Origin of the sequence: Flavobacterium sp. RSP46, assembly GCF_003984825.1 — a bacterium.
Classification (GTDB): Bacteria; Bacteroidota; Bacteroidia; order Flavobacteriales; family Flavobacteriaceae; genus Flavobacterium.
Map to the genome: position 1 here is coordinate 1 of NZ_RYDM01000002.1, position 57,671 is coordinate 57,671.

General features: G+C 34.4%; 49 protein-coding genes and 1 pseudogene (1 of these 50 running past the window's edge). 28 read left to right on the forward strand and 22 right to left on the reverse strand.

The genetic code is table 11. The features are described 5' to 3' along the window. Positions 1 to 378: 378 nt before the first annotated feature. Positions 379 to 1,380 (forward strand): type IV toxin-antitoxin system AbiEi family antitoxin, encoded by a 1,002-nt coding sequence (locus EKM01_RS04335; RefSeq protein ID WP_126767069.1) that lies wholly within the window; start codon positions 379 to 381, stop codon positions 1,378 to 1,380. Beyond that, positions 1,355 to 2,206, forward strand: a complete 852-nt coding sequence (locus EKM01_RS04340) for a hypothetical protein (protein ID WP_126767072.1) — start codon at positions 1,355 to 1,357, stop codon at positions 2,204 to 2,206. The genes EKM01_RS04335 and EKM01_RS04340 overlap by 26 nt, the downstream gene beginning before the upstream one ends. 703 nt (positions 2,207 to 2,909) lie before the next feature. Here the strand turns inward: EKM01_RS04340 and EKM01_RS14910 are convergent. Continuing rightward, the gene (locus tag EKM01_RS14910; RefSeq protein WP_255416473.1) at positions 2,910 to 3,032 is read right to left on the reverse strand and encodes a hypothetical protein; all 123 of its coding nucleotides are present in this window, start codon (positions 3,030 to 3,032) and stop codon (positions 2,910 to 2,912) included. Positions 3,033 to 3,089: 57 nt separating this feature from the next. On the opposite strand from EKM01_RS14910, the gene EKM01_RS14725 reads away from it, so the two are divergent. The 3 genes from EKM01_RS14725 to EKM01_RS04355 all read left to right on the forward strand — a co-directional run bounded on the left by EKM01_RS14725 (position 3,090) and on the right by EKM01_RS04355 (position 5,178). Continuing rightward, positions 3,090 to 3,236: a hypothetical protein gene (locus EKM01_RS14725; RefSeq protein WP_233589293.1), complete on the forward strand. Its 147-nt coding sequence runs from the start codon at positions 3,090 to 3,092 to the stop codon at positions 3,234 to 3,236. Positions 3,237 to 3,625: 389 nt separating this feature from the next. After that, positions 3,626 to 4,378, forward strand: coding sequence for a hypothetical protein (locus EKM01_RS04350; protein WP_126767075.1), 753 nt, complete (start codon positions 3,626 to 3,628; stop codon positions 4,376 to 4,378). A gap of 11 nt (positions 4,379 to 4,389) precedes the next feature. Further along, complete coding sequence (locus EKM01_RS04355; protein WP_126562065.1) at positions 4,390 to 5,178, forward strand: hypothetical protein; 789 nt, start codon at positions 4,390 to 4,392, stop codon at positions 5,176 to 5,178. A 94-nt stretch (positions 5,179 to 5,272) separates the two neighbouring features. Here EKM01_RS04355 and EKM01_RS14650 read toward each other — a convergent pair whose 3' ends face one another. The 4 genes from EKM01_RS14650 to EKM01_RS04370 are packed head-to-tail and all read right to left on the reverse strand — an operon-like array spanning position 5,273 to position 6,906. Next, a complete protein-coding gene (locus EKM01_RS14650; protein WP_199740691.1) occupies positions 5,273 to 5,449 on the reverse strand; it encodes a hypothetical protein in 177 nt (58 codons plus the stop codon). Continuing rightward, entirely contained in the window at positions 5,439 to 5,705 is a 267-nt protein-coding gene (locus EKM01_RS04360) for a hypothetical protein (RefSeq protein ID WP_126562066.1), read from the reverse strand. The genes EKM01_RS14650 and EKM01_RS04360 overlap by 11 nt, the downstream gene beginning before the upstream one ends. 3 nt (positions 5,706 to 5,708) lie before the next feature. After that, a complete protein-coding gene (locus EKM01_RS04365) occupies positions 5,709 to 6,149 on the reverse strand; it encodes a DUF5675 family protein (RefSeq protein ID WP_126767078.1) in 441 nt (146 codons plus the stop codon). Position 6,150: 1 nt separating this feature from the next. Then, positions 6,151 to 6,906, reverse strand: a complete 756-nt coding sequence (locus tag EKM01_RS04370) for a hypothetical protein (RefSeq protein WP_126562068.1) — start codon at positions 6,904 to 6,906, stop codon at positions 6,151 to 6,153. 304 nt (positions 6,907 to 7,210) lie between these two features. On the opposite strand from EKM01_RS04370, the gene EKM01_RS04375 reads away from it, so the two are divergent. Genes EKM01_RS04375 through EKM01_RS04385 form a run of 3 tightly spaced genes read left to right on the forward strand, consistent with a single transcriptional unit; the run spans position 7,211 to position 8,716 of the window. Then, a complete protein-coding gene (locus EKM01_RS04375; protein ID WP_126767081.1) occupies positions 7,211 to 7,429 on the forward strand; it encodes a helix-turn-helix domain-containing protein in 219 nt (72 codons plus the stop codon). Positions 7,430 to 7,434: 5 nt separating this feature from the next. Further along, positions 7,435 to 7,767 carry a HipA N-terminal domain-containing protein gene (locus EKM01_RS04380; protein WP_126767082.1) on the forward strand — a complete coding sequence of 111 codons (333 nt, stop codon included), beginning with the start codon at positions 7,435 to 7,437 and terminating at the stop codon, positions 7,765 to 7,767. Next, entirely contained in the window at positions 7,760 to 8,716 is a 957-nt protein-coding gene (locus EKM01_RS04385) for a HipA domain-containing protein (protein ID WP_126767083.1), read from the forward strand. The genes EKM01_RS04380 and EKM01_RS04385 overlap by 8 nt, the downstream gene beginning before the upstream one ends. Before the next feature lie 269 nt (positions 8,717 to 8,985). Here EKM01_RS04385 and EKM01_RS04395 read toward each other — a convergent pair whose 3' ends face one another. Both EKM01_RS04395 and EKM01_RS14730 read right to left on the reverse strand, forming a co-directional pair. Next, positions 8,986 to 9,867 carry an IS3 family transposase gene (locus EKM01_RS04395; RefSeq protein ID WP_233589294.1) on the reverse strand — a complete coding sequence of 294 codons (882 nt, stop codon included), beginning with the start codon at positions 9,865 to 9,867 and terminating at the stop codon, positions 8,986 to 8,988. Further along, on the reverse strand, positions 9,864 to 10,163 hold the full coding sequence (locus tag EKM01_RS14730; protein ID WP_233589295.1) for a transposase: 300 nt from the start codon (positions 10,161 to 10,163) through the stop codon (positions 9,864 to 9,866). Before EKM01_RS14730 ends, EKM01_RS04395 begins: the two co-directional genes overlap by 4 nt. A gap of 359 nt (positions 10,164 to 10,522) precedes the next feature. Here EKM01_RS14730 and EKM01_RS04400 point away from each other — a divergent pair, with 359 nt between their 5' ends. The 4 genes from EKM01_RS04400 (at position 10,523) to EKM01_RS04415 (ending at position 14,302) form a co-directional block, all read left to right on the forward strand. Beyond that, positions 10,523 to 10,870, forward strand: coding sequence for a helix-turn-helix domain-containing protein (locus EKM01_RS04400; protein WP_126460085.1), 348 nt, complete (start codon positions 10,523 to 10,525; stop codon positions 10,868 to 10,870). After that, the gene (locus EKM01_RS04405; protein ID WP_126562206.1) at positions 10,870 to 12,162 is read left to right on the forward strand and encodes a type II toxin-antitoxin system HipA family toxin; all 1,293 of its coding nucleotides are present in this window, start codon (positions 10,870 to 10,872) and stop codon (positions 12,160 to 12,162) included. The genes EKM01_RS04400 and EKM01_RS04405 overlap by 1 nt, the downstream gene beginning before the upstream one ends. Before the next feature lie 9 nt (positions 12,163 to 12,171). Continuing rightward, positions 12,172 to 12,351: a hypothetical protein gene (locus tag EKM01_RS04410; protein WP_126460079.1), complete on the forward strand. Its 180-nt coding sequence runs from the start codon at positions 12,172 to 12,174 to the stop codon at positions 12,349 to 12,351. Between the two features lie 166 nt (positions 12,352 to 12,517). Beyond that, a complete protein-coding gene (locus EKM01_RS04415) occupies positions 12,518 to 14,302 on the forward strand; it encodes a DUF885 family protein (protein WP_126767086.1) in 1,785 nt (594 codons plus the stop codon). Between the two features lie 110 nt (positions 14,303 to 14,412). Here the strand turns inward: EKM01_RS04415 and EKM01_RS14970 are convergent. The 5 genes and pseudogenes from EKM01_RS14970 to EKM01_RS04440 form a co-directional block, all read right to left on the reverse strand. Further along, a pseudogene (locus EKM01_RS14970) lies at positions 14,413 to 14,643 on the reverse strand (integrase core domain-containing protein); the annotation flags it as partial. Between the two features lie 94 nt (positions 14,644 to 14,737). Beyond that, positions 14,738 to 16,204, reverse strand: a complete 1,467-nt coding sequence (gene nhaC, locus EKM01_RS04425; protein ID WP_126556001.1) for a Na+/H+ antiporter NhaC — start codon at positions 16,202 to 16,204, stop codon at positions 14,738 to 14,740. A gap of 204 nt (positions 16,205 to 16,408) precedes the next feature. Continuing rightward, a complete protein-coding gene (locus EKM01_RS04430; protein WP_126562204.1) occupies positions 16,409 to 18,022 on the reverse strand; it encodes a glycoside hydrolase family 3 protein in 1,614 nt (537 codons plus the stop codon). 167 nt (positions 18,023 to 18,189) lie between these two features. Then, positions 18,190 to 19,464, reverse strand: a complete 1,275-nt coding sequence (locus tag EKM01_RS04435; RefSeq protein ID WP_126767089.1) for an MFS transporter — start codon at positions 19,462 to 19,464, stop codon at positions 18,190 to 18,192. A 26-nt stretch (positions 19,465 to 19,490) separates the two neighbouring features. Further along, positions 19,491 to 21,020, reverse strand: coding sequence for a glycoside hydrolase family 10 protein (locus EKM01_RS04440; protein ID WP_126767092.1), 1,530 nt, complete (start codon positions 21,018 to 21,020; stop codon positions 19,491 to 19,493). 424 nt (positions 21,021 to 21,444) lie between these two features. Between EKM01_RS04440 and EKM01_RS04445 the strand changes: the two genes are divergently transcribed. The 3 genes from EKM01_RS04445 to EKM01_RS04455 all read left to right on the forward strand — a co-directional run bounded on the left by EKM01_RS04445 (position 21,445) and on the right by EKM01_RS04455 (position 27,432). Then, complete coding sequence (locus EKM01_RS04445; protein ID WP_126767095.1) at positions 21,445 to 24,360, forward strand: FAD-binding and (Fe-S)-binding domain-containing protein; 2,916 nt, start codon at positions 21,445 to 21,447, stop codon at positions 24,358 to 24,360. Between the two features lie 236 nt (positions 24,361 to 24,596). Beyond that, on the forward strand, positions 24,597 to 26,516 hold the full coding sequence (locus EKM01_RS04450) for an amino acid permease (RefSeq protein ID WP_126515645.1): 1,920 nt from the start codon (positions 24,597 to 24,599) through the stop codon (positions 26,514 to 26,516). Between the two features lie 256 nt (positions 26,517 to 26,772). Beyond that, positions 26,773 to 27,432, forward strand: coding sequence for a M15 family metallopeptidase (locus tag EKM01_RS04455; protein ID WP_126767098.1), 660 nt, complete (start codon positions 26,773 to 26,775; stop codon positions 27,430 to 27,432). A 4-nt stretch (positions 27,433 to 27,436) separates the two neighbouring features. On the opposite strand, the gene EKM01_RS04460 is transcribed toward EKM01_RS04455, so the two are convergent. The 8 genes from EKM01_RS04460 to tsaD all read right to left on the reverse strand — a co-directional run bounded on the left by EKM01_RS04460 (position 27,437) and on the right by tsaD (position 35,464). Beyond that, positions 27,437 to 28,003 (reverse strand): hypothetical protein, encoded by a 567-nt coding sequence (locus EKM01_RS04460; RefSeq protein WP_126460051.1) that lies wholly within the window; start codon positions 28,001 to 28,003, stop codon positions 27,437 to 27,439. 2 nt (positions 28,004 to 28,005) lie between these two features. Then, on the reverse strand, positions 28,006 to 29,187 hold the full coding sequence (locus tag EKM01_RS04465) for a class I SAM-dependent methyltransferase (protein ID WP_126767101.1): 1,182 nt from the start codon (positions 29,185 to 29,187) through the stop codon (positions 28,006 to 28,008). A gap of 2 nt (positions 29,188 to 29,189) precedes the next feature. Continuing rightward, a complete protein-coding gene (locus EKM01_RS04470) occupies positions 29,190 to 30,281 on the reverse strand; it encodes an AI-2E family transporter (RefSeq protein WP_126460045.1) in 1,092 nt (363 codons plus the stop codon). A gap of 75 nt (positions 30,282 to 30,356) precedes the next feature. Continuing rightward, positions 30,357 to 31,301 carry a zinc metalloprotease gene (locus EKM01_RS04475; RefSeq protein WP_126453317.1) on the reverse strand — a complete coding sequence of 315 codons (945 nt, stop codon included), beginning with the start codon at positions 31,299 to 31,301 and terminating at the stop codon, positions 30,357 to 30,359. 260 nt (positions 31,302 to 31,561) lie between these two features. After that, positions 31,562 to 32,509, reverse strand: a complete 948-nt coding sequence (locus tag EKM01_RS04480; RefSeq protein WP_126767103.1) for a zinc metalloprotease — start codon at positions 32,507 to 32,509, stop codon at positions 31,562 to 31,564. Positions 32,510 to 33,018: 509 nt separating this feature from the next. Beyond that, the gene (locus tag EKM01_RS04485; RefSeq protein ID WP_126460039.1) at positions 33,019 to 33,657 is read right to left on the reverse strand and encodes a DUF4159 domain-containing protein; all 639 of its coding nucleotides are present in this window, start codon (positions 33,655 to 33,657) and stop codon (positions 33,019 to 33,021) included. 76 nt (positions 33,658 to 33,733) lie between these two features. Beyond that, a complete protein-coding gene (locus EKM01_RS04490; RefSeq protein WP_126460036.1) occupies positions 33,734 to 34,438 on the reverse strand; it encodes a 16S rRNA (uracil(1498)-N(3))-methyltransferase in 705 nt (234 codons plus the stop codon). Between the two features lie 3 nt (positions 34,439 to 34,441). Next, complete coding sequence (tsaD, locus tag EKM01_RS04495; RefSeq protein WP_126555958.1) at positions 34,442 to 35,464, reverse strand: tRNA (adenosine(37)-N6)-threonylcarbamoyltransferase complex transferase subunit TsaD; 1,023 nt, start codon at positions 35,462 to 35,464, stop codon at positions 34,442 to 34,444. Positions 35,465 to 35,657: 193 nt separating this feature from the next. Between tsaD and EKM01_RS04500 the strand changes: the two genes are divergently transcribed. From EKM01_RS04500 to EKM01_RS04515, 4 genes are all read left to right on the forward strand, one after another. Continuing rightward, positions 35,658 to 40,100, forward strand: a complete 4,443-nt coding sequence (locus tag EKM01_RS04500) for a translocation/assembly module TamB domain-containing protein (RefSeq protein ID WP_126460030.1) — start codon at positions 35,658 to 35,660, stop codon at positions 40,098 to 40,100. A 384-nt stretch (positions 40,101 to 40,484) separates the two neighbouring features. Continuing rightward, positions 40,485 to 41,471, forward strand: coding sequence for a 6-phosphofructokinase (pfkA, locus tag EKM01_RS04505; protein ID WP_126460027.1), 987 nt, complete (start codon positions 40,485 to 40,487; stop codon positions 41,469 to 41,471). 75 nt (positions 41,472 to 41,546) lie between these two features. Then, positions 41,547 to 42,551: a type I glyceraldehyde-3-phosphate dehydrogenase gene (gene gap, locus EKM01_RS04510; RefSeq protein ID WP_126460023.1), complete on the forward strand. Its 1,005-nt coding sequence runs from the start codon at positions 41,547 to 41,549 to the stop codon at positions 42,549 to 42,551. A gap of 140 nt (positions 42,552 to 42,691) precedes the next feature. Then, the gene (locus EKM01_RS04515; protein ID WP_126460020.1) at positions 42,692 to 43,543 is read left to right on the forward strand and encodes an N-acetylglucosamine kinase; all 852 of its coding nucleotides are present in this window, start codon (positions 42,692 to 42,694) and stop codon (positions 43,541 to 43,543) included. A 155-nt stretch (positions 43,544 to 43,698) separates the two neighbouring features. On the opposite strand, the gene EKM01_RS04520 is transcribed toward EKM01_RS04515, so the two are convergent. Both EKM01_RS04520 and EKM01_RS04525 read right to left on the reverse strand, forming a co-directional pair. Beyond that, positions 43,699 to 44,079, reverse strand: coding sequence for a RidA family protein (locus EKM01_RS04520; RefSeq protein ID WP_126767106.1), 381 nt, complete (start codon positions 44,077 to 44,079; stop codon positions 43,699 to 43,701). A 49-nt stretch (positions 44,080 to 44,128) separates the two neighbouring features. Further along, entirely contained in the window at positions 44,129 to 46,879 is a 2,751-nt protein-coding gene (locus EKM01_RS04525; protein WP_126767108.1) for a putative LPS assembly protein LptD, read from the reverse strand. 83 nt (positions 46,880 to 46,962) lie between these two features. Here EKM01_RS04525 and EKM01_RS04530 point away from each other — a divergent pair, with 83 nt between their 5' ends. From EKM01_RS04530 to EKM01_RS04570, 9 genes are all read left to right on the forward strand, one after another. Then, positions 46,963 to 48,120, forward strand: coding sequence for an N-acetylmuramoyl-L-alanine amidase (locus EKM01_RS04530; RefSeq protein WP_126576277.1), 1,158 nt, complete (start codon positions 46,963 to 46,965; stop codon positions 48,118 to 48,120). Between the two features lie 561 nt (positions 48,121 to 48,681). Beyond that, positions 48,682 to 49,647, forward strand: a complete 966-nt coding sequence (locus EKM01_RS04535; protein WP_126767111.1) for an MlaD family protein — start codon at positions 48,682 to 48,684, stop codon at positions 49,645 to 49,647. Between the two features lie 5 nt (positions 49,648 to 49,652). After that, on the forward strand, positions 49,653 to 50,984 hold the full coding sequence (locus EKM01_RS04540) for a (Fe-S)-binding protein (RefSeq protein WP_126568937.1): 1,332 nt from the start codon (positions 49,653 to 49,655) through the stop codon (positions 50,982 to 50,984). Positions 50,985 to 51,095: 111 nt separating this feature from the next. Beyond that, complete coding sequence (locus EKM01_RS04545; RefSeq protein WP_126453357.1) at positions 51,096 to 51,887, forward strand: (Fe-S)-binding protein; 792 nt, start codon at positions 51,096 to 51,098, stop codon at positions 51,885 to 51,887. Positions 51,888 to 51,977: 90 nt separating this feature from the next. After that, a complete protein-coding gene (locus EKM01_RS04550; RefSeq protein WP_126459999.1) occupies positions 51,978 to 52,460 on the forward strand; it encodes an ABC transporter ATPase in 483 nt (160 codons plus the stop codon). A gap of 13 nt (positions 52,461 to 52,473) precedes the next feature. Further along, positions 52,474 to 55,470: a glycoside hydrolase family 3 N-terminal domain-containing protein gene (locus EKM01_RS04555; protein WP_126767114.1), complete on the forward strand. Its 2,997-nt coding sequence runs from the start codon at positions 52,474 to 52,476 to the stop codon at positions 55,468 to 55,470. A 144-nt stretch (positions 55,471 to 55,614) separates the two neighbouring features. After that, a complete protein-coding gene (locus tag EKM01_RS04560; protein ID WP_126459993.1) occupies positions 55,615 to 56,235 on the forward strand; it encodes a phosphatase PAP2 family protein in 621 nt (206 codons plus the stop codon). 46 nt (positions 56,236 to 56,281) lie between these two features. Further along, positions 56,282 to 57,463: an MFS transporter gene (locus tag EKM01_RS04565; protein WP_126459990.1), complete on the forward strand. Its 1,182-nt coding sequence runs from the start codon at positions 56,282 to 56,284 to the stop codon at positions 57,461 to 57,463. A gap of 1 nt (position 57,464) precedes the next feature. Continuing rightward, positions 57,465 to 57,671, forward strand: partial view of a heavy metal translocating P-type ATPase gene (locus EKM01_RS04570; RefSeq protein ID WP_126767117.1) — the start only. Its footprint extends 1,806 nt past the window's final position; the window shows 207 of its 2,013 coding nt (coding positions 1–207); it begins with the start codon at positions 57,465 to 57,467; its stop codon lies beyond the right edge, outside the window.

Here is a 57,671-nt window from a genome sequence, read left to right on the forward strand (position 1 = left end):
CTATTGAAGAATTTAACAATCAAATTAATTACAAAAATGTAGCTTAACTTAATGTGCAGTTTTTATTTGCATATCCATTCCGCTAATACAGAACCTCATTCCTTATTACAGGAGAAAACACCAAATAGTCATTACCTCATTAACCTGCACAAAATCCTCGTTTAGTCCACAAGCATCCCATTAACTTTTGTGTACCCAGTTGAAGAAGTTTTACACTCGAACAAAGTGAACTAACAAAGCATCCCTCAAATTTTGTTGTTATTGGTACATATTTTATTCTTTTTGAAGATATTTTGTTCTTTTCTTACGTTAATATATTACTTTTGTTCACAAATAAAACCAGTTCACGTTTCCGTGAACATTAAAAATAAGTGAACAATGAACCCGCAAGAGATAATTCACAACGCATTAAATAACATCCAAACAAAAGCAAATATCATTGGTAAATGGGAGGATGCGGTAGGTCAAGACAGGATTGATGGGGAACTAAAACTAGAAATAGAGAACCAGACAATTCATCTTTTTACGAATATAAAAACCGAAATAAGAACTATTCATCTCGAGAAAATAGAAGAACTGGCCAAGGAATATCATCCGTTTATTGTGGTGGCGCAAAGAATATTCCCTAAAATAAAAGATGAACTCCGCAATAGAAATATTGCCTATTTAGAAGCGAATGGAAATATTTACTTGAAAGAGAAAGGGATATTTTTATGGATAGAAGCTAATAATCCCATTGAAATCAAAGATAAAACAACGAATAGAGCCTTTACAAAAACAGGTTTAAAAGTGGTATATCAATTCCTGATAAACGAAGATTGGATTAATTATACCTACAGACAAATTGCTGAAGAAACCAATACCGGAATTGGAAATGTAAATAACATCTTTACAGGCTTGAAACAGGAAGGATACCTATTGCAGCTAAACAAAGAGCAATATAAATTGGAGAATAAAAAGAAGCTGCTAGAAAAATGGATAATGGAATATGAAAAACGCCTAAAACCAACACTAACAATTGGAACATTTCGTTTTCTAAAAGAAGATGATTTCTATAATTGGAAAAAGTTGCAACTACAAAATGGTAAAACGTGGTGGGGAGGAGAACCAGCAGGTGATGTATTTACAAATTATTTACGCCCTGAAGAATTGACAATCTATACAACAGAAACCAGAGGCGATTTAATGAAAAATTATCGTCTAGTTCCTGATATAAATGGAAATGTAAAAATTTTTAAAAAGTTCTGGGAAAATGAAGATGTAAATAATAATGTAGTTCATCCATTATTAGCATATACAGATTTAATAAATAAAGGAGATAGAAGATGCACCGAAACAGCTCAAAAAATATACGATGAGTACCTACAAAATAAATTTTAAACAATTACGCCAGCAACCTCAACTTTCTGAAATGCTTTCAGCATTAGAAAGAGGTTTAAACAAATTCGATATTGACTTCTATTTGGTTGGTGCAGTAGCTCGAGATCTTTGGATGAGTGCCATTAATGATATTCCACCTAGTAGAATCACGGGAGATATTGATTTTGCCGTTTTTATTGATGACAAAGGAACCTATGATAATTTGAAAATGTACCTAATAGAAGTGGAAGGTTTTTCACCATATAAGGGGAATGCTTTTGTCTTGGTTTGGAAAGGTTTCATACAAGTAGATTTACTTCCGTTCGGTGAAATTGAAGACAAGAATGATGGGGTTACCATTGAAGGTAGTGGGTTGACAAGTCTCAATATGCCCGGATTCAAAGAAATCTATGATGAGGGTTTGCCAATAGTTGAACTGGAAGAAATACACAAATTCAAATTCTGTACACTTCCCGGAATAGTGATTTTAAAATTAGTTGCTTGGCAAGACCGACCTGAAATCAGGAGGGATGACATAAAAGATGTGAGTAATATCTTAAAACATTTTTTCGATATGTACGCAGAGGAAATTTTTGAGAACCACAATGACCTTTTTGGCGACAATGCTTTCGAATTACATTTAATCGCCGCTAGAGTAATGGGAAGAGAGATTAACAAAATTGCTAAACGCAATGAAATACTGCACAATAGATTGAAGGATTTATTGGAAGTCAGTACAAATAATAAGGATATTGAAATTGCAAAAATTATGGTAGAATTTTATGAGAACACCATCGAAGATAATTTAGTCCTATTAGAACAGATAAAAATTGGATATTTAGAATAAACCATTCCATTATAAACATCACGGGCAAACAAGCGGTCTCACTTTGGTCGTTCTCTTTGTTTCGTTCGGCTGTTCCAGTCGGTCGTGCCTTCCTCCATTCCACAGACACTTCACAGCACAAAAAAATAAGGCAGCCAAAAAATGGGCAACCTTATTTTTTCCGCTGTTCGTTCCTCATCTTCACACGTTCTCTTCCTGCGTTCGGCAGGGCTAGTACATCCACAATACCGCTTCATTCCGTTACACTCCGCAGGCTCCGTTACACTGCATTCCAGCAGTATTATGTCTGTCGCCCTTTATTTTTTCAGCGGTTGCTCCTTCGCACAGCCTTCGGGGTTGGCGCCGCTTACCTCAATATATTTTTAAGAAACTCTCTTAGTTGATTTACAAATCACTTTGATGAGGTCGCTTTGATGAGGTCGCTTTGCCCTAAATCAAGGAACGCCAAAGGCTGACTTATATTTTTTCCCCGCCGTTTCACGCTGCTATCCCTTCTCTACACTATGTAAACTTCGTTCCGTTCTCGGTCTAGCGTAGCTGTTCGATTGCCGCAACCCCGCCACTGCGCTCCTCATTCATTCCGCTATAATTCCGCTATCGCTTCATTTTAGCTCCATTCCTTGCGGTGCTTGGGGGTGTTAAAATCTTCAACAAGAACCTTAGTGCATTTTCTCGAAAAGAAAGAGAAAAAAAACCAGCAAATTTAGCATCCATTCCTCACTTCCAGTCGGTCGTTCCTTCCTCCGTTCCCGTTCGTCATTGCTGCTCTTTTTATGGCTTTCTTTTTTTCTCTTTTTTCTTTTCGAGTAATGATAATTCTTCGCATCCAAAAAGAAAATGAAACTGCGAAAAATGATGTTTAATTTTTTAAACCAACGACACTATGCCAAATTTCATCATCAAGACCCACCAAAAAGACACTGCCTACAAGGGAAACCAAATCTTTATCCTCAACAAAGGAATGAATAGTGGCAAATGGAGCGTAGCGGAATTCACCAATACAAAAAAAACAATATTAACGCATTGGTAATCCCCAAAAAGAACCCTTTACCAACAGCTTCGTAATCATCTGTCCAGACGAAAAGGATGCTGAAACGGTCTACTGGCTTGCTTATAGCCTTTGGAAATCCAATTTCTGGTACCAATTTTTAATCGGGTCCGTAATTTCATTTTTACGCATAAACGATTTCAAGAAAGATTTTGATTTTAAAGTCAATGAAATGATGCAGGAACACGAGCTGCATCAAAAACAAGTCCAGGCGTTGAGATTGCTGGAACAGAAAGAGGATCAATTGCATAAAAATATCATACTCATAAACGAAATACGGAGATCCATTTTATCGTGCTACTGTAGAAAATAATTGTATATTTGATAGAAAAAAATCAAAAAAATGTCACAAATTACTAACTGAAAGAATTATGGATAAACCTCATAATTATGAATTTGACAAGTTAACAAATTTAAAATCCATAAAAGAATTTTGTTATTCTCACCTTTTAGATATTGTTACTGGTATACTAAAAACTGAAAACCATTCTGTTAAGGTTCGTTTTATTGACCCAACCAAAAGAAATTTTGAATATACTAGTCTTGGACTATTCTTCTTTGTGGACGACTGTATGTATATAATTACAACTGACAAAAAATATGAAGCTGAACACAACCCTGACATTTTAGGTTTTTATGAAGAACTTGAATTTTTAAGAAATCCTGATGTATTTATTATCAGAGTAATATTTGCAGGTGTCTATACAGGCTTTCGAGACGACAAAGGAACACGAATATTCACAGGAGATGCTGTCAGTGCTAAAATTGTGCTCAACCCTTCAATACCTTCTACAGGAGGCACAAATCGAGCTCGAAATAGTAGCAATGAACTAAATGAAAGTCGTTGTGAAGCTGGAGTTAATGAAATGTCTGGAATCTATGCTATCATACTAGACAATCATAGTGTTCCACTCTCTTGGGCAACTAAACTAAATGTTATTGGTAGTTTATTTTATAATTTAACAATGGGAACAACAGAAGTAAGTATTCAAGGTTTGTGTAATGGTTTTGCACAATCCCAATCAGACAAAGAGGGAGTTAAAAAATTATTAAAAAAATCACCTTATTTTCCGCCTACGACTTGGCAAGAAAAAGTAAGAGATCTATTGTGTGATGAGGATTAAATTAGTTGAAAATGAATAATTGTAGCTACGAAGATTTTAAAAAAAAGATATTAAATAATCCTTGGGATTTTGTTGCTGATTTAGCAATGGAATCGAATGAATACTATTCTAAAAATAAAGAGTTTATATGTAAAGAAGATAAACTAACAATAGATTTATATAATTCGGCAAATAACAGAAAGCAAGAACATAAATTTATTTTGGACATATTACCCGTCCCTTTTGAAGGAAATATATTCAATGCTAAGTTTATAATTCTTACATTAAACCCGGGTTTTGTTGAAGAAGTAAATCACAAACTTTATAGCTTATTAAATGAGGACGCAAAAAAACAAATTACTGATTATCACATTCAAAACTTACGATTGCAATGCAAAGAATTTATTCCTAACGATGCAGTAAGATTTATTGGAGACCGATATTGGTTTAATAAAACACACCAATTTAGAAAAGAAAATAATTTTGAATTATCTGCATTTGCAATTGTACAATATATTGGTTATCAATCTACAAAATTTCTTGAAAACAAAGTTTTAAAAGAACTAAAAAGTGTTGAATTTACCGGACAATTATTAAAATATGTAATAGAAACAAGAAATGATAATTATTGTTTTATTATAGCGAGAAATGAAAAATTTTGGAGAAACGAATTAAGCAAATATGCCTCACAGGATAAATTAATAAATCATATTGTTGTGCTTAAAAACTATCTTAATACATCAATAAGCCTAAACAACATTAAAGATGAATGTAGACCAATAATTTATCGAATAACCGAACAACAGAAAAATAATAATTAATTACATAGCCATATTATTTTGTAATTAAAAAAAGCCTGGTCTTGCGACTAGGCTTCCTTAGGTAATCCGGAAAAGGTTACCAATCATAACCGGGCTATTTATTTTTAGATTTTGTCAACCATTTTAAGAGGAGCGAAACCATAAAACTGGCAGTGGCTCCCACGACCGCTAAGATAATTGTTTTTGCAATATCTTCCGAAAGAATATTGGGCAAAACGCTCAAAAATGTTCCGGATGCAGTTCCAGCTCGGAGGGATAAATTAGTCTCCATCTCTCGATTTATTTTGGTTCTCCTCTTCTTCCTTTGTTCCCCCTTTGGGGATTAGGGGGCTTACTGTCATTTGACTTACTGCCGAAATCACTCCACCGGCCACAGCCATATAACCTGCAACAGCGACCACTGTTGCGGGTAAAATAATAGGTGCAGCCACAATTGTTCCACTAATGGCCAACAAAGCCAAACCTATACTTCTCAAAACCTTAAAAAACTTGGGTGTGGGTGCTTTTATTCTTTCAACTATTTTCATAATTTATTTACTTTTTTTGTTCCTTGTCATCCTGAGCGGAGTCGAAGGATTAGACTGGATACTAATTTTTATTTCTTCTTTAGGTTCTAAAGCTGCATAAACTAGAGCTTTCAACTTTTCCAATGCTTTTCGGGAATTACTGCCCTTTCCAATTCCAGTGTGTTTAGATACAGGAGCAATGCAGCCCATCAACTCTTTTCTGGCGTCATTGGCGGGATGGATTAAAATCAAATCTCTTCCCGGAACATTCATCAAATGCAAGTGCCATTTGAATTTTGGACTAAACCGCTTCTGTAAGATATATTCTCCCTCGGGAATGCAAGAAATCCGCTTTTGGTTTCCCAACCAGGGCAATTCGATGGTATAACAAACTAAAGTGCCGTTCCATTCCAAAACTCCTTGCGTTCCCTTGGGAAAATACGTCCTTTTCAACACTAAAACCATCTTAAAGCCCGCTTACCTGAACCAAAGCCAATGGATTAAAAGATCCATTTTTCAATGGATACATTCTTCCATTTACCTCTTGATAAAATTCAATTCCTAAAGCCAAAAACAATGGTTTTGTGCTGCCCGGAGTTACTGGATTGACATGATTGATAGCAACGGTTTGATTCGAATCCCAAGGTAGAATATCCGTTTCTGAAGTGGTAACTACAAAGGTTTCTGCTTCAAAATCAATTTCCGCACCTGCTGATATGATTTTGAAATGAGTAGTTCCACTAGCAGCCGCAATCATGTTCGCAGGAACAAACGGCAACAAATCAACCATAATATCACCCGTAGCACGGTCAATCGTCCCCACAAAAGGAGCAAATAAAGCAGTGCCCAGCTTTCCTCTAATGTTGAATTCGAAACCGGCAAGCAATTCTGCCTCACCATCAATCACATTTCGCAATCCACGCTCACTTACCATATCCGCCTGAATGACTTTAATCATAGATTGAGTCAATCGGCTTACCATTCTGCTATCAGCAGAATTAATGAGCAAAGTTCGCATTGCAGTTCGTAACGTTTTACCCGCCTTTCCAGCTCTTCCAAATTCGGCTCCATTCTCACGCGTTCTCTGGAACGCAGGATCGCTCGCAATTCTGCTTGCATCAATGCCGCCTTTTTCGCGCGCTAAATGACCATCTTTGGTTTTGTAAAAAGTAATATCGCCAATAGTACCCTTCAACTTAATTATGCCTTTTTGCCTTGCCATAATTTCTAAAATTTTAAATTAATAATTGTTTCAAATTCCCTCAATCATCATCCTGTTGCAACACCTTTCGATTGATTTCTAAACAAAGATTACACTTAAACAAATAATTTAGAACACAGCTATATTCCATATGTCCTACAGTGGTATAAATGTCATTTATAAACATAAATGTCACTCTGCATCGAAAATAGAACCAAACAATATTTATATGCTTTTACATATAAATACATTTTATTTAACAGATTATATGCTTTTGCATATAATTTACTATATTTGCTTAAAATCAATGCAAAAGCATATAATTATGAACACACTAGCCGATTTTGTAAAAGAGAAAAGAAACGAAGTAAAACTCACTCAGGAAGCCTTTGCGGAACGCGCTGGAGTAGCACTTACCGTCATTCGAAAAATAGAACAAGGAAAGGAAAACCTCAACCTCGAAAAAGTAAACCAAGTGCTCAAAATGTTTGGGCATACCTTGGCACCGGTAAATGCAAGGGAATTATCCAAAATTGAATACTAAATAATATGAGAAAAGCAGCCGTATATTATAAAGAGTTTCTGGCCGGCATCCTCACGGAAACGGACGACGGGGACTACATCTTCGAATACGACCAAAATTATGCAATGGAACATCCCAAAGAAGGAATCACCTTAACGATGCCGGTCAGGTCAAAAAGCTATACAGACAAACGATTATTTCCTTTTTTCGAAGGATTGATCCCAGAAGGCTGGCTTTTGGATATTGCATCTAAAAACTGGAAAATAAATCCAAACGACCGAATGGGCTTGCTCTTGGCTTGTTGCCAGAATTGCATCGGAGCGGTTAGTATTCAACCAATACCAAACGAAAATGAGTAAGAAGTGTCTATATTGCTACAAACCATTGGAGGACAAAAGTGTTGGTGATTTCCACGAACAGTGCAGCCTAGAGTTTTTCGGCACCAGACAACCACCAGTATTCGAACATTCACTGAAACAAATGGCAGAATTGGCTAAAAACGTGGTGGAACGGAGTGTGGCAGTTCCAGGTGTACAACCAAAACTATCCCTATCCATCGTGAATGACTCTCTGCAGGACGGAAACAAAGGGCGCCTAACCGTTGTTGGAGCCTTGGGAGGAAATTACATTTTCAAACCACCATCCGACCAGTTTCCGGAAATGCCCGAAAACGAACACCTGACGATGCGCATTGCCGAAGCTTTCGGAATTAACACCGTAAAGTCCAGCTTGATCAGATTGCAATCCGGCGAACTATCCTATATTACAAAACGCATCGACCGAACAGACTCGGGAGAGAAAATCCATATGCTCGATATGTTCCAGATCACGGAGGCTTTTGATAAATACAAAAGCTCAATGGAAAAAGTAGGCAAAGCCATAAATGAATATTCGGACAACACCCTGCTAGACAAACTGTATTTTCTGGAGTTGGGCATTTTCAGTTACCTCACCGGGAACAATGATATGCACTTGAAAAACTTCTCGATGATCCATTCCTGCGAAATCTGGACATTGGCTCCAGCCTATGATCTATTGAACGTGGCCATAATAAATCCGGACGACACTGAAGAACTGGCCCTAACATTGGAAGGCAAAAAGAAAAAACTCAAATGGGAGAATTTCGAAAGATTGGGCATCAACCTCGGACTTAACGAAAAACAAATAAAAGGAATCGCAAAACGCTTCCAGAAAAACAAGGTCATCGCCTTCCAATGGATCAATAATTCATTCCTATCGGAGGAATACAAGGAGAAATACAAGACCCTATTGGAAGAAAGATACCGTAGCTTGTTTCTGCGGGAATAAACGCATCCTTTTTTTGATTAATTTTACTCCACGAAAGTTTGGTCAAACTGTACTTTACTGTATATCAAAGCCCAATCAAAGCTATAGATAGAGTATGAGAACCGAAAACAAGAGATTGTGTATCTACCCGAAAGACATACAACGCATAACAGGAAAGAGTTATCGCCAAAGTGTGAGATTAATGCTAAAGATAAGAACTGAGCTTAATAAACACGTAAATGAGTTTGTTAGCATCGAAGTGGATATGCAAATAAAACCCGCAGTATTAGTTAAGCAACATTTTTAAAATTATTTTTCTGTTTCCAGAATTCTTCTATTGTTTTGTAATCTAAGGCGGAATGCCTTCTTTTTCTGTTGTACCAGATTTCAATAAATTCAAATATATCGAGTTCCATTTGCTCTTTTGATATAAGTTTATTACCATAAATTTGTTCGGTTTTCAAAGTCTTAAAAAAGCTCTCAGCTACTGCATTATCCCAACAATTCCCTTTTCTACTCATACTCCTTGTAATCATTTTATAGGAATCAATCACATTAGTAAACTTCTTGCTGGCGTATTGAATGCCTCGGTCAGAATGAAATACCAATCCTTTTTCAATGCTTCGGTTTTTAATAGCCATTCTCCTAGCCGCCAAAGAAGTTTCCTCTACACTCATCCCGTTACTTAGACTCCAACCTATAATTTTTCTGTCATAGAGGTCTAAAACGGTTGTTAAATATAAAAACCCTTCTTTTACTCGAATATAAGTAATGTCCGATACCCAAGCTTTTGAAGGTTCTGTAACCGAAAATTCTCTATTTAAAACATTGGGTACAATTAAATACTTATGCTTAGAATTTGTGGTAACCTTGAATTTCTTGCTTAATTTACTTCGTAAACCCAGTTGATTCATATATTTAGCAACTGTAATCCTTGATAATTTATTGCCTAAAGAAGCCAACTCGGCAGTCATTCTTGGACTTCCATATCTTTGTTTTGAATTAAAATAAATGGATGTTATTTTTTCTTTAACAAGCTCAACTCTTTGTTTTCTATCTGAAACAGACCGACTTTTCCATTGATAATAACTTCTTTGACCAACTTGCAATACTTTACACATCTTTTCAATCGGAAATATCTTTTCATTGTTTCTGATGAAAGCATAAATCATCGACCGTTTTTGGAAAAGATGCCAATTGCTTTTTTTAATATATCTCGCTCTAGTTCAGCATCTTTGAGTTTTCTTTCAAGCTCAGAAATTAGCTCCTGTTCTGGCGTTTGCTTTAAATTGCCATTACCTGGAAAACTTCCTTGTCCAAACTCTTCGTACTCTTTTCTCCATTTATACAATTGTGGAGCTGTAACTCCTAATTCTCTGGCCAGTTCTGAGATGTTATGTCTCTCATAACTCAATTGAACGGCTTTCTCTTTAAAAGCTCGGTCATAAATTTTACGCACTTGTTTCATAGGTTAAAATTAAGGTTTTATTCTTAACTTTTTATGCAGGTAAAGTTAGCATGTCCACAGTGATCTGTTTTTGTTTTTTCTCCACATCAGGGGTGCTAATCATTGTAATTACTGAACAAGAGGTATGTAAAAAAGTTTTAGGCCTTTTAAATCAAGAAAGAATCATTTTCTGGGATAAAAATTCGGAAAACAAATTTAAATCCTTTTGTGAAGAATATGTACCGATGGAAATTTTAGATGAAGATGAAGACCAAAACATTCTTAATGAAATAGTCTTTTAAAGTTATTTATTGAGTTTTTCGTTAAAATTAGCTATATTTGTATGACACATCAGTCATTAAATCATAAATAACTACTTTATGAATGATACATCATACATGAACTGGATAGCAATGAGCGATAACGCTTTAGCACAAACCATCGGTGCTTTTGTTAAACACCATCGCTTATCGCAGAACAAAACGCAGGAAGAGGTTGCCGGAGCCGCAAATATAAGCCGTTCTACACTCAGCTTACTAGAAAAAGGGGGAACAATAACAGTCCCAACCTTGCTACAAGTATTAAGAGTATTAGACCTTCTCTATATTATGGAGGTTTTCAAGATACAAGAACAAATAAGTCCTATAGAGTTAGCTAAACTAGATCAGCAAAAAAGACAACGAGCGAGAAACAGTGACAATGATTCTAATAAAAAATCAGATTGGTAATGATAACAACGGCATTTGTTAAAATATGGAATGAAACGGTGGGAGCTGTTGCTTGGAATACAGAAACGGGAGTAGCTAGTTTTGAATATGAGGCAAAATTCTTGGCGAAAAACTGGGATTTAGCCCCATTAAAAATGCCTGCCAATAATGCTCGTGGACGTATTTTTACTTTCACAGAATTAAAAGAAATTAAAACATTTAAAGGACTTCCTGGATTGCTGGCAGATGTATTGCCAGATGATTATGGAAACCAATTAATTAACAGTTGGCTGGCCCAAAATGGTCGACCGGAAAACAGTATGAACCCTGTTGAAATGCTTTGCTTTATAGGAACCCGTGGTATGGGTGCGCTTGAATTTGAACCTTCCCAATTTAATGTCAATAAAAGAGCTTTTGATATAGAAGTGGATAGCTTGGTAGCCATCTCTCAAAAAATGCTGTACAAAAGAGAAGGTTTTACAGCCAATCTAAACCAAAACGAGCAAGAAGCCATGATGAACATCCTTAAAATTGGAACCTCAGCTGGTGGTGCTCGTCCAAAAGCCATTATTGCCTATAACGAAAAAACAGGACAGGTAAAATCCGGACAAACAAATGCCCCAAAAGGATTTGAACATTGGTTAATCAAACTTGATACGGTAAGCGATGTGCAGTTTGGTGCAAGTACTGGCTATGGTAGAATTGAAATGGCCTATTATCTGATGGCAAGAGCAGCCGGAATTGAAATGATGGAATGCCGTTTATACGAAGAAAATGGTAGAGCGCATTTCATGACGAAACGTTTTGACAGAGAAAATGGCGATCAAAAACACCACATACAAACGTTATGCGCAATGCAACACTATGACTTTAACCAAATAACGAGTTTTAGTTACGAACAGTTGTTTCAAACCATGCGTTTATTAAAACTACCGTATCCACAAGCGGAACAGTTATACAGAAGGATGGTGTTTAATGTAATAGCACGCAATTGTGATGACCATACAAAAAACTTTGCATTTCGACTAAAGAAAGAGGGTGATTGGGAACTTTCTCCTGCTTATGATATTTGTTTTGCCTATCGCCCTGATAGTGATTGGGTAAGTCAGCATAACTTAAGTATTAATGGAAAGAGAACCTATATTACCAGAGAAGATTTACTGACAGTAGCAAAATCAATGAATATAAAAAAGGCGAATACTATCATCCAGCAAATTGATCAGGCTGTGAAAAGATGGTACGAATTTGCTGAAGCCGCAAATGTGGAGAATAAAATGAAAGAGAGTATTGCTAGATCACATCTAATTTTATAAGTAAAAAACATGTTTGCAGACAAAGTAATACAAACACTTACAGAATGTGATAAAAATATACTCTTCTATTTTGATGCAGATGGATCAAAAAAAGAAGAATTAACCGCTATTGAAGAAGCCGGTATAAAAGTAATAGAAGTAAATCAAAACTATTTTGAGTTAAAGTACAAACTGGAAATGGTATTGTAAATAATAGCGCTTTGAGGACAAACTAAATAATTGCAATAGTTAAAAAAATAAAACATAAATTAGCATATTGAAAAAAAAAACTAACATAAATACCCTAATAACAGCCATTTAATCGAAAGACTAATCAAGCGTGTAGTATTAAATCATTTTCTAAATAATCCTTAATATGAATAAATTAAAATCTCTTCTTAGAAAAACAGCAGTCCTGCTTTTTGTTTTCACCGGCACAATTGTAATGGCACAAAAAAACTCAAGCAATGCTAAATTCAGCAAATTTCTAGATAATTATTACGAAGAAGGCTTGCTATTAAACCCATTGACAGCTACACAAAGAGGCGACAACAGGTACAACGATTTATTTCCGAACGATATCGCTGAACCCTACCTAAAAAAACAACACGACTTTACCATCGTGTATCAAAAACAGTTAGCATCGTTTGATAGAAACAAGCTGAATTCTTTTGATAAAATTTCTTTCGACATCGTAAGTCTCCAAATAAAGCAAGCCCTGGAAAGAGAAACATTCCATCTTGAATACATTCCCTTTAGCCAGTTTAGGGGCTATCCCAGTTCATTACCTTCTCTTGGTTCAGGAAAAAGTTCTCAACCATTTAAAACAGCGAAAGATTATGAAAACTGGCTCAAACGAATTGATGGTTTTACGATATGGGCCGATACTGCGATAGCTAATTTTAACAAAGGCGTTGCAATGAAAATGGTACTTCCCAAAGCCTTGGTGATTAAAATGATTCCGCAGCTGGAAGCTCAAATTGCGCCAGATACACTCAAAAATATCTTTTATGAACCCGTTCGGAATATGCCAAGCTCCTTTTCTGCAAAAGAAAAGAAAGCGATACGATTGGCCTATCAAAAGGCAATCAACACTAAAATAATCCCTACTTACCGAAAACTGGCCGATTATTTAAAAAATGTTTATTTGCCAAAATCCAGAACCACATCGGGCTACAATGATTTGCCCAATGGAAAAGCAATGTATGAATATTTTGTTGGAGTAAACACCACTACCAATCAAACACCGGATGAAATTTACCAAACGGGACTTCGAGAGGTGGAACAGATTACTAAAGAGATCGATGACCTCAAGATAAAAATTGGCTTTCAGGGAGACCGAACTGCATTTTTCAATCATGCCCTGACTGATCCCTCCTTTTTTCCTTTCACCACTGACGAAGAAATATTGGAAAGTTACAGAGCCATCCTGCCCATCATAGAGCCGAAGCTGAAAAAATTATTCAATATTGTTCCCAAAACAGCCTTCGAGGTGAAGGCAATTGAAAAATTTAAAGCGGCGACGTCGGCAGCCAATTATGAAAGAGGCACAACGGACGGTAGCAGACCCGGTTATTTTAATGTTCCAATCGTTGACGCTACTAAATTCAATAAGTTGGGGATGGACAATCTTTTTATACATGAAGCAATTCCGGGGCACCATTTTCAATTGTCCTTACAGCAAGAGAATCAATCCATGCCTAAAATCAGAAAATTTGCTGGCTATTCCGTTTTTTCTGAAGGCTGGGCTTTGTATGCCGAATCATTGGGTGATGAACTAGGATTGTACACCGATCCTTATCAAAAATTGGCTGCCTACAAATCAGAATTATTTAGAGCGATACGATTAGTGACAGACGTTGGATTGCATACCGGAATAATGACAAGAGAAGAGTCAATCCAATACATGATGGAAAAAGGGGGAAGAGAGCAGCAAGCTTCTGTTTCAGAAACAGAAAGATATATGGCAATGCCAGGACAGGCGCTTTCCTATAAAACAGGGGAATTGAAAATTTCGGAATTGAAAGCCAAATACATCAAAAGCTTAGGCAGCAAGTTTGAAATCAAAAAGTTTCACGATGCCATTTTGCAGGTTGGTTCCGTGCCTTTAAATGTGTTTGAAACTTATATGGATAATTGGGCTTCTGAACAAAGTAACTAAGGAGAATATAAGTATTAATTGGGAAACAATAGTTTTTTTAAAACCTAACGAAGTTATTAAGTTGTCTTGTCCTGAATAACCGATACAGATTATTAGATAAAAATATTTAATTAAACACTTGCAAAAACGTTTTTGTAAGTGTTTTTTGTTTTATATGTCCTCATTTTAATTTGATTTTGTAAATGCATTTTGTTTGGAGTCAGCATGAAATTAGAATAATGAGGTCTTAATTCATTGTATATGCTGATTGATTCTTTTACAATTTGCTTCATAACTTTTAAATCTAGATTGTATTTGTCAATCATAAATTCCTGTTTTAATATTCCATTTATTCTTTCAGCTACAGCATTTTCTTATTTATTTCTAAATCTAGAATTAGGTTTTGATGTTTCCTAAATCAATGATGAGAATTAGTGGTTACATGATAACTTTTATTTAGATAGATGTATTGTTCGCATCACTTTGTAATTGTCTTATTTTTATGTTGAAAGCAGCAAATAATAAAGTCATAAAAGGGCTTAAAAGATTAAAAAAGGCAAAAGGAAGATAGTCTAATGTTGGCACACCTAATGTTCCTGATTGGTACGCTCCGCAGGTATTCCAAGGAATTAATACCGAGGTTACAGTCCCGGCGTCTTCTAATGTTCTACTTAAGTTTTCAGGGGCTAAACCTTTATTTTTATAGGCTTTCGCAAACATTTTACCCGGAACTACAATGGCTAAATATTGATCCGAAGCTGTAATGTTTAATGCCAAACAGCTCCCTACGGTAGACGCAAATAAACCAAAAGTGGTGTGTGCTAATTTTAAGAGGGCTTTACTAATTGTTGCCAATGCGCCAATTGCATCCATAATGCCACCAAAAACCATTGCGCAAAGAATCAACCATATAGTTCCCAGCATTTTTTGCATTCCTCCGGAAGTAAATAAATCCGCAAGGGTTTCATTTGTAGTAGGAATGCTTACTTTAGTTGTTATGGCATCCATTATTCCTCTGTAACCGGATTGTAAAGTCATGTTGTTGACACCAGAAATTTGATTGATGATGTGAGGTTGAAATAGAATTGCAAATACAGCAGCCAGAAGAGTTCCTGCTAAAAGAGCAATTAGCGGTTCTGTTTTTTTTATGATTAATCCAATAACAACAGCGGGAACTATAAATAACCATCCCGAAACAGTAAAAGAACTTTCAATATCATTCAGCAGTGTTTTTATATCCACATCTCCTTTAATATCCACTGTCAAACCCAGAATAATAAACAAAATTAGAGTAATAATATACGTAGGAATTGTTGTTATCATCATATATCTGATGTGCGTAAACAAATCGGTTCCGGCCATAGCAGGGGCGAGGTTTGTTGTGTCTGACATGGGCGATAATTTGTCTCCGAAATAGGCTCCGGAAATAACGGCCCCTGCAACCATTCCTAAATCAAAACCCAATGCGCCACCAACACCAATTAATGCTATACCTACCGTAGCACTGGTGGTCCAGGAGCTTCCGGTAGCAATAGAAATTATAGAACAAATTAGCAATGTAGCAGGCAAAAATACCGTTGGACTCAAAATTTGTAACCCATAATAAATCATCGAAGGAATAATGCCACTTACCAACCAAGTTCCCGCTAATGCTCCAACCATAAGTAAGATCAGGATAGCGCCTACGGTTGATTTGATGTTCTCGGCCACTTCATCAATCATTTTTTGATAGGTAACCTTATTAAAAAAACCTATAATTGCTGCAACAGCTCCACCCAGCAAGAGTACAAATTGATTGCTTCCGCTCAAAGCATCATCACCGTAAACGAATACATTAAAACCTAGCAGCATGATGAGCGCTAGAACAGGAACCAACGCTTGTCCTATTGATAATTCTTTATTTTTGTTGATTTTTATATCCATTCTATAGTGTTTGGATGTGCAATATAGATAAAAAAAAGCCTTATATCCTAAAGTGGCTGCTCTATCAGTTTTGGTTTTTTGTAGATTTTATTAGTAGAACTTTCAAATTAAACCATTCGGGATTTAAAATATTTCGGAATTTATTTTTTGGCTATTTTTCACAATCCGTAGTCCTTTTTAGAGAAAATCAAATATTTTATGAGTCTATTCAATAGTTGATATTTGCACCGGTAGAGCTCCTTTACACTCCATGTTTTCCAGTAATTGGTGTGCTGCTGTTTCTTGAAATTCCGAAAAATCCTGATACACTTGAACGATTCCTGCAGTAGCACTTAAGTTAGGAATTATCTGTAATGCGTACGGGTTTCCAAAGACATATAAAAAACACTTTTTTGAAATAAATAATTTTTCTAAATACTGCAATACAAAATCCTCTATATCAAAATTATTCATTGGTTTGGCTTTTGGAACAAACAAAGCAATAAGAATAGTATCAAAATCTAGTAGCAGTTCATCTAATTCATTCAGGGCTATGGTATCTCCTCTTTCATAGCAAAATTCAGGACAAGGCAATGCGGCCGATAAATTTTTAAAAAAAGAATTTTCAGTGTTTTTATATAGACTTATTTTGGCTAGATTCGCTCTGTTTTTTGCATCAAAAAGTGTAACGGTATTGCGGGTGTCTTTTATTTTAGTAATGCAATTTTGAGCAATTTTTGAGTTTAATTCAGAAGTGGTTTTAAAATCAAAAGCATTCCGGGAAAGATGCAGTAATTTAGAAGTTCCGTCTATAATACCTGCTTTTTGTTTGCATTTCCACAACCGGTTAAAGCTAGCTTCAATCCGTTCCGGAGTTGCGTTTTTTAGGATTTCCTGTATTCCTTCGGGTACGTTTTCGGCAAAGCACAAAATATCATTACCAGCATTAAAAGCTTCCCATTCCAGTTGCCCTTTTTGATCGTATAATTTAGAAACGCTGTGCATATTCAAAGCATCCGAAATCACTAAACCATCATAGCCCAATTGCTTGCGCAAAAGGGTTTCAATCACGGATTTTGACAGCGTTGCCGAAGTGTTTTTTCCTTCGTTCAAAGCAGGAACTGCCAAATGGCCAATCATAATCGAATCGACTTTGTTCTCAATTCCTTTTATAAACGGAACCAGTTCATTGGCTACTAATTCTTCGAGAGTTTCTTTTAAAATAGGTAATCCCAAATGCGAATCAACATTAGTATTTCCGTGTCCGGGAAAATGTTTGAGACAGCCTAAAACACCAGTATCATTAAGTCCTCTGAGATATTCCAGCGCAAAATCAGTTACTTTTTTTTTGTCTTGACCAAAAGAACGGTAGCCAATTACAGGATTATTCGGATTGTTATTGATATCCGCCAATGGCGATAAATTATAATGAATCCCAACTGATTTTAAGTCTAAACCTATTTGTTTGCCCACTTCATAAACCAGATTTTTTTTATTGTCAGGCAAAGCGCCAAGGGTAATCGCATACGGATATTGTGGTGTTTTTTCTACGCGCATAGCCAATCCCCATTCGGCATCAATACTCATTAATAACGGAGTCGTAGCACAATTTTGATATCTGATTATGAGTTCTTTTAAACGCTGAAAACTACCATCATTCAGGACTACTTTTTTTGTAGTTTCATAATTGGTTGCTGCACTGGCACGGCTGTGAAAAAAAGTCAATCCACCTATATTGTGCTCTTTTATTAATCGTTCGGTAGCCTGAATGTTTTCCTCAGTATCATTTATAAAAACGGCTGGGAAGAAAAATTGTCCTATTTTTTGTTCTATTGTCATTATAAAATGAATATGATGTTAATTTTAAACAAATAAGTCACGTAAGTCAAATTACACAGAATAAATAATTATTTAAAAGGGTTGTGAAAAAACAGTTATTTTTAAGAGAGTCTTACTTTCTTAAATAAACTTATATGACTTATATGTTTAAAAAAAAGCTAGTTTGTTTATTCTTGTTCTGTTTTCTTACCGAAATTTGCAGGAAAAATCAAAAAGCGGGATAAAATTAATCCAGGGATGGTTGCCAAAAACACCCAAATAAAGAAATTTCCATAGCCCAAATAGTCTTGAATAAATCCGCTCAACATTCCCGGAAGCATCATTCCTAACGCCATAAATCCGGTTGCAATAGAGTAGTGAGAGGTTTTTGATTCGCCATCAGCCACATAAATCAAGTACATCATGAAAGCCGCAAAACCAAAACCATAACCAAATTGTTCCGCAATCACCGTCGCATAAATATAGAAAACGGAACCGGGATGAAAATGGGATAATAGTATGAATCCTATTATAGGTAAGTGCATGGCTAAAATCATGGGTAACATCCATTTTCCTAATCCATCTCTGGAAATGGCAATACCACCTAAGATGCCGCCCAAAGTAAGCGAAATAACGCCAAAAGTTCCATAGATAACGCCAACATCCTTTGTGGTTAAGCCCATGCCTCCTGCAGTAATAGGATCTATTAAAAAAGGAGTTAACATTTTTAATAACTGAGATTCTCCTAATCTGAATAATAAAATGAAAGCCAAAACTAAACCAATTTGTTTCTTTTGAAAAAAAGTAGCAAAAACAACTCCGAAGCTTTTATTTGGGACTGATTCCGTTTTTGCCTCTGCAATTTTTGTTTCAATTTTTGGAGTCGAAAAATAATTGTAAATGGTAATTACCGTCATAATTAATCCTACAATTACCATGGTGTAGGACCATGCTTTTTGTTTGTCTCCATATTCCTGTTCCAGATAACCAGCAATAACTACAATTAATCCGTTTCCGGTAAGCATAGAAAGTCTGTAAAATGTACTCCGGATTCCAAGGAAAAAGGATTGTTGGTCTTTCTCTAAAGCCAACATGTAAAAGCCATCACTGGCCACATCATTAGAGGCTGATGCAAATGCCGCCATCCAAAAAACAGCTAGACTTAGCATGAAAAAATTATTCATAGGAATGGTCAAACCCACAATCAAAAATGCAACTGCAATCAGTAATTGCATGCTCAAAAACCATTTTCTTTTAGTCGAATAGAGGTCAATAAAAGGGCTCCACAGCGGTTTGATTACCCATGGTAAATATAGTAAACTGGTATATATACCAATATCCTCATTGTTGATTCCTAGGTTTTTATACATTATTACCGAAACCGAAATAATAATAGCATACGGCAAGCCTGAAGCAAAGTTTAAAACGGGAATCCAATACCAAGGTCTATTGTCTGTTTTCATTTAAGGCAAATTATATTCAATTAAAATTATAGTGTAAAATTGACAAAAGCAGCTTCACTTTCATTGCCATAAAAATCGATGAATGTAATGGCGCAGGAATTATTTTTATCTAATTTATAAGTAGGAATTACTATTTCAACTGGGTTTTTCTCATTGAAAGCAATTTTGTTGATGATTTGGCTCGGATCATTCACGTCAATTTGTGTTTCAGATGTAGATCCATAAACCATCACATAACGCACTTGACTATTTTCAGGATAAGGAACATAAAAACTAGAAGAAATCGAATTTTTAACCAGTGCGTTTGCCCTTGGAACAGCGATTACTTTTTTGACAAAATTTGGAACAACGTGAGGAAGTGCAGGATATTTGTATTGGTTGTTTTCCAGTAATCGAGTCACACTTTGATTTTTGTTTAAAAATGATTTGGCACTAAAAAAAGCATTACCCTGAATATTTTTATATGATCTGGTAATGTCTATTTGGTTGGGGATTTCGTATGGATTATTCCATCTTTTGTCAGAGTCGGTATTGATTTTGTATGATCCGTTACCAATATAGATTGCCGTATTTGTTGAATTTTCAGACCACCAACGCAACAATTTCGAATAGGAAGCTTTAGGGTGATCCATACTCCAGTATAGCTGCGGAACAAGGTAATCAATCCACTTGTTTTCCATCCACGCTAACGGATCAGCAAATAAATCATCGTAATTAGTTTGCCCAGATTCCGTTTCGGAACCTCTTGGATCTACTGATTTATTTCTCCAGACACCAAATGGGCTGATGCCAAATTGCACCCACGGTTTGATTTTTTTGATCGATATTGAAACACTTTTTACAAAATCATTCACATTTTTACGTCTCCAATCCGCTAAATCCAATCCATTTCCATATTTTTTGAAAGAATCAGTGTCGTCAAATAATTCGCCTTTTATTTTATACGGATAAAAATAATCATCAAAATGAATGGCATCAATGTCATAATTTGTAACGACTTCTTCAACGACAGCTGTCAAATGATTTTGAACTTCAGGCAAAGCAGGATTGTAATAGTATTTACCACCATATTTTATCATCCATTCGGGATATTTAAAAAAATCGTGTTGTGGACTTAAAAGTGCAGTATTGTAATCCATTGTGGCACGGTATGGATTCATCCAAGCATGAAATTCAAAACCTCTGGCATGCGTTTCAGCAATCATCCACGCTAAGGTGTCAAAATAAGGTTTTGGTGCCTGTCCTTCTTTACCGGTCAAAAATCGGGACCAAGGTGCTAATTGGGTTGGATAAAAAGCATCACCAACACTTCGAATCTGAACAATGACTGCATTATAATTTAATTTTTTATAAGCCTCTAAAATCTCAATATAATCTGCTTTTTGTTTGGCAACATTATCAGTACTCATTTTTGGCCAGTCAATATTCACCACTGTAGCAATCCAAACGGCTCTAAATTCATTTTTGGGATTTGTAGCGGATGTTTGTGCGTTACCAATCGAGAAAGATAGTAAAAAGAATAAAATAAGCAAAAGAGTGTGCTCGCGATTTTTCATTAGAGTATTGTTTATAAAGTATTCAAAAATAGTTTTTTTAGTGAAATTTACTCGATAAAATGGGTTTAAAATTCGACTTTTTTTATCAGCGCAATTTCTTTGCCGTTTTTTCAAAATAACATTAAAGAATACTTTACCTTAAATAATAAAAACCCGTTGGGTTCAATTAATTTTTGATGATAATTTTCGTCAGTTCGAGTGATTTTCGACAGAAAATTATATCGAGAACTAGGAAATTAGTATTAAAAACGGTTCTCGATACATTTTTTGTTCCGTTTTACTACACAAAAAACACTCAAACTGACGTTTTGAATAATTGCACCCAACGGGTTAATAAAAGGATTTGAATATTTCTTATTAGTTTTTAAAGTATACACCACTATATATTTATATTTGTGAAAATAACAGCAATTCACTTCACAATATGTCAATTACGCCTCCGTTACAAGAACTATCTCAATCATTAGAAGGCATTCTTTTATATGATGACCTTCATAAAACATTGTATGCCACTGACGCTTCGGCCTACAGGATCCTGCCGCTTGCTGTAGCGATTCCAAAAACAGAGGAAGATATTGTAAAAATTATTCGCTTTGCAGCAAAAAATAAAATTTCAATTACGCCTAGAACTGCCGGAACTTCATTGGCAGGTCAAACTGTAGGTAGTGGAATAATCGTGGATGTTTCGAAACATTTTACAAAGATTGTTGCTTTTGATTCTATTAAAAAAACCGTTACCGTGCAACCAGGAGTAATTCGGGATGAACTGAATTTATATTTAAAACCGCACGGATTGTTTTTTGGTCCCAATACTTCGACTTCCAATCGTTGTATGATAGGCGGAATGGTAGGCAATAATTCATCTGGAACTACATCAATTCGGTACGGAGTTACCCGAGATAAAATTGTGGAAATTAAAGCAGTTTTGAGTGATGGAAGTTCGGCAGTATTTAAAGAAATGACTTCTGCTGAATTCATTGAAAAAACAAAAGGGAAAACGCTTGAAAGTTCTATTTACAAGACTATTTATGAGGAACTTTCGAACACAGAAAACCAAAAAGAGATTACAAAAGAATTTCCGAAACCTGAAATTCACAGAAGAAACACCGGATATGCAGTTGATTTAGTATTGAAATCGGAACTTTTTGGAGGAACCGAAAGTACTATAAATCTAGGAAAACTCCTTTGTGGAAGCGAAGGAACTTTAGCATTTACCACTGAAATTACGCTAAAAGTAGATCCGCTACCGCCAACAAATAATGTGATGGTAGTGGCCCATTTTCATTCTATTCAGGAAAGTTTAGAAGCTGTGGTTACCGCAATGAAACACCATTTGTACACTTGTGAAATGATGGATGACACCATATTAGATTGTACCAAAACCAACCGGGAACAGGCTAAAAATAGATTTTTCATTCAAGGAGAACCAAAAGCGGTTATCATGCTTGAAGTAGCCTCGTATCACAGTATTGAAGATGCTGAATTACAGGCCAATGCTTTGATTTCCGATTTAGAACGAAATAATTTTGGGTATGCTTTACCAAAAATTTACGGAGCGGATATTGATAAAATAAATGAGTTGCGGAAAGCAGGTCTCGGACTTTTAGGAAGTATTGTTGGTGATAATAAAGCCGCTGATTCTATTGAGGATACCGCTGTAGAGTTGAGCGATTTGCCCAATTATATTGCAGAATTCTCTGCTATGATGGAGCGTCATGGTCAAAGTGCTATTTATTATGCGCATGCCGGTGCAGGAGAATTGCATTTGCGTCCGGTTTTGAATTTGAAAACAAAAGAAGGGATTCACCAATTTAGAAACATCGCAACTGAAGTAGCTATTTTGGTAAAAAAATACAGAGGATCTTTGAGTGGGGAGCACGGCGACGGAATTGTACGAGGCGAGTTTTTACCTTTTATGATTGGGGAACAGAATTATGAATTATTGAAAAGAATCAAACATGCTTTTGACCCCAAAAGCATTATGAATGTTGGTAAAATAGTAGATGCATTCAAAATGGATGAAAACCTTCGGGTGGAAGCGGGGAGAGTAGAACCGGAAATACAAACTATTCAGGATTTCTCTGACAGTATGGGGATTTTGCGTGCTGCGGAAAAATGCAATGGTTCTGGTGATTGCAGAAAATTACCTTCGGCCGGAGGGACTTTGTGTCCTAGCTATCGCGCCACGCGGAATGAAAAAGATACGACGCGCGCCAGAGCCAATGCGCTGCGTGAATATTTGACGCATTCAGAAAAAGACAATAAGTTCGATCATGAAGAATTATATAAAGTATTTGAATTGTGTGTGAGCTGCAAGGCTTGTGCCAGTGAATGTCCCAGTAATGTGGATGTGGCAGCAATGAAATCAGAGTTTCTGTACCACTATCAAAAAGCGAATGGATTTTCATGGCGCAATAAAGTATTTGCTTTTAATGCGAAATTGAATGGACTAGGGAGTATCACTCCAAAGTTTACGAATTTCATGCTGAACTTGCCTTTGGTAAAAAAAACCATGGGAATTGCCTCAAAAAGAGAAGTACCGCCTCTGGCTCCGCAAACCTTTAGAAAATGGTATGAGAAAAATTGGAATCAAGCACCAAGTGATTCTTTTGTAAACGGAAAAGTATGTTTGTTTTGTGATGAATTCACTAATTTTTATGATGTTTCTGTAGGCATTGATGCGTACGAGTTATTGACAGCATTAGGATATGAAGTAATTATGGTGGATCATGAGGAAAGCGGAAGGGCTTTTATCTCTAAAGGTTTTCTGGAAGAAGCCAAAGCAATCGCAAACATAAACGTAGCTGTTTTTTCGGATTATGTTACTACTGATTTTCCGTTGATAGGAATAGAACCTTCAGCGATATTGACCTTTAGAGATGAATACATTCGATTGGCTGACGATAAGGAAGGTGCTGAAAAATTAGCACAACATGTATTTACGATTGAAGAGTTTTTTAAAAATGAGATTACAAAAGGCAAAATTAATCCCGATCAATTTTCTGATGTTGCAAAAACAATAAAAATTCACGGACATTGTCACCAGAAGTCATTGAGTACTATGGAAGCAACTTTTGTAATGTTGAATGTCCCTAAAAATAGTTCAGTTACGATTTATAATTCGGGATGTTGTGGTATGGCTGGCTCTTTTGGTTATGAAAAAGAACATTATGAAATCAGCATGCAAATGGGAGAAGACACCTTGTTCCCAAAAATAAGAGCTACTGATGCAACAGTGGCCATCGCAGCAGCAGGAACTAGTTGCCGCCATCAGATTTTTGATGGTACCAGTAGAAAAGCCTTGCATCCGGTCACGATTCTAAAAAGCTGGTTGAAATAATAATTGCAGCTGTTTTTTAAAATTATTTTTTAATTAGATGAATAGCAAAATTTGACTTATTTACTATAAAAAAAAATTGATTTAACTTTTATAAAAAATAAATAAAAAAATAGTTAGAGAAACTCCATTAATTAAAATTGTTTTATACTTTTGAATTTTGAAGATAATTTGAACTATTTTCATAATTATAGCATACAATTTACAGTTTATTAATTTTTAATGATAAAGTTTAGTTTATGGCATCTTCAAGTTTATTTAGAAAAAAAACAGTACAAGATATTTTAAAACAGGTTGAAAAAAGAGATGCCGATGGCCATAATGCATTAGGAAAACATTTAACGGCGCGTGATTTAACAGCATTTGGTATCGCCGCAATTGTAGGAGCCGGAATTTTCAGTACGATTGGTAAAGCTAGTTCTGATGGAGGGCCTGCAGTTATCTTTTTGTTCTTGTTTACTGCTATAGCCTGTAGTTTTGCTGCTTTTGCGTATGCTGAATTTGCATCGATGGTTCCCGTTTCCGGAAGTGCTTATACGTATTCGTATGTGGCTTTTGGAGAAATAATAGCCTGGATTATTGGTTGGGCGCTGATAATGGAATATTCTGTGGGGAATATAACGGTCGCCATATCGTGGAGTGACTATTTTACGGGTTTACTTGAAAGTGGCGGGCTTCACTTACCACAATGGGTTCAAATGGATTTTTTGTCCGCTTCCAGAGGTTTTGACGATGCCATTGCGCTAATGCAAGGTGGCAAAGAATTTGCAAACTTAAGTCCTGCTTTACAGGATGCTTATACAGCCTGGACGACTTCGCCGGTTATTGGATCGTTTCATTTTGTGGCAGATCTTCCTGCACTACTGATTATTGTTTTGATTACGGCATTGATTTACCGCGGAATGAAAGAATCTCGAAATGCGAGTAATATCATGGTGGTTGTCAAATTATGTATTGTTCTTTTAGTCATAGCGGTTGGTGTTTTCTATGTGGATACTGCAAATTGGGACCCTTTTGCGCCTAATGGTGTTACAGGAGTTTTAAAAGGAGTTTCAGCAGTGTTTTTTGCTTACATTGGGTTTGATGCTATCTCGACAACGGCTGAGGAATGCAAAGATCCACAACGTGATTTGCCTAAAGGAATGATGTGGGCCATAATAATATGTACCGTTTTATATATTGCCATTGCTCTGGTACTTACCGGAATGGTGCGTTATGACCAGTTGAATGTAGGTGATCCCTTGGCTTTTGTATTTGAAAAATTAGACCTAAAATGGATGTCCGGAATCATTGCCGTCAGTGCGGTTGTGGCCATGGCAAGTGTTTTATTGGTTTTTCAAATGGGACAACCGCGTATCTGGATGAGTATGAGTCGTGATGGTTTGTTGCCAAAACGTTTCTCAAAAGTACATCCAAAATACAAAACACCATCGTATGCGACAATTGTTACCGGGTTTGTAGTAGCAGTTCCCGCTTTATTTTTGAATTTAACATTGGTTACGGATTTGTGCAGTATTGGAACGTTATTCGCTTTTGTATTGGTTTGTGCCGGAGTTTTAGTGTTACAAAACAGAACCGATATACCTCGTGGAAAATTTAAAACTCCTTATGTAAATTCAAAATTCATATTGCCAGTTTTGATTATTATGGGATTGGTGTTTGCTTTTGGTTACAATAAAAAAGGAACAATGGATTTTATTACCAATAAAACTCAAATCAACAGTTCATCCGCTATCATCACCTCATTAAACAAAGAAGAAACCCAAAAAGTATACAATTATTTAGTCACTATTGATGCTAAAAACAGCACTGATGAAACGCCGGATTTAGAGCATTTATTGCGCCAATACCAACAAGATGATGCAAAATATGCTGCTGTTATAGCGGGTTTGCCAATTGCTGATGCAGTGAAATATGAAAGCGGTTTTAGTTTATTTAAACACAAAATTCCAATGTGGATTTTCTTGATTGTTTTAGCTGGATTATCCGTTTGGTCTTTTAAATCAAATTTGTCTTTGATACCGCTATTGGGATTGATTTGTTGTTTGTACATGATGGCTGAATTGAGTGTTTGGAACTGGATTTATTTTGGAATATGGCTTTTGATTGGATTGGTCATTTATTTTGGCTTTAGCCGAAAAAACAGCAAATTAAATTAAGAACACGAAAAAATTCTAAAACAGTCAGGGTCTTACTATGCATTTAGATCACTATTAGGAAAAACAAATAAGTCCGCTAAAAGTAATTTTAGAGGACTTATTTGTTTTAGAGGATATCTTAGTTGTCTTTTTTATACAATGAAATTGAAGGAAATGCAATTGCTTTTTCAAAATTGAAACGATTACTGAACGGATTAATTCATAGGGAATAATTGATACCACTATTTTTTACCTTATTTTTATAAAAAATAAACACATGATTTTCACTGTCAAAGCACTTGTATTCGTTAGTTTTCTTTTTTGTATTGTTAGCTGTCAATCCCAAAATTTGATTTCTAAAACGGATGAAAAAAAGAATTCAATTAGCAATGATACGCTATTTGTAAATTTGAAAGAATACAGTCAAGATTTTCTGTATGATATGAAATACGCCACAACAGACAATTTCCTGAACGCAAAAGTATATGATTGCGCAGAATGTTTTTTGCGGTTAAAAACCATTCGTGCACTTGTTGAAGCCAATGAGAAGTTTATGGAAAAGGGCTATAAGATTAAAATTTTTGATTGCTATCGCCCTTTAGATATTCAGAAAAAAATGTGGAAAATTGTACCTAATCCTAAGTACGTGGCTAATCCTTCGAAGGGATCAATTCATAATAGAGGGGGAGCTGTAGACCTTACTTTAGTGAACAGCAGTGGAAAAGAATTAGATATGGGTACTGGTTTTGATTTTTTTGGAGTCGAAGCGAGTCATGATTATCCTACTGTTTCGCACACAGTAAAGGCAAATAGAAACCTGCTGAAAACAACAATGATTAGTAGTGGTTTTAATTCATTTGATTCGGAATGGTGGCATTATAATGTAAAATCAGGGTTGAATGACACTATTTCTAATACTAAATGGGAATGTAAATAAACTATTATTCGATACACTTTATCGTATTTATAAAGTAGGTTTCCGGATAGTAAATTTCGTTGTTTAATTCCGATTTAAATTCCTTTTTTATAATAAAATCCTCTGTATCAGTTAAATATTTGATGCGCATCATAGAAACTGGAGAACTTTTTAATTCTTCAAAACTATCCTTCATAAACATAAATGCTGCAGAATTGATCCGGTTATCATATCCATTGTCATCACGAATCAAAGTGCCACAATCTTCTTGATCAGTGTGTATCAACGTAATTATTTTTCCGTTGTTGAGTTGTAAAAACAATTTTGAATTTTTATCAAAACAATTCGCTTTTATAAATCCCTTGCTTTTTTGGATAAATTGTATGTTTAAGGTTGGTAATCCATCCGTTAAAGCCAGTGAATAGAAAATATAGCTGGAGTTTCCGGCAAATTTTTTTTCACTAATCATATATTCTTTAGTTGATTTATAGGTTCCTATTGAATCAGTAACGTTTTCACTGTAATCACATGGTTTTTGTGCAAAAAGACTCAAACTGAAGAAAAAGAAAGTTAATGTAATTATGAATTTCATTTTTATGATATTTTGGTGCAAATTAAAACTATTTTATGGTTATTTTCATCAGTTGTAAAAAAACTATATATATTTCCTCCGTCTTTTATTTTCCATTTTTTCCGAATACTTTCTACACTGTCCGGAAAATTCCGAGTTGTGATATTGGCTTTACTGTTTTCTAAAAAAAATTTCATCGCTGTTTTGTTGTAGGAAAATGTATTTTGAATTTCAAAAACACGACCCGGAAAGGGAATTAAGTCCATGGAAGTGTATAAGTGAGAATGCTTGTGTAGTTTATTGACTTTGTAAAAGGATCCCACTTCATCAAATCCACCTGATTTCATAATAGCACTATTGGGTTCGTATAAATAGGTTTGAGGTAAGCTGAAATTTGAAAAACTAGCAACTTCATTCCAAATAAAATCAAAAGTTTCATTTTTATCCTTGAGGATATTGACAGTTTTAATGCGTATTGGTCCGGAATAAGCTGCATGAAGTTCCCATAACAATTCCTTAACTTCGTTCTCAACGGCTATAATATGAATTTGTTTCACGTGTTGTAATTCCGTTAGTCCGGCAGTAATATCAAGAATAGGAGCCGTTTTTATGAGAATAGCATTTGTATTTTTAAAATAAAAAGTTAGATTTTCAGGAACATTTGGCAAACAATCTTTAAGCATGAATACCTTTCCTTTGGTATCATTTCTTCTGGAAGGATCAATATAAATCCAGTCCCAGTTTGTTTTTAAAGTGGTTAAGGTTGCCAGACTATCCCCGGTATAACAAGTAATATTAGGAACACGTAATTGCTCAAAATTGTGTTTTACAAGTTGAGATAAATCGGGATTAATTTCGCAATGAACCACTTCTTTTATTTTTTGTGCAAAATAAAAATCATCCACACCAAAACCTCCAGTCAAATCGATTAAGTGATCACCAGTAACAATAGAAGCTTTATAAGAAGCTGTTTTTTCAGAAGACGTTTGTTCTACTGAAAGTTTGCTTGGATAAATGATGTTTTGGGACAAGAACCAATGTGGCAATTTATCTTTTGCTTTTGTCTTAGCGTCTATTTGGTTCAAAATGGTGATCCAATCCACATTAGGAAAGGGATTTTTTTGTAATGCTAATGTTGCTACGTGTGTACCAATGTTAGCATTGATAAATACTTGTACTTCAGGATTTAAAATCATTAAATCCAAAATTAAAGGTCTTTAGTTAATGATTGAATGATCTTATTTTCCGGAAAAAATTCTTTCCCTATCACCTTAATTATTGTATACAATGGAACGGCTACGATCATTCCCAATATTCCAAAAAGAAAACCGGCAATTAAGATAACCAGAAATATTTCTAAGGGATGTGAACTGACACTTTTTGAAAAGATAATAGGTTGGGATAAATTGTTATCAATAATCTGAACGATCCAAAAACCAATAAGAACGTAAATTGTCGTTGGTAAAATATCGGATTGGAAGTCACCGCCTAAATTGCTGATCATAGTCAAAATTGCGGCTAACACCGATGCAATTAATGGACCTATGTAGGGGATAATATTCAATACAGCACATAAAAAAGCAATAACAATTGCATCGGGAATACCAAAAATGACTAAGACTATGAAGTATAAAAGAAACACAATAAATAATTGAAGCAATAATCCAATAAAATAACGCGATAGTAAATGGTTGATCTTTTCCAGTGAATTTAAAATTTGAAATTCGTGACTATTGGGAATTAATTTTTTTACTCCTAAAAGAAACATTAATCGGTCTTTTAAAAAGAAAAAAGTAATAAACAGTACCGAAGCCAGTCCCACAACAAAACTACTGATTGTTCCCAAAATAGCATTTAGAAAATTTGGAATGATATTAAAATTTATTTTAGAGGAAATGTTGGCTTCCTTAAGTATTTGTGAGGAATCAATTTGATGACTTTCCAAAAACACACTGATCTGATTGGCTAACTCAATTATATTTTTTTCAATTTCTGCTGTGTTGAGCAGTGATAAATTTTGTCCTTGGGATAAAATCAAAGGAATAAACATCATTATGAAACCAAATATAATCAGTATAAAAATAAACAAAGTGGTAATAGTAGCAAAGAGATGATTAAATTTTAATCTCCGTTTAAAAAAATCTAAAATAGGATTTCCAATCATTGTGAATATAAAGGATACTACAAGATAAATTATCACCGATTGAATTTGGTAGAAAAAGAACAGCACTAAAGCACCTAGCACTAAGGTAAGTAGCGCACGGATAATGCCGCTAGAAATGGTTTTTGACGTAATCATATCTTTATATTAAGGGCTAAAGATAAAAAAAACTCGCTAACAAGTAGCGAGTTTTAAATTCTAAAAAACTAAAAATTATATTCCGAAACTCGCTCTTGCTCCACCAGAAACAAAAATTGCATCCATTCTTGATTTTTGGCCGTTAGAGAACATGTACATACCTCTATCATCTGTATAATCCATGTAATTCATAGTCATTTCTACAGGAGTACCAGAGCATGTACTGTAATGAGGGTAGGTAGGAACACCATAATTAGCAGTATTGTGCGTAGGCGTGTCAGAAACTAAATCGCTTCCACAAGTAGCATCACCCCAAATGTGACGTAAATTCATCCAGTGTCCTACTTCGTGAGTTGCTGTTCTTCCTAGATTAAATGGCGCTGTTACTGTCCCGGTAGTACCGAATGCATTGTTATCCATTACTACTCCATCGGTAGACGATGCACCTCCAGGAAATTGTGCGTAGCCTAGAATACCGCCACCAAGATTACAAGACCACATGTTTAATACAGTTGTTGGTGTAGTTGGAACGATTCCATTTGTTGATTTTTTCATAGAATCATCTGTAGACCAAGATGTTATAGTAGTAGATCTTCTCTTTACACTTTGTAAGACGAATGTAATTCCAACATTTGCTTTTACTCCTGAAAATGCTGCGGGAACTGAATTATAATCAGAATTTGCAGCATTAAAATCTTTATTCAATACGTCAATTTGGGATTGGATTTGTGCCAGCGAAATATTTTCAGCTGTAGTTCTGTATAAAACGTTTACGACCACTGGGATTTCTACTTTACCGTTAACTAAGCGACCAGATAACATTGCTTTGTCGGTAAAAGCTTCAATTTTATTCATTCGCAAAACTAATGACGGATCAGCTTTCATTTGGGCAGCTAACACCTCTTGAGATGCGCAACCACGTTTTGTAACTGCATCAGCTGATGGAGTAATTTCTGTTGTGTCATTTTGACAAGAAAAAAGCATTAATAATGCTACAGCAGATAAAAGAATTTTTTTCATAATGAATTTGTTATAAATTAATAGATTTGGTTTATTATATCACAATTTTATAACAATTTTTATTTAAAAAAAAATTTTATGATTACTTATTTATAAAATAATTTAAATCTTGCTTTTTGGATAAGAACAGTAAAGACTATTTAAATAAAATTTATGCTGTTAATAGGTTACTTATCGTAATGAAGAAATATAAACACGTAATGCTTATAAATAAAATAGGCGACTTTTTAGGTCGCTTATTTTATAAATATATTTAGGAATTATACTCCAAAACCTGCTCTTGCTCCGCCTGCAACAAAAATTGCAGCCATTCTTGATTTTTGGCCATTAGAGAACATATACATACCCCTATCATCTGTGTAATCCATGTAATTCATAGTCATTTCTACAGGAGTTCCAGAGCATGTGCTGTAATGAGGATAAGCAGGAACGCCATAATTAGCAGTATTGTGTGTAGGTGTGTCAGAAACTAAATCACTTCCACAAGTTGCATCACCCCAGATATGACGTAAATTCATCCAGTGTCCTACTTCGTGAGTTGCTGTTCTTCCTAAGTTATAAGGATAAGCCCCTGATCCAGATAATCCAAAATATTTTGAATCAACTACAACACCATCAGTAGCCGTTGATCCGCCAGGAAATTGCGCATAACCTAAGATACCGCCACCAATAGTACAAGCCCATATATTAAGTGATGTTGTTGGTGAAGTAGGGTCTAAACCGCCTTGTTTTGTTTTTTTCATAGCATCTCTTGTGCCCCATGAAGTTTTAGTAGTAGATTTTCTGTTTATTGTTTCTAAAATGAAAGTAATTCCAACATTTGCAGCAATTGGAGAGAATAAAGCAGGTGTACTGCTGAAATCTGAATTAGTAGCATTAAAATCTTCGTTTAATACATCTATTTGAGATTGAATTTGAGCATCAGTTATGTTTTCTGCCGCAGTTCTGTATAAAACGTTTACAACTACAGGAATTTCTACTTTACCGTTAACTAAGCGACCAGCTAACATTGCTTTTTCAGTAAAAGCTTCAATTTTATTCATTCTCAAAGCTAATGATGGATCAGCTTTCATTTGTGCAGCAAGAACTTCTTGAGTGGCACAACCGCGTTGAGATACAGCGCTTGCTTCCGAAGTTGTTTCTGTTGTATCATTTTGACAAGAGAAAAGCATTAAAAATGCTGCAACAGGTAAAAAAAAATTTTTCATAATCGAGTTTGTTATAAATTAATAGATTTGGTTAATGATTTAACAATTTTATAACAATTATTTCATGAAAAAAAATAAATATCTATTTTTTCATGAAATAAATATCAATTATGACTTTTTAGTAGCCTCTTTCTGCTGTCGTGTTCTTGATTTACCTCTGGTCTTAATAAAATATATTTAGGGAGATTGTAATTAATATTATTCTTATTAAATGATTCTTTAATGCTAATTTTACCTCTGAAAAAAGAAAGTAATGGTGGATTTTTCAAACTATTTATTTTCACAATTAATACTAATCTGTATTTTTTATTTGATTGTTAGCGATGGCTTCTTTCAAAGAAGGATATTAAGAATTATAGCGCTACAGAACTCGAAAGTTCAAAAGTCATAAAGTCAAAAAAAATGTAAAAATAGTATCTTAAAATCAATTTGTTACTTCTTGTTGTCTAATTGTAAAACACGACATTATACGATGATTGTTACTCAAAATAAATTATTGGTAAGCAGTGTTAATTATTAAAAATATAATTGATAATATTTGCCCCCATTTTTAATGCTTTTTCTCGAATCGCTGCTGGATCATTATTGACTTCTGGATCTTCCCATCCATCTCCTAAATCGCATTCATAGGTATAAAGCAGTATTAATTTATTTTTTATAAAAAGTCCAAAAGCTTGGGGTCGTTTACCGTCATGTTCGTGTATTTTGGGTAATCCGTTTGGGAACGAGAATGGTTTTTGAAAAATGGCATGACTCGCTGGAATTTCCACTAGACTATTATTTGGAAATATTTTTTTGATTTCTTTTCGGATGTATTGGTCCATTCCATAATTATCATCAATATGAAGAAATCCTCCAGCCAGCAAATAATTTTTAAGGTTGTTGCTATCAGCAGCACTAAAAACTACATTTCCATGGCCGGTCATATGCACATAAGGGTATGAAAATAAATCAGGACTAGCAGGCTCAACCGTGGCTGGCTTTGTTTTTATTTGGGTATTTATAGTTGCATTGCAGTATTTTATCAAATTGGGTAATGATGTTGGGTTTGCATACCAATCGCCACCACCACTGTATTTTAACAATGCAATTTCCTGCGAAAATGAAACGACCGAAAATAATAAGAGTAAATAAAATATTTTTTTCATAGCCAATTTCTATTATTTGCACCCATTTTGTGCATTGTTTTTTTTGATTGTTCAGCAATCCAAACACGTTTTATTATTATTCATTGACAAAGTGTATGCTGTGACAAGCCACTATTGCTGCCGTTTCTGTTCGTAGCCTTGTATTTCCTAATGAAACCGGAATGTACTTGTTGTCAATTGCCAATGCAATTTCTTTTTCTGAAAAATCACCTTCAGGGCCTATTAGTAGGGTCACATTTTCATTTGGTTTCAAAACGGATTTCAATGATTTTTTATCCGTTTCCTCACAATGGGCAATTAATTTAAGGCCTTCATAGTTGTGTTTTAAAAAATCTTTCATCAATATGGCCTGATTTAATTTCGGCAGGTATAATTCGTTAGATTGCTTCATGGCAGCTAATAAAATTTTATCAAATCGTTCATTATTGATAACTTTTCGCTCTGAGTGATCACAAATAATAGGTGTGATTTCGTGAATGCCTATTTCGGTTGCTTTTTCCAAAAACCATTCGTAACGGTCATTCATTTTAGTTGGCGCTACAGCCAGATGTATGTGAAATTTTGCAACTGGGGCTTTTTCGAACGAAAGGATTTTAACGGTGCATTTACTGTCGGATGCCAGTGTTATTTCTGTTTTAAATAAGTAGCCTGAGCCATTGGTTACAAATAATATATCGGTATCTTTCTTGCGTAATACTTTGATAATGTGTTTGCTTTCTTCTTTATCAAAAGAAAAAATTGTCGTGGATTCTGTAATAGTAGGGTTAAAGAATAATTGCATAATTTATAATTGTATTCTTGCTTTAGAAACAACAGATGAAGTTTCAAATGTTTGGGTTAAAAATTTTTGATATCCTACAATTCCTATCATTGCAGCATTATCAGTAGTGTATTCAAATTTAGGAATAAAGGTTTTCCAACCATATATGTTTTCTGTTTCCTTTAATGTATTTCGGATTCCGGAATTAGCAGAAACGCCTCCGCCGATGGCTATTTGTTTGATCCCGGTTTCTTTTACGGCTAATTTTAATTTGTCCATTAAAATTTCAATAATAGTATGTTGGATTGATGCGCAAATATCATTTAGATTCTCAGCAACAAAGTTTGGATTTTCTAATTTTTTCTTTTGAATAAAATATAAAATAGCAGTTTTCAAACCGGAGAAGCTAAAATTTAATCCTGGAACTTTAGGTTTTGTAAACACAAATGCTTTTGGGTTTCCTAATTGCGCATATTTATCAATTAAGGGGCCACCAGGGTAGGGAAGTCCTAAAATTTTAGCGCTTTTGTCAAAAGCTTCTCCAACTGCGTCATCAGTGGTTTGACCAATTACGGTCATGTCAAAAAAATGATCTACTTTGATGATTTGTGTATGTCCACCGCTTATAGTTAAGGCCAAGAACGGGAAAGTGGGTTTTTCATAGCCCTCTTCCTCTATATAATGTGCCAGGACATGAGCTTGCATGTGATTTACAGCAATCAAAGGAATTTGTAAGGCCAGGGCAAGTGATTTTGCAAACGAACTCCCTACCAGTAGCGAACCCATGAGTCCCGGACCTTGTGTAAATGCAATTGCAGATAACTGTTCTTTTTGTATATTTGCCTTTCGAAGCGCCGCATCGACTACCGGAACTATGTTTTGTTGGTGTGCACGTGAGGCGAGCTCAGGAACTACGCCACCATATTGATTATGAATTAGCTGATTAGCAACAACATTTGACAATACTTTATCGTTGTGTAAAATGGCCGCTGCAGTATCATCACAAGAACTTTCAATGGCAAGAATAAAAACCTCGGGATTTTGCATAAAAAGGCATAAATTTGGAGTTACATTTGATGATTAGTTTACAAAAAACAACAATTTTGTAAAGGCCAAAATTAAAGAATTTTTATTTAAGGCACAGGAGTTTCCAGAGGTAAAATGAAATTTTAGAAAATTTAAATATATAGTAGGTATCAAAAAAATAAAAAAAATAGTATTTCGGTCTCTACTTGGACTAATCCTACTTTTACTTGTACTTGGTATTGCTCTTACCCTACCATTTGTTCAAACTAAAATAGCACAGTATTTCACCCGAAGTCTCAATAAAGACTTTGGAACTAATATTGCTATTGACGGAGTTGTTATATCTGTTTTTGGAGGTGTAAAATTCAAAAAAGTATTGATTCTGGATCACCACAAAGACACTTTAATTTATTCGGATAGAATTGCAACGACTATTTTAGAAGGTAAAAAATTGCTGGACGGTGATCTGATTTTTGGTGATTTGCGGTTGAGTGGTTTAGTATTTAATTTAAAAACGTACAAAAATGAAAAAGAGTCTAATCTCGATAAATTTATAGCCGCTTTTGAAACCGGAAGACCATCAACAAAAAAGTTTCTGCTCACCGTAAAGGAATTAAAAATTTACGATAGTCATTTTATTTTGACAGATCTAAATCGTGAAATTCCAAAAGACCTGGATTTTACTAAACTGAATGCTTCCGTAACGAATTTTAAAATTTACGGTCAGGATGTAACGACTATGATTGATAAAATGTCATTTTTAGATTTTCGGGGTTTGTATGTTAAAAATTTAAACTCAAAATTCAGTTATTCCAGAAAAAACTTAAAACTAGAAAATCTGAATTTGTTGACCAAAGAATCCACCTTAAAAGGGACTGTATTGTTAAATTATAAAATTGAATATTTTTCTAATTTTACCGATAAAGTACTCTTTGATATTAAACTGGATGCTGCCTCAATTGCTTCAAATGATATTCGTTACTTTTATAAAGAAATAGGGAAAAATCAACATTTTTATATCAAAGCATCTATTAAAGGAACGCTTAATGATTTGAAATTCAAAAATTTAAAATTAGTTGATGATCGGAAAACACAGATCAACGGTGCTATTAATTTTAAAAACTTGTTTGCTAAAAAAGGGCAGAAATTTTCGATGTATGCCAGATTTGACAAATTAACCTCTAGCTATGATAATTTGATAGTTATATTACCTAATATTCTTGGAAATAAATTACCCAGTTCTCTAAAAAAATTAGGACGATTTTCAGCTTCCGGAGTTTCAAATGTTTCTACAACTGTTGTCAAAGCTGATTTTTCTATGATAACGGCGTTAGGTAAAGTAATCTCTAATTTAGAAATAAAAAATATAAATGTTATTGATAAGGCTTCTTATATTGGGAACGTTATTTTAGAAAATTTTGATATTGGAACTTTATTGGATCAAAAAGAACTAGGAAAGGTAAGTTTGAATATGGATATCGATGGTAAAGGATTCAAAGAAAAATACCTGGACACAGCTATCAAAGGGAGCATTAGCCAAATAGAGTATAAAAAATACAATTACACGAATATTGATGTCAATGGAGTTCTTAAAAATCCGAATTACAGAGGACAAATTGCCATAAAAGATCCTAATTTAAGTATGAATTTTGAAGGTTTATTGGATTTAAGCAAAAAAGACAATAGATACGATTTTCACATTAATGTTGAAAACGCAGATTTGAATAAATTAAAGTTAATTAAGGATTCTATTGCTGTATTTAGAGGCGATGTGGTAGTTCAGGCGTCAGGAAATACTGTAGAAAATTTTCAAGGAAATGTGTATATCAACGAAACCTCCTATCAAAATGCAAAAGACACGTATAATTTTGATGATTTTACCATAAATTCAACTTTTGATGAAAATAGAGTAAGAACCATGACTGTAAATTCACCAGATATTGTTCAGGGTGAAATTGTGGGTAAATATGAATTTAACCAATTGGAAAACCTGGTAAAGAATTCTTTGGGAAGCCTGTACACGAATTTTAAACCCAACAAGGTAAAGAAAGGACAGTTTCTTAAGTTTAATTTCTCTATATATAATAAAATAATTGAAATATTTTACCCTGATATTTCTATTGCACCCAACACCATTATTAAAGGAAATATAAACTCCGATAATCAGGAATTTAAACTCAATTTTAATTCGCCTCAAATTATAGCTTCAAACAATATACTTGATAATATAAGAGTTTCGGTAGACAATAAAAATCCGCTTTATAATGCCTACATAGAACTGGACAGTATAAAAACAAAATACTATAAAATACGTGATTTTAGTCTGATAAATGTCACAATGAAAGACACACTGTATTTTCGTTCGGAGTTTAAAGGGGGACCAAAAGCAGAAGATTATTTTAATCTGAATTTATACCATACTATTAATCAGGATAACAATAATGTAGTTGGAATTAGTAAATCAGAGGTGAAATTCAAAGATTATTTGTGGTTTTTGAACGAAAAAGAAGCAACTGATAATAAAGTTGTTTTTGATAAATCATTTCAAAATTTCAATATTGATAACATTGTGTTGTCACATGAAGAACAGGAAATTTCTTTAGTGGGCCTTTTTAAAGATACTACAATTAAGGATTTACAACTGAGTTTTAAAGATGTGGATCTAAACAAAATCACGCCTGCTAATGATAAATTTATTGCACATGGAAATATAAATGGAAAAGTAAATTTCAAGCAAAATAAAGATGTTTTTCAGCCTACATCTTCTATAGTTATTGATAATTTGAATTTAAATAAAATAGATTTAGGAACTTTAAATTTTGAAATTGAAGGTGATGAAAATCTTAGCAAGTTTACCATAAATTCTAATTTAGAGAACAAAAATTTTGAATCATTTAATGCGGATGGTAGTTTTGAAATTGTCAATAAAGAAACCATTCTTGATTTGAGGCTAAAATTTGATAAATTTAATATCGCAACCTTGAACTCTTTGGGTGGTGAAGTATTGTCTAATATACGAGGTTCAATAGCCGGTAATGCTACCATAGAAGGAAATCTTAAGAAACCTAGTATAAATGGCAGGCTGTACCTTGACCAAGCAGGAATAACCATACCCTACCTGAATGTGGATTACGGTTTAAGTGATAACACAATTATAGACCTGACCGATGACCGATTCTTGTTTAGAAACAATACCTTGACAGACACAAAATTTGGCACTGTAGGGAAGTTAAACGGAAGTATTGGGCATACTAATTTTTCGGATTGGAAATTAGATTTAACCGTTAATTCAAAAAGGCTTCTAGCATTAGATACTAAGGATACTGAAGATTCAGCTTATTATGGTACTGCATTTATAGATGGAGTTGCCACTATAAAAGGACCAACTAATTCATTGTTTATAAAAGTAGCTGCAAAATCAGAGAAAGGAACAGCCATAAAAATTCCTATTAATAATGCCGAAAGTGTAAGTGATAATATTTTTCTTCATTTCCTGACTGCTAAAGAAAAATACAATGTAAGGAACGGTATTGTAGAAAATACCCGGAATTATAATGGCCTTGAATTGGAGTTTGATTTTGATATTACACCGGATGCCGAAGTAGAGGTAATTCTAGACCGAAACACAGGTCACGGAATGAAGGGGAAAGGTTTTGGCTCTTTGTTGTTTAAAATAAACACGACGGGGAAATTCAATATGTGGGGTGATTTTCAAGCGTATGAAGGGACTTATAATTTTAAATATGGAGGACTGATAGACAAGAAGTTTGAGGTCAAAAAAGGAGGGTCAATTTCCTGGGAAGGGAATCCGATGCGCGCACAGTTAAATCTTGAAGCAGTATACAAAACTACTGCAAATCCTGCAATTTTGTTAGAAAATGCTTCTTTTAATACGAAAGTCCCCGTGGAAGTAGTTATAGGAATTAGAGGCGATTTGACTAGTCCGGAACCCGATTTTAATATTGAATTTCCAACAGTAAGCACGGTGTTAAAATCAGAAATCCAATATAAGTTAAATGATAAGGACGTGAGACAAACTCAAGCATTGTATTTATTATCTTCCGGTGGATTTTTAAGTCCGGAAGGAGTAAGTCAATCTGATTTTTCAGGAAGTTTGTTTGAGACCGCCTCTAGTCTTTTAGGAGGAATAATACAATCTGACGATGAAAAATTCAAAGTGGGTCTGAATTTCATTGGAGCCGACAGAAGAATAGGAAGAGAAACAGATGGACGGTTTGTTGCAACAATTTCATCCAAAATAAACGAAAGAATAACGATCAATGGAAAACTAGGAGTTCCTTTTGGTGGGATTAATGAATCCGCTATCGTAGGAGATGTTGAAGTGCTATATAGGGTTAATGAAGATGGAACACTTAATTTACGATTGTTTAATAAAGAAAATGATATCAATTATATTGGGCAAGGGATTGGTTATACCCAAGGTTTAGGAGTTTCTTACGAAGTAGATTTTGATACTTTCAAAGAGTTAGTCAATAAAATTTTTACGAATCTAAAAATAGACAGAGTGACAGTGCCCGCCGCTGAAGATCAAGATTCTGACTTATCTCCGGATTATATTAATTTTATGAAATCTAAAAAACCCAAAACAGAAAAAACCAAAAATAATCAAGAAGGTTTAGTCCCGGAGGAAAACTAATTTTTTTGTAAACAGGAGGAATCAGAACCAAGAATTCATACAAATGAGAATGAGAATCAGGATCAGGATAGGAGATTAACAATATCTGCTTCAGTACCAATTAAAAGAATTTCAGACTTACCACAAGGACGTTTTTTTTTAATTCCTCATTTGTAAATACGTAATGGATCATTGTCATAAAACAATCATAAAAACGCTTAAATTGTTAATTATCAAATAAAAATTCATTATTTTTTTATTTTGTTAAATAAAATTCGTTTTATTTTGATTTTTCGAAAACTTATTAACGAAAACGTTTGAATTTTGGTTGCTTAACTAATTTATAAAAAACACGGCTCTGTAAGTGCTGAATGTTTGCTAGTTTTACACTTTAATACTTAAATAATGCCAAAAACAATAAAAAAAGTTGGTGTTCTTACTTCGGGAGGAGACTCACCAGGTATGAATGCAGCAATTAGATCCGTTGTTCGGACATGTGCGTATCATGCTATTGAATGTATAGGAATATACAGAGGATATCAGGGAATGATTGAAGGCGACTTCAAAGAAATGGGACCTCGTAGCGTAAACAACATTGTTAATAAAGGAGGGACAATTTTGAAGTCAGCACGTTCTTTAGAATTTAAAACTCCAGAAGGAAGAAAAAAAGCACACGATAACCTGATTAAAGCAGGAATAGATGCTCTAGTAGTAATAGGGGGCGACGGTACTTTTACCGGTGGTTTGTTGTTCAATAATGAATTTGATTTTCCAGTAATGGGAATTCCGGGAACTATTGATAACGATATTTTTGGGACCACCCATACTTTAGGATATGATACCGCTTTGAATACCGTTGTGGATGTCATTGATAAAATTAGAGATACCGCAAGTTCACACAATCGTTTATTCTTTGTAGAAGTGATGGGTAGAGATGCCGGTCACATCGCTTTGAATGCCGGTATTGGTGCCGGTGCCGAAGAAATTCTGATTCCCGAAGAAGATTTAGGATTAGAGCGATTATTAGAATCCCTGCAAAAAAGCAAGGCTTCTGGTAAATCATCCAGCATTGTTGTAATAGCAGAAGGAGATAAAATAGGCAAAAACGTATTTGAATTAAAAGATTACGTAGAAGCTAATTTGCCGGAATATGATGTTAGAGTTTCTGTTCTGGGCCACATGCAACGTGGCGGTTCCCCTTCTTGTTTTGATCGGGTTCTTGCCAGTAGATTGGGCGTAAAAGCAGTTGAATCTTTGCTGGAAGGCAAGTCAAAGTTCATGGTAGGGTTAAAGAACGATACAGTTTCATTGACACCTTTGGAACAAGCCATTAAAGGCAAAACAGAAATTGATAGAGAATTATTAAGAGTTTCAGACATAATGTCTACATAAAGGGATTAAAGTTTATAGTGAGGAAATTAGACTTTAGAGCAAGTTAATATTTAAATAAACAAAAATTAAAGTAAAATGTCAAAAGTTAAATTAGGAATAAACGGTTTTGGAAGAATAGGGAGAATAGTTTTTAGAGAATCGTACAACAGAGATAATGTAGAAGTAGTTGCAATTAACGATTTATTAGATGTAGATCATTTAGCTTACTTATTAAAATACGATTCAGTTCACGGACGTTTCGCCGGAAAAGTAGAAGTGAAAGACGGAAAACTTTTTGTAAACGATAAACACATCAGAATTACTGCAGAAAGAGATCCTGCAAATCTAAAATGGAATGAAGTAGATGTAGATGTTGTAGCGGAATGTACTGGTTTTTTCACTACTATTGAAACGGCAAAAGCACACATCACCGGTGGTGCTAAAAAAGTAATTATTTCTGCACCTTCTGCTGATGCGCCAATGTTTGTAATGGGTGTAAATCATGACAAAGCGTTAGCTTCAGATACAGTGGTTTCTAATGCTTCTTGTACTACAAATTGTTTGGCTCCTTTGGCCAAAGTAATCAATGATAATTTTGGAATTGTTGAAGGTTTGATGACTACTATTCATGCAACAACTTCAACTCAAATGACAAATGACGGACCATCAAGAAAAGATTTCCGTGGCGGTAGATCAGCATTAGTCAACATGATTCCATCTAGTACAGGTGCTGCAAAAGCAGTAGGAAAAGTGATTCCGGAATTGAACGGAAAACTAACAGGGATGTCTATGCGTGTTCCTACTGTAGATGTTTCAGTAGTAGATTTGACTGTTAAATTAGCAAAAGAAACAACCTATGAAGAAATCATGGCTGTTCTAAAAACAGCTTCTGAAACCACTATGAAAGGTGTTTTAGGATATACCGAAGATGCTGTAGTATCACAAGATTTCGTTTCGGATCCCCGTACTTCAATTGTGGATGCTAATGCAGGGATTGGTTTGAATTCTACTTTTTTCAAAATTGTATCTTGGTATGATAATGAATATGGTTATTCAAGCAAATTGATCGATTTATCAGTACATATTGCAGGTTTAAAATAATTAATTATATTTACAAAGTCCCGTTATCTTTATAGTAACGGGACTTTATTTTTTATTCCCTTTTTCATTTATATTTTGTTAATACCTTCCTTTATGAAAGTATTAGGAAATATAACAACAAAACCAAAAACCAGAAAAAAATGAGATTAATAGTTGATAGTGGTTCTACCAAAGCCGATTGGATTGCAATAGATACAAATGGTAAAATATTGTTTACAACTCAAACCTTAGGATTGAATCCTGAAGTACTTGAAGAAGATGAAATTATTGAACGCTTAAATGATCGTTTTGATATTTTGCAAAACAAGAAAAATGCAACCCATTTGTTTTTTTATGGAGCAGGTTGTGGTACTGAAAGAATGAAAATTGCACTGTCTCAGGTTTTTCAAAAGTATTTTCCTAATGCTATTATAGATGTCAAAGAAGATACCTATGCAGCCGTTTATGCAACGACTCCAAAGGGAGAAAAAGCAATTGTTTCTATACTGGGGACCGGATCAAACTGCAGTTATTTTGATGGCAAAGAACTCCATCAAAAAGTACAGTCATTGGGATATATCGCCATGGATGATTGCAGCGGAAATGTTTTTGGAAAAGAATTAATCAGAAAGTACTATTTTAATAAAATGCCAAAAGAACTGGCCGTTGAATTCGAGAAAGAATACAACCTTGATCCAGATGCTATAAAAAGCAAATTGTACAAAGAACCCAATCCAAATGCGTATTTAGCGACTTTTGCGAAGTTCCTGATTCAGCACAAAGAAACGGAGTTCTGCAGAAAAATTATTTTCAAAGGAATGAAATCTTTTGTAAAAAATTACATAAAACAATACGATAACTGCAAAGAAATTCCAGTTCATTTTGTGGGGTCCATAGCCTTTTATCTCAAAGAAGAGCTGCAAGAAATATTTGATAAATATGAGTTGCAATTAGGCAATGTATTGCGACGACCTATTGATGGTTTAATTGCATATCATATTGCAAATAAATAGTTTTTCAGAGTTTATTTTTATCAAAAACCACTGTTAATTTACTTTAGAGCAAGTAAATCAACAGTGGTTTTTAATTTATAACTAATTGATAACGGACATTCTGAAATCGTTTCAACCGTTTTTCTTGTTTTAATAATGAAAGCGGAAAAAAAGCACTAAAGAATAGCGATCATTGAGATTTCAATATTCACATTTTTTGGCAAACAGGCCACTTGAACTGTTTCCCGTGCCGGAGCAGTTTTCTCGTTAAAATAGGAACCATAAACCGTATTTATTTTCCCGAAATTGGTCATATCCATAATAAATATTGTGGTTTTTACTATGTTTTCAAATGTCATTCCGGCGGCTTCCAGAACTGCTTTCATATTTTGCATGACTTGTTCTGTTTCGGCTTCGATTGAATCAAGAACTAACGTTCCAGTTGCCGGATTTATTGCAATTTGACCTGATGCATACAGTGTGTTTCCTTTTAGGACTGCTTGGTTGTACGGGCCAATTGGTGCAGGAGCATTTTCTGTGAAAATTATCTTTTTCATACGTTCTATTTTATGTAATTCAATTTAGTTTAAAAGTCTCCTGGTCTAATTACCGATTTATAGTACTTCGTTTGTCCCATTTGATATCGCTGAGCACGCCTGATTTTATTCCAATGAAGAATCCCCAGTTTGCATTATCACCAAATGGAGACCAGTTAAAATCCATTCTCCAACTTAATAAATCCCTTTCAAAACGAAGCTGAGTAAAGGTAACTCCTTTTTGAACAAAATCGTACCCGGTTGATATTCCTGCTTTCCATTTTGGAGTGATATCAGCATTAGCTGAAATCATTATCGAGTTACCAATTATTTGATTCTCTCTATTATTGTTTCCATAGGTCAAAGAATAGGCAAAGGTCATATCCCATGGTAATTTTGAATTAAAAAACTCAGAAATTTTATCTTCTCCATCATCTTCCTCTTCTTCGTCAAACTGACTTCTCCTGTTGTCTCCTAAGTCCGTATTGGTACCGAACAGATCATCTCCACGGCCCCCATTTCTTCGACTTTGTTCATTTGTGTCTTTTTCTTTTTTATCATTTCCTTTACTGGAAATAGAGTAATTTAAAGTCATATTAGAACTTGTCATTCTAAAAAGGCTGCCGCCGTTGTTAATATTAAAGACATTAATTCGGTTTCCGGAGTTATCAATCGCATAGGGATCTAACGTTGCGCCAAAATTGACATTCATTTTATTTTGAAAAAGTTGGGTACCACCACTAACTCGTATCGGCGCAAAAGCTAATGAATTGACACCATCTGCATCTAAATTATAGCTGGTAGATAGGTTTAAGTTATTCAGCAGCATTATTTTTTTAGGTTCAACCTTGGTACTATCGCTATCAGTAACTTTTGCTTCAAAAGTGTTGCTCAAATCAAATCCTAACGAATTCGAATTATTCAATCCTGGGGCTCCAAAAATCCCGCTTTCAAATCTGGAATATTGTTTTGTCATTGTCCCGGTTGCATCGGATGCGTAGGTGTCATAATATTTTTCGAAACTAGGGGTGTATCCATACGAAACAGATGGTCTCATGACGTGCCGAATTGATTTTATCTTTTTGTTTTCACCAAAGTTAAAAGTTCCATAAATAGTGGTTCCCAGACTTGAAGAGAAGGAATAGGTTCTAAAGGCATCAAAGCCATTAACCGTTTTATCGACTACGGTGCTTTGGTTTTGGTCAAAACTTCTTTCAATTGTTTTGGTATACCAAATTTCTTCATAATTTACGGATGTAGACGCACTGAAATATTTAAATAATTTAAAATTGGTGCTTAACGGAATACTGTGTTGGAAACCAATTTTTGCATCCCGGAACATTTGTGGCTTGAAGAATAAAGAATCGGTAGTAACAATGCTGTTTCGGCCATTCAGATTATATTGTAAATTGATGTTCTTGAAAAATCCTTTTTTTACGCCGTCTTTCCCCACAAAAGGATAAATCCGATCCACACTCAGTTGTAGTGTAGGTAGTGTCATATTGATTTCTGCGGTTTGTGTATTTTGCGAGTGAGTTGCAGTCAATGACATTCTAACTTGTGGAATTGAAGTGAATGTTTTTGAATACGACACAGAAGAACTTAAGGTATTATTTAGATTTGAACCAATATTTATCTGATTGATAGATTGTCGAAAATATTTACTACTTCCAAGATTCACAGAGGCCGAAAAACTAGAATTAGGATTCGATTTAGAGTCTTTGGAATGTGACCATTGTATGTTATAAATATTTTGTTTTAAGTAATCAGGGTAGCCTCTTTCGCTGGTAATTAAGTTTTCAAATCGAATGTTTAAGTTTCCTCTATAATTGTATCTTTTGGCATAACTGGATTCAAAACGCAACCCGTAACTGCCATTAGTATAATAATCGCCTAATACGGTTAAATCATAATTATCACTCAAGGCAAAATAATACCCTAAATTTTGCAACGAAAACCCTCGGTTGTTGGAGTCGTTATAGCTTGGTAAAATTAATCCTGAAATGCTGGTTTCTTGGCTCATTGGAAAAAAAGCAAAAGGCAATGCAATTGGAGTAGGAACATTTGCAATAACCATATTAGTCAATCCCGTAACTACTTTTTTGCCTGGGATGAATTTTACTTTGCTGGTTTGAAAATAATATTCTGGATTGTCTACATCTTTTGAAGTAGTAAAACGGGCTCCTTTTAGAAAATAAACAGAATCATTTTCTTTTTTGGTCTGCGTTGCTTTTATTTTAAATTCGCCTTGATCTGATCGTGAGTTCCAAATTAAAGCTTTTTTTGTTTTAAAATTAAATCGGATAGAATCAGGTTCAATAACATTAGTGCCCTGTTTGAAATTTGGAAACTGTGTATAAGCTCCTGTAGAATCTTTGATGCGACCGGCATATACCTCATTTTTTTCATAATTCATTACAATTATACCAGACTTCAATTCAATGTCTTGATAATACAATTCTGCGTTATTATACAAAGTAATGAGCTTTTTCTTTTGATCAATTTTTGCATATTGATCGGCTTTGTATTTTACCTTTCCGTCCAGAAATGCTTTTTTAGGCTTTGTACTGTCTTTTTGTATTGAATCCTTCTCTTTTGTAGTAGTTGCAACAGTAGGAACCTTTTTGATAGTTCCTAAAGTAGTACTATCTATTTGTTTACTAACGGAAATCGCCGTCTTTTTTTTTGATATATCTTGAGAATATAATTTTCCAGACCCTAAGGATAGGAAGATTGATAATAAAACGATATTAAATAAGTTTGTATGCAAAGGTTTAAATGCTATTTTTGTAAAATTATGGCCTGTTTTTTGAGATGTCAAACTTACATATAAATTTTTGTCAAAAATAGTCAAATAAATAAATTTATACCCTTAGTCTTCTAATTAAATTAACTTATAGCTTTATGCACAACACCTATAAAATTAAAATTACAATAACTTTTTTGATGACGATAATATCGCTATCAGCCTTTTGTCAATCTAATGTTTTTAAGGTAACACTTGATGCGGGGCATGGCGATCATGATTTTGGTGCTGTATATGAAGGACGAATAGAAAAAAACATAGCTTTGGCTGTCGTTCTAAAAGTTGGTAAGTTATTAGAAGCTACTCCACAAATTGATGTGAATTTTACACGAAAAACAGATGTTTTTATTGACTTAATTGAAAGAGCCAATATTGCTAACAGATTTAATGCTAATATTTTTGTGTCAATTCATTGTAATGCCAACAGAAATACCGCTGCCGATGGCACAGAAACCTACGTGATGGGTTTAAGTAAGATAGCCTCTAACCTAGAAGCGGCTAAAAAAGAGAATTCTGTAATCACTCTTGAAAAAGATTACAAACAAAAATATGAAGGATTTGATCCAAACTCTCCGGAAACTATGATTGGGATGACCTTGATGCAGGAAGAATATTTAGACAACAGTATTTCACTGGCCAGTAAGGTAGAAGATGCTTTTGCAGATTTAGGAAAAAAAATACGTGGAGGAGGAGTTAAACAAGCGCCATTTATGGTGCTTCATAAAGCCTACATGCCACGAGTATTGATAGAAATGGGGTTTATTTCTAATCCGACTGAAGGAAATAGATTAAATTCAGAAGAAGGCCAGAACGAAATTGCCAAAGCCATTGCAGGAGCTATAATCGATTATAAAAAAGAATATTTTGGAAGTGGAGAATCGGAAGCATTTGAAGTAAAGCCTTCGCAAAAAATTATTGAAAAACAAGTTAAGGATACTGCAACGCCTTTAAAATCAAAAACAAACCTTCAAGTTATTGAAACTAAAAAAGCAATCGATAATACTAAAATCTCATTCAAAGTGCAACTTTTGGCTAGTATCAAAAAAGTAGCGCTCCTGCCTAGAAATTTTAAAGGATTAAAAAATATCTCTGTTGCCTATGAAAATACAGTATACAAATATATGTATGGAGAAACAACGGATTACGATGAAGCAAGAAAGCAATTAACAGAGGCAAAAGAGAAAGGATATGATACTGCTTTTTTGATCGCTTTTAAAAATGGAGAAAAAATAAGCATTCAAGAAGCGATTAAATAACAAGTGCTACAGTAGTATTGATTAAAAAAATAAGTTTTATTTCGAAAATAATACGAGCGAATTCGCAATTCTAAAAGTATTTTTATTGGTCTTGTTGAACTTTTTTTCTCAGACCGATTTATTTTATTTTAATGCGGTCACGGCGGTAAAAACTCAGTAAATTTGCACAATAGTTTTGTTGAAAAGTAAATGCGCTTACGACAATATTAAAGTTAAAAAAACAGATCTAAAGATGCGTACGACGTTCAAGTAGTCTATCCCAAAACAACATATTTGTTAAACTATAACTGGTTTTATTAAATAAAAAGTTAAAAGCATCTAATTTCAAAGTGTCTGAAGAGCTTCTACTGATAGCGGATGACAGGATCATTAGTATTAGTTATAAATCTAAATATCAGATTATTATTTAGCAAAAAAAATCGATATGGTTAAACCTAAAAAGATACGTCCGGACACTTAATTGCATTTAATGTTGGAGAAAAAATAAGTGTAGAATAAGCTCTTAAATAATAACAACAACTTAAAATATTTTACATTAAATTTGTAAAAAATACTTGAATTTTGAAAATAACACGAGAAATTAAAACTGCTATCTTAGTAATTGCTTCTATTTTATTATTTATTTGGGGCTATAGTTTTTTGAAAGGAAGAGATCTTTTCACAAATTATAAAACATTTTATGTAGAATATAAAAGTGTTGAAGGTCTAGCCACATCCTCACCTGTTACCCTGAACGGTTTGGTGGTTGGTAAAGTAAATAGTATTACCATAAATGAAAACACAGGACTATTATTAGTTGAATTGCAATTGAAAACTGATTTTCCTATTTCTAAATCCAGTAGGGCTTCTATTTATGAGCCAGGATTTATCGGAGGAAAACAAATTGCAATTATCCCTAATTTTAAAGATAAAAGCTTGGCACTTGATGGTCAGAAATTGCAAGGCGGAGTGAAATTAGGACTTACTGATAAAGTAGGGGATCAATTAGCACCTCTTCAGGAAAAACTAGAAAAACTATTGTTAAGCACGGATAAATTAATTTCCGGTTTTAATAACGTTCTGGATCAAAAAGGGCAGCAGGATTTAAAACTCACTCTAGCTGAATTGAGCAAAACCATTGAACAATTTCATAAAGTGTCCTTAAATGTCAATACTTTATTAGAAACGAATAAAGCACAAATCAACGGAGTCGTTAGCAATTTTTCTAAAATATCGGGTAATTTTTCTAAAATATCAGATTCCTTGAATAAAGCCGACCTTGGAAAAACGGTAAAAAATCTCAATGCAACTCTAGGAAGAGTTGATGGTATTATGAGTGGTTTAGAATCTGGGAAAGGTTCTATGGGTAAATTGCTAAACGACGAGGCTTTCTACCAAAACATAAAAAACGCCACAAAAGAATTAGAATTATTATTACAAGATATTAGACTTTATCCCACTCGATATGTCAATATTTCTTTATTTGGAAAGAAAAATAAACCGTATGTAGGTCCTGTAAATGATTCTATATCTAATGCAATAAAATAGCAATTATGAGCTACTTAGACAACATTTTATTTGCCGTTATATTGGTAATTGGTTTTGGTTATTTTTTCAACAGTGTTAAAAAAATCAGACGAAATATCAATCTTGGAACGGATGTAAATCGCTTTGACAATCCAAAAGCGCGCTGGATTAATATGGCCATGATAGCTCTTGGTCAATCAAAAATGGTCAAAAAACCTATCGCTGGAGCATTGCATATTATTGTCTATGTGGGTTTTATTATTATAAATATTGAATTGTTAGAAATTATTATCGACGGACTTTTTGGGACACATCGTGTTTTTGCTTTTTTAGGAACTACGTATGATGTGCTGATTGCTTCTTTCGAAATTTTAGCTTTTTTAGTTTTAGTAGCAGTTTTTGCTTTTTGGAGCAGAAGAAATGCCATCAAATTGAAAAGATTTGTAAGCTCTGATTTAAAAGGCTGGCCAAAAAATGATGCAAACTATATCTTGTATTTTGAGGTGGTTCTTATGACATTATTTTTATTGATGAACGCTTCTGATTTGCATTTACAAAATGTCCCCGGAGGTTTTTCTCATTTTATAAAAGCCGGTTGGTTTCCTATCAGTCAATTTATTGAACCTATCTTTAACGGAATGTCAAATGAATTGGTAATGTTGCTTTCAGAGATATTCTGGTGGTTGCATATTGTGGGTATTTTAATTTTTATGAATTACTTGTATTTTTCAAAACATTTACATATTCTGTTAGCATTCCCAAATACGTATTTTGCAAATCTAAATCCGCAAGGACAATTTGATAATTTAGAATCCGTTACTAAAGAAGTGAAGTTAATGATGGATCCTAATGCTGATCCTTTTGCGGCAGCACCAGTGGATGAGAATGCGGTTCCAAGTAAATTTGGTGCCAGTGATATTCAGGACTTAAACTGGGTTCAATTATTGAATGCGTATACCTGTACAGAATGTGGTCGTTGTACGTCAGCTTGTCCAGCCAATATTACAGGAAAAAAATTGTCTCCACGTAAAATTATGATGGATACCAGAGATCGAATGGAAGAAGTAGGAAGAAATATTGATGCCAATAAAGGTGTTTTTATTCCGGACAACAAAACATTATTAAACGATTACATCACACCAGAAGAGCTTTGGGCATGCACTTCTTGTAATGCGTGCGTGGAAGAATGTCCTGTAAACATTAGCCCGCTTTCAATTATTATGGATATGCGTCGCTATTTAGTAATGGAACAAAGTGCGGCCCCACTGCCAATAAACGCCATGATGACTAATATAGAGAATAACGGTGCGCCATGGCAATACAATCAGCAAGACCGATTGAATTGGAAAAACGAATAGGCGTTAAATCGCGTCACTGTTTAATAGGCTATTTGTATTACGAATAACCGATTTACAAATGAAGATTTTGTCATTAACCAAATAAGCAAATAACCGAATCAACAAGATAGTATGTCAGAGAATTTAATAGTGCCTACCATGGCCGAAATGTTAGCTCAAGGGAAACAACCAGAAGTTTTATTTTGGGTGGGTTGTGCAGGAAGTTTTGACGATAGAGCGAAGAAAATAACGAAGGCTTTTGTTCGGATTTTAAATCGGGCTAATGTTCCTTTTGCCGTTTTAGGTACTGAAGAAAGCTGTACTGGTGATCCTGCCAAAAGAGCTGGTAATGAGTTTTTGTTTCAAATGCAGGCCATGATGAATATTGAGGTTTTGAATGCATACGAAGCTAAAAAAATTGTTACCGCCTGTCCACATTGTTTCAATACACTAAAAAATGAATATCCGGAATTAGGCGGAAAATACGAAGTGGTTCACCACACGGAGTTTTTGAAATCCTTGTTAGATGACGGAAGGCTGACCATTGAAGGTGGACAATTCAAGGGTAAACGAATTACTTTTCACGATCCTTGTTATTTAGGAAGAGCTAATAATGTGTATGAAGCACCAAGAGAATTGATTCTTAAATTGGATGCTGAATTAGTTGAAATGAAGCGTTCTAAAGCTAACGGTTTATGTTGCGGTGCAGGTGGAGCCCAAATGTTTAAAGATGCTGAACCTGGAAATAAGGAAGTCAATATAGAAAGAACCGAGGAGGCATTAGAAACAAAACCAGAAATTATTGCCGCAGGCTGTCCTTTTTGTAATACCATGATGACGGACGGTATTAAAAATAAAGAAAAAGAAGGCGAAGTAAAAGTGATGGATATTGCGGAACTAATTGCTAATGCGCAGGATCTTTAGTGTACAGTGTCTAAGTAATCAGCAATGCTCTATAATTTATTACACCTAACTTCATAAATCTACAATCTAAAATCACAAATCTAAAATCGTATGTACGTTCCATTTGAAAATTTACCCGAAGAATCTAAAATCTGGATTTATCAATCAAACAGAAAATTTTCGGATGCCGAATTTTCTGAAATAGAAAGCGCCTTGCAATCTTTTCTGGAAGGTTGGGCTGCGCATGGTACTAGTCTAGAATCCTCGTACCAATTAAAATACAACCGGTTTATCATTATTGCCGTAAATCAGGATGTACAAGCTGCAACAGGATGCTCTATAGATTCCTCTGTAGAATTTATTCAAAATTTAGAACAAAAATATACCGTAGATTTATTGGATAAAATGAACGTTACCTTCAAACTTGGAGAACATATAGCACACAAGCCGTTGATTGATTTCAAGAAAATGGTAAAAGATAAAGCGGTTACTGAAAATACCATCGTTTTCAATAATTTAGTTAATAATATAGAAGAATACAATGAATCCTGGGAAGTTCCTGCCATTGATAGCTGGCACAGTCGTTTTTTTTAAACAAAATAGTCAGATGAAAAAGATAAGCATCAGAAATAGTTTTTTTTATGTCTTATTTCTTTTTATTGCTGTTGGTTGTGTTGGTACAAAAACAAATAAGAATAAAGTAATTGTAACCAACATTCCGTCCAAAATTGAAAATTTAGACAGTATTGCTTTAAGTAATACGCCCACACTTTTTGAGTTGTCTCCTCAAGGCAACAAATGGGTTGATAGTGTTTACAGCGCAATGACTTTAGAGGAAAAATTTGGACAATTGTTTATGGTTGCCGCTTATTCCAATAAAGATTCGGCGCATATTAAAGCTATTGATACACTCATAACAGATCATAAAATTGGAGGATTAATTTTCTTTCAAGGTGGACCTGTTCGTCAGGCAAAATTAACCAACCGTTTTCAATCCAAGTCAAAAACTCCATTGTTTATTGGTAGTGATGCGGAATGGGGTTTGGGTATGCGATTGGACTCTACCTACAGTTATCCCTGGAATATGACTCTTGGAGCCATCCAAGACATGAAATTATTGGAGAAAGTAGGTATTCAAATAGGACAACAAAGCAAGCGATTGGGATTGCAATTTAACTTTGCTCCAATTCTTGACATCAACTCCAATCCTAAAAATCCTATCATAGGTTTTCGTTCTTTTGGTGAAGATAAATTCAAGGTTACAGCACATGCTATTGCTTTGATGAAAGGGGTGCAAAGTCAAGGCATATTTTCAACAGGAAAGCATTTTCCGGGACATGGCGATACGGATACGGATTCTCATAAAAAATTACCGACCATAAATTCCTCAAAAGAACAATTACAAAACCTAGCGTTTTATCCTTACAAAAAAATGTTTCATGAAGGACTTTCGTCCGTTATGGTAGCCCATTTAAACGTTCCCAGCATAGAACCAAGACCTAATTTTCCTTCCTCAATTTCCTACAATGTGGTTACTGATATTCTTCAGAAAGAATTGGGTTTCAAAGGACTTATTTTTACAGATGCTTTGAATATGAAAAGTGTAAGCGAATTTAAATTACCCAGTGAAATCAATTTTGAAGCTTTTATAGCCGGTAATGATGTGCTGCTGTTTCCTGAAAATGTTCCTGCTGCTATTGAGAAATTTAAATTTGCGTATTCTATAAATTTATTTACGGAGGAACGATTGGCTTTTTCCGTAAAAAAAATTCTGAAATTCAAGTACAAAGCGAATTTGAATAAATTTAAACCAATTGCCACTGAAAATTTATACACCGATTTGAATTCAGTTGAAAATGAAGCTTTACACTATGAGTTGTATGAAAATGCAATTACCGTTCTAAAAAACACGGCTGCTGTTTTGCCGATTAAAAATTTGGACAAACAAAAAATCGCTTATGTAAAAATGGGAGATGACAACAATGATGTTTTTGTTTCAACTTTAAAAAAATACACTGAAGTAACTGTGATTTCAGATGTGAATTTGGATAGTCTTCAGGTGAAATTACACCCTTTTACAACCGTAATCATTGGTTATCACAAATCAGATGTTGCTTTTAGTAATCATGATCTAAGATTGGATGAGTTGGCAAAAATTAAATTTCTAGCCCAAAATAATACTGTAATTCTGGATGTTTTTGCAAAACCATACGCTTTATTACCAATTATAAATTTTGAAGATATTGAAGGTTTAGTTGTTTCTTATCAAAATAGTGCAGTTGCACAGGTCGTTTCGGCAGAACTAATTTTTGGGGCTATTGAAGCCAAAGGGAAACTACCGGTTTCTATTAATACTAGTTTTAATGTAAATGATGGTTTGCCAACAGAAAAATTGAATCGGCTGGGATTCACAACTCCAGAAAATGTTGGGATGAATTCAACGATTTTATCAAAAATTGACAGTATTGCTACTAAGGCAATTGACGCTAAAATGACCCCTGGAATTCAGGTATTGGTAGCCAGAAAAGGAAAAGTTATTTATCAAAAATCATTCGGTTATCATACGTATGATAGAACGATTAAAGTGCAAGACTCCGATATTTATGATGTTGCTTCATTAACGAAAATTATAGCTACATTGCCTAATGTGATGCAGCAATACGATCAGCAAAAAATAAATTTGGAAACAACATTAGGATCAATGTCTCCTATTTTTAAAGATTCCAATAAGGCAAATATTAATTTCAAGGATTTATTGTCGCATTATGCAGGTTTAGTAGCAGGAATACCATTTTACAAGGCTACAATGAATAAATCGCAATCTCCTTCTGATGTTTATTTTAGAAAAATTGCTGAAGAGCAGTTTTCGAAAAAACTAGGAGACAGTCTTTTTATACGAAATGATTTTAGTGACACAATTATGAAAATGATTGTTGAGAGTAAACTGTCATTAAAAAAAGAATACAAATACAGTGATCTTACTTTTATGATTCTGAAGGATTATTTAGAAAAGACAACGGGTAAACCATTAGATGTTTTAATTCAAGAAAATTTCTATCGTTCACTCGGGATGAACAATTCAAGTTTCAATCCATTGACTAAATTTGATAAAAACAGAATTCCGCCAACGGAAACAGATACCTATTTCCGTCGTCAACTTTTACAAGGATATGTCAATGATTTGTCCGCTGCTTTAGAAGGTGGGGTTTCAGGTCACGCAGGTGTTTTTTCGAATGCTATGGATGTGGCTAAAATAATGGAACTTTATTTACAAAAAGGAAATTATGGAAACCGGCAATATTTTTCTGAAAAAACATTTGATGATTTCAATACGTGCTATTTTTGTGCCGCCGGAAATAGGAGAGGAGTGGGCTTTGATAAACCACAATTAGGTGCTGTAGGACCTACGTGCGGTTGTGCTTCAATGACGAGTTTTGGTCACACTGGTTATACAGGTACAATGGCTTGGGCTGATCCTGAAACGCAAATTGTTTATGTGTTTTTATCTAATAGAACTTTCCCAATTGCAAGTGAAAATAGATTATCGAAAGAAAATATTCGGGAAGATATCCAAAGGGTAATTTATGAAGCGATTATAAACTAAGCAAACGTTAACGTAATAATAAAATAGTTCAAATAAAATTATAGTCAATTTCATTTGAACTATTTTTTTTAAAATGATTTTGTTAGAAGTATTTCGTTACAAAGTTCACCTGTATTATAGTATATTTGAGATAAAAACAATAGGATGAAAAATAAGAATACTGTAATTGCAAAAATCAATTTAATTGTATGGCTTTTTTGCATGACTTTTGTAAATGCTCAAAATAATGATATAAATATTCTACGAGATATCAATGTTGATCGAAATAAGAATTTAGATCCTACTTTTAAATTAATAACGAATAGTGCGGTTCCCATCGGTCTTGTTACTCCTATTATTATATATTCGGTTGGTTTATTAAAGAAAGATAATGCCGCCAAGAAACAGGCAATTTTTGTTGGAGAAGCATTCTTAGTAAATGCATTTATTACTACCGCTTTGAAACATACTATAAAAAGACAGCGACCATTTAAAACCTATCCTGATATTGATCAAGCAGCGTCGACCGTGGGTTATTCATTTCCTTCGGGACATACTTCGTCAGCTTTCGCAACGGCAACGTCACTTAGTTTAGCGTATCATAAATGGTATGTTATTGCACCGTCTTTTGTATGGGCAAGTGCCGTGGGATATTCTCGAATGCACTTAGGCGTTCATTATCCAAGCGATGTAGTGGCAGGAGCCGTTTTAGGAAGTGGGTCGGCCTACCTAACCTATAAGGCTAATAAATGGCTTAACAAGAAAAGATCAAGAATGGAAAAATAACGGTTTATACTGTTTACTGTTCTATGAAAACGTAAAATAATTCAAAATGAAAAGATTAAATTATATTTCAAAAACAGTCTGGATAGTATCACTGGTTAGTCTATTTACGGATACAGCGAGCGAAATGCTTTACCCAATAATGCCTATATACCTTAAATCGATTGGGTTCTCGATTGTATTAATTGGTGTTTTAGAAGGCTTTGCCGAGGCTTTAGCTGGATTAAGTAAAGGATATTTTGGTAAGTTATCTGATAGTTCAGGTAAACGTGTTCCATTTGTGCGTCTGGGCTACGGTTTAAGTGCTATTTCAAAACCCATGATGGCGGTATTCGTCTTCCCTCTTTGGATATTTTTTGCCAGAGCAATTGATCGTTTCGGAAAAGGAATTCGTACTGGTGCAAGAGATGCGATTTTATCTGATGAAGCAACTGCTGAAACGAAAGGAAAGATATTTGGATTTCATAGATCAATGGATACGTTTGGTGCCGTTCTAGGACCTGTTATGGCTTTGATTTATCTGCATTTTTATCCACAACAGTATAAAATGCTTTTTTATGTTGCTTTTATTCCAGGTTTACTAGCGGTATTTGCTTCTTTTTTGCTTAACGATAAACTTAAGGTACAGGCAAAGGAGGTAAAACAGATTTCGTTTTTCTCGTTTCTTAGCTATTGGAAAACAAGTCCTGCACAATATCGAAGAGTAGTAACAGGACTATTAGCTTTTGCCTTATTCAATAGTTCCGATGTTTTTTTACTTTTAAAAGCGAAGCAAGCAGGTTTAAATGATACTGTGGTAATAGAGATTTATATTTTTTACAATTTGGTTTATGCTCTTTGTGCATTTCCATTAGGAATTTTTGCTGATAAAATTGGATTGAAGAAAATGTTTACTTTTGGACTTTTTCTATTTGCAATTGTCTATTTTGGAATGGCATTTACTAAAAACAGTTATATTATTGGTGGATTATTTTTAATTTACGGTGTGTATGCTGCTGCAACCGAAGGGATTTCGAAAGCATGGATCAGTAATATTTCTGATAAAAAAGATACTGCGACTGCTATTGGAACTTATTCTGGATTTCAAAGTATTTGCGCCTTATTGGCCAGTTCTTTTGCCGGGGTCCTTTGGTATCAATTTGGTGCGAATACTACATTTTTTATTACTGGGATAACCACATTACTTATTATTATTTATTTTTCGTTTTTCATTAAATATAAAACAATTTAAAATGGCTTCCCAACACAAAACTTTACCTGACAACAAATGTTGCGCAGTAGAAGAAAAAAAAGTAAATAAAGCAGAGCAAGATGCAGGATGTTGTTCCTCTCACAGTGAGTCAGAAAATCACGATGAGGAAGATCACGATCATTCTAACGGAAATGAAAGCACCCTCAGAATGTTTTTACCATCTATAATTAGTTTTATAGGATTGCTG

Excerpts from the sequence above, each read along its gene's own strand:
- EKM01_RS04380 (WP_126767082.1), top strand. The coding sequence starts at position 7,435 with ATGAGAAAAGCAGCCGTATATTATAAAGAGTTTCTGGCCGGCATCCTC.
- EKM01_RS04395 (WP_233589294.1), bottom strand. The coding sequence starts at position 9,867 with ATGATTTATGCTTTCATCAGAAACAATGAAAAGATATTTCCGATTGAA.
- EKM01_RS04435 (WP_126767089.1), bottom strand. The coding sequence starts at position 19,464 with ATGAAAACAGACAATAGACCTTGGTATTGGATTCCCGTTTTAAACTTT.
- EKM01_RS04520 (WP_126767106.1), bottom strand. The coding sequence starts at position 44,079 with ATGAAAAAGATAATTTTCACAGAAAATGCTCCTGCACCAATTGGCCCG.
- tsaD (WP_126555958.1), bottom strand. The coding sequence starts at position 35,464 with ATGCAAAATCCCGAGGTTTTTATTCTTGCCATTGAAAGTTCTTGTGAT.
- EKM01_RS04515 (WP_126460020.1), top strand. The coding sequence starts at position 42,692 with ATGAGATTAATAGTTGATAGTGGTTCTACCAAAGCCGATTGGATTGCA.
- EKM01_RS04355 (WP_126562065.1), top strand. The coding sequence starts at position 4,390 with ATGAATAATTGTAGCTACGAAGATTTTAAAAAAAAGATATTAAATAAT.
- EKM01_RS14730 (WP_233589295.1), bottom strand. The coding sequence starts at position 10,163 with ATGAAACAAGTGCGTAAAATTTATGACCGAGCTTTTAAAGAGAAAGCC.
- EKM01_RS04555 (WP_126767114.1), top strand. The coding sequence starts at position 52,474 with ATGAAAAAGATAAGCATCAGAAATAGTTTTTTTTATGTCTTATTTCTT.
- EKM01_RS04360 (WP_126562066.1), bottom strand. The coding sequence starts at position 5,705 with ATGAAAATAGTTGAAAGAATAAAAGCACCCACACCCAAGTTTTTTAAG.
- EKM01_RS04540 (WP_126568937.1), top strand. The coding sequence starts at position 49,653 with ATGAGCTACTTAGACAACATTTTATTTGCCGTTATATTGGTAATTGGT.
- pfkA (WP_126460027.1), top strand. The coding sequence starts at position 40,485 with ATGCCAAAAACAATAAAAAAAGTTGGTGTTCTTACTTCGGGAGGAGAC.
- EKM01_RS04365 (WP_126767078.1), bottom strand. The coding sequence starts at position 6,149 with ATGGTTTTAGTGTTGAAAAGGACGTATTTTCCCAAGGGAACGCAAGGA.
- EKM01_RS14910 (WP_255416473.1), bottom strand. The coding sequence starts at position 3,032 with ATGCGAAGAATTATCATTACTCGAAAAGAAAAAAGAGAAAAAAAGAAA.
- EKM01_RS04475 (WP_126453317.1), bottom strand. The coding sequence starts at position 31,301 with ATGAAAAAAATTCTTTTATCTGCTGTAGCATTATTAATGCTTTTTTCT.
- EKM01_RS04400 (WP_126460085.1), top strand. The coding sequence starts at position 10,523 with ATGAATGATACATCATACATGAACTGGATAGCAATGAGCGATAACGCT.
- EKM01_RS04445 (WP_126767095.1), top strand. The coding sequence starts at position 21,445 with ATGTCAATTACGCCTCCGTTACAAGAACTATCTCAATCATTAGAAGGC.
- EKM01_RS04530 (WP_126576277.1), top strand. The coding sequence starts at position 46,963 with ATGCACAACACCTATAAAATTAAAATTACAATAACTTTTTTGATGACG.
- EKM01_RS04405 (WP_126562206.1), top strand. The coding sequence starts at position 10,870 with ATGATAACAACGGCATTTGTTAAAATATGGAATGAAACGGTGGGAGCT.
- EKM01_RS14650 (WP_199740691.1), bottom strand. The coding sequence starts at position 5,449 with ATGGAGACTAATTTATCCCTCCGAGCTGGAACTGCATCCGGAACATTT.
- gap (WP_126460023.1), top strand. The coding sequence starts at position 41,547 with ATGTCAAAAGTTAAATTAGGAATAAACGGTTTTGGAAGAATAGGGAGA.
- EKM01_RS04335 (WP_126767069.1), top strand. The coding sequence starts at position 379 with ATGAACCCGCAAGAGATAATTCACAACGCATTAAATAACATCCAAACA.
- EKM01_RS04430 (WP_126562204.1), bottom strand. The coding sequence starts at position 18,022 with ATGACAATAGAACAAAAAATAGGACAATTTTTCTTCCCAGCCGTTTTT.
- EKM01_RS04565 (WP_126459990.1), top strand. The coding sequence starts at position 56,282 with ATGAAAAGATTAAATTATATTTCAAAAACAGTCTGGATAGTATCACTG.
- EKM01_RS04460 (WP_126460051.1), bottom strand. The coding sequence starts at position 28,003 with ATGAAATTCATAATTACATTAACTTTCTTTTTCTTCAGTTTGAGTCTT.
- EKM01_RS04480 (WP_126767103.1), bottom strand. The coding sequence starts at position 32,509 with ATGAAAAATTTTTTTTTACCTGTTGCAGCATTTTTAATGCTTTTCTCT.
- EKM01_RS04415 (WP_126767086.1), top strand. The coding sequence starts at position 12,518 with ATGAATAAATTAAAATCTCTTCTTAGAAAAACAGCAGTCCTGCTTTTT.
- EKM01_RS04550 (WP_126459999.1), top strand. The coding sequence starts at position 51,978 with ATGTACGTTCCATTTGAAAATTTACCCGAAGAATCTAAAATCTGGATT.
- EKM01_RS04545 (WP_126453357.1), top strand. The coding sequence starts at position 51,096 with ATGTCAGAGAATTTAATAGTGCCTACCATGGCCGAAATGTTAGCTCAA.
- nhaC (WP_126556001.1), bottom strand. The coding sequence starts at position 16,204 with ATGGATATAAAAATCAACAAAAATAAAGAATTATCAATAGGACAAGCG.
- EKM01_RS04375 (WP_126767081.1), top strand. The coding sequence starts at position 7,211 with ATGAACACACTAGCCGATTTTGTAAAAGAGAAAAGAAACGAAGTAAAA.
- EKM01_RS04450 (WP_126515645.1), top strand. The coding sequence starts at position 24,597 with ATGGCATCTTCAAGTTTATTTAGAAAAAAAACAGTACAAGATATTTTA.
- EKM01_RS04350 (WP_126767075.1), top strand. The coding sequence starts at position 3,626 with ATGGATAAACCTCATAATTATGAATTTGACAAGTTAACAAATTTAAAA.
- EKM01_RS04470 (WP_126460045.1), bottom strand. The coding sequence starts at position 30,281 with ATGATTACGTCAAAAACCATTTCTAGCGGCATTATCCGTGCGCTACTT.
- EKM01_RS04370 (WP_126562068.1), bottom strand. The coding sequence starts at position 6,906 with ATGGCAAGGCAAAAAGGCATAATTAAGTTGAAGGGTACTATTGGCGAT.
- EKM01_RS04440 (WP_126767092.1), bottom strand. The coding sequence starts at position 21,020 with ATGAAAAATCGCGAGCACACTCTTTTGCTTATTTTATTCTTTTTACTA.
- EKM01_RS04455 (WP_126767098.1), top strand. The coding sequence starts at position 26,773 with ATGATTTTCACTGTCAAAGCACTTGTATTCGTTAGTTTTCTTTTTTGT.
- EKM01_RS04490 (WP_126460036.1), bottom strand. The coding sequence starts at position 34,438 with ATGCAATTATTCTTTAACCCTACTATTACAGAATCCACGACAATTTTT.
- EKM01_RS04485 (WP_126460039.1), bottom strand. The coding sequence starts at position 33,657 with ATGAAAAAAATATTTTATTTACTCTTATTATTTTCGGTCGTTTCATTT.
- EKM01_RS04385 (WP_126767083.1), top strand. The coding sequence starts at position 7,760 with ATGAGTAAGAAGTGTCTATATTGCTACAAACCATTGGAGGACAAAAGT.
- EKM01_RS14725 (WP_233589293.1), top strand. The coding sequence starts at position 3,090 with ATGCCAAATTTCATCATCAAGACCCACCAAAAAGACACTGCCTACAAG.
- EKM01_RS04410 (WP_126460079.1), top strand. The coding sequence starts at position 12,172 with ATGTTTGCAGACAAAGTAATACAAACACTTACAGAATGTGATAAAAAT.
- EKM01_RS04340 (WP_126767072.1), top strand. The coding sequence starts at position 1,355 with ATGAGTACCTACAAAATAAATTTTAAACAATTACGCCAGCAACCTCAA.
- EKM01_RS04560 (WP_126459993.1), top strand. The coding sequence starts at position 55,615 with ATGAAAAATAAGAATACTGTAATTGCAAAAATCAATTTAATTGTATGG.